Below are 56,400 nucleotides of genomic sequence, written 5' to 3' on the forward strand. Positions count from 1 at the left end.
GCCATCAACATCAGTGTCATTCGCCGGAACATCAACCGTACGGGCCACCCCAGAAGTCGCCGCAAACGGCCCATCATCAACGGCGACCGGCGGAGACTGGACCACCGGGTTCGTGGCGGTGACGGACTTGGTATACGTGCCGAGATCGGAGTTGTAGTGGTACGAGGAGCCCGAATAGTCGTAGATGTTTGCATTGACAAGACCGGTCCCTGGAGCTTTTACCAAGGCCGTGACCGTGACCACGATCGAGTTGCCGCCTGCCTTGCCCGTCCCTAGACAGGACCTGTAGGACCCACTTGTCGTAACCGGGTCCCATGTGCACGCGTTGGCGTAGAAACCGGCGGTCGGCGGACCGCCGGCCCCTGTTTCTGGCTGCGTATAGGTGCCAGTCACGGACAGAATTTCAAAAATGGTGCCGTCAAGTGAGGGCCCAGCGGACAGCTGCTCGTAACCCTGTGTGGCAGTCTTTCCCGTCAGCGAGTAGCTGACTGTCTGACCGACAACAACATTTGTCGGTCCTGTCACGGAGGTCACTGCGTTGCGGTATTGAGAGACGAGCTTCTCAACGTAAATCTCGCGTGTCGTCGGGGTGCTCACGGTGGTGACTCCCGGGGCCGCAGCCGAAATCGTGAAGCCACGTTTGGCGTTGTAGGCCGCCGCATTGCGTGTGATCTCGACCGTCCACCATAGCTTCGTGCACGAATTGGCAGCGATAGCGGGAACACTTTTTGTCGCAGTGCTGTCGAGATTGATGTAGGTATTGGCAGTCGTCCAATTCCATGCCACGTCAACACCGCTAACCGCCGTGCCGGTTACGTTGCATACCTTGGCACCAACCGAAAACTGGTTGGGCCCTGACGTAACACTGTTGCTGTCCAACCCGACGACGTTCCACTCGGTGGGGGTGATCGTTAGCGAATTAGTAGCAGCAGAAGCGGGTGAAACGCACACAGCGAGAATAATGGCGCTCAGGGCCGTGATCGCACCAACGCGAAATTTGACAGGAATCAAGACAGGTGCCTTTAGCTAGTCGGGTTTCTCGAAGGTGCAAGTTTCTCCGAGCAAGACCATGCCGCCGCTAGGTGTCGGTGGCGAGATCTTGAAGATCCTGTCAATGAGGGTCCGGACTGTACATACCCCAGTTAGGGACTGTGCGGAGGCCGGATTGAGCCAAACACATCGCATCCGACGAGACCGGTGGAACACCGCTACGGGCCCGACGGTCTCGGTATGGGCCACATACTGCCCGAGGGGGGCGATTCGCTTAGCATTTAAGACAATCCGACGCGCGTGAACAGGGGCAAACTTGAACCAACCTCCGAGCGATCTCAAGACTTTTTTCGACCGGGTCGATTGGATGCGCAACTTCAGCAAGCCGTCCGAGCCCGAGTACCGGAATCCGTTCGACCCTGCAGAATTGGACCATGACCCTGCTCCCCCGAAGCACCCCCGAAGCCGAGGGAATCTCCTCCACCGCCATTCTCGATTTCGTCGCCGCGGCGGAGCAACTGCTCGAGAGCCTGCACAGCCTGATGGTCGTTCGACACGGTCGCGTCATTGCGGAGGGCTGGTGGTATCCCTTTGCGGCGCAGCATCCGCACCTCATGTTCTCGGTGAGCAAGAGCTTCACCTCGACCGCCGTCGGGCTCGCCATCGGCGAGGGCCGGCTCACGCTCGACGACCTCGTCGTCGACCTGCTACCAGACGACCTGCCCAAGCAGATCGACCCGCACCTGGCCGCGCTGACCGTGCGCCATCTGCTCACCATGACCACGGGGCATCCGACCGACACCGTGTCGCTCGCCGACGACTCGCACGGCGACAACTGGGCGCGCACCATCCTGGCCCAGCCTCTAGAGTTCGCGCCGGGCACCCACTACGTCTACAACAGCGGCGCGAGCTACCTGCTCTCGGCGATCCTGCAGCGGCTCACCGGAGAGCGCCTGTTCGACTACCTCACCCCGCGACTGTTCGACCCGCTCGGCATCGTCGGCGCCACGTGGGAGTCCTGCCCGCGCGGCATCGACGCCGGCGGCTGGGGGCTCTCCCTCACGACCGAGCAGCTCGCGACCTTCGGCCAGTTGCTGCTGCAACGCGGCGAGTGGAACGGCACGCGACTCGTTCCGGCGGAGTGGATCGACGAGGCCACCTCGCTGCAGGTGGACACATCAGGCACCGATCACGACGTCGACGGGCGTCAGGGCTACGGCTACCAGTTCTGGCGGAACCGGCCGACCGGTTACCGCGCGGACGGAGCGTTCGGTCAGTTCTGCCTCGTGCTTCCAGAAACGGATGCCGTGGTCGTGCTGACCGCGGCGCTCCCGACCGCGCAGCGCGCCCTCGACCTCGTCTGGGAGCACCTGCTGCCCGCATTCAGCGACCAGCCGCTCCCCGAAGTGTCGTCCGGTCTCGCCGGAACGCTGGCGGGCCTCACCCTGCCGATCGTCATCGGCGAGCCCACGTCACCGACTGCGCCGCGGGTGGCGGGCATCCGCTTCAACTTCGACGATCCGGAGGTGACCGCGGTAACTTTCGAGTCGGGACTGCTCACGATCACCCGGGGCGGCGTGGGCCGGCGGCTAGCCTTCGGCCACGGCGAATGGGTGGCATCCGCCGATGCCCGGGTACTGGCGAGCGGCGCGTGGGTCTCCCCCAGCACTCTGGTCGTGCGGGCGCACAACGTGGGCACGCCATTCTCGCGCGCGTACACGCTCGAGTTTCGGGATGACGCGTTGACCCTGGATGTCGATCAGAGCGTCGCGTTCGGGGAGCTTCCGCGGACTCACCTAGTCAGCCGGTAGCTGCTCAGATCCCCGTGGTTCCGTGCCAGAACGTGCCTCGCATGATGGCGATCGCGAGGAGACACGGCCAACTACACGGCGTTCGGTATGAATCCGCGCAGATAGGCGCGAAGGGCTGGATCACAGACATAAACGATTTTGTCGCGGACTAAAATTTCGTCCATGCCGCAAACCTAGCGGTGTCGAGTTCCATCGGACTTTGGCGGCGGATGCGAGGCCTTCCAGTGAAGCCTTGCTGCTGGCGAACTTCAGCCTGCCCACAATCGCCACTAATGGGTTCCGGGGCCCGGAAGCCCCGGCGCGCTGGCCCGGAACGACCCGGCCGCTACCCCTCGATCCCGAGCTTCGCGGATCCGCCAACCACATCCCGGTCCCCCAGCGGCTGCGTCGGCCGCGCATTCTGACTGTGCGCTCCTTCGAGCGTGCCGAGCTGCTCCGCCGACATCGAGATCGGCGTGCTCATCACGACCCACTGCACATCCTCGGTGCACGGCGGAGTGGTCAGGCTGCCCGAGTACTCGTAGTTGTCCAGCGTCCGCGGCAGCACGGCCGCGATATCCATTGTCACGTCCTCGTCGTCAGCCAAATGCGTGGCCGCGTCGATGAACGGCGCCAGGACGCCGGATGTTTGCCCCTCGGTCACGAGGATGCCCAGAACCAGTGGCTTGCCTGCCGCATCCGCGTGCATCAGGTGCAGCTCGGCCGCCGCCGGCTGGCCGTTCACGGTGTGCTCCGACGGCACGTGGGCGTGCATCTGCTGCAGACTGTACTCGTCGCCGGCGATAGTCAGGGTCTCGCCCTCGCCATCGGCCTCGAACTCCACCGCGTGTCCGGTGTCGAACACATCGGCCTCCGCGTCCTCCGCGCTCAGCTGGATGACCGAGCTCGGTGCGGGCACGGTCGCCGGCAGATCGATCGGGGATTGGGCGGTGCCCACGCCGCAGGCCGCGAAGCCGAGGTCCAGCTCCGCCCACGATGCCGGGCCGCTCGCGCCGTCGTACGACCAGTGCACCGGCTCCGCCACCGGTGGCTTGCTCGACTCCGTCGAGGGCTGGGCGCAGCCGACAAGGGTGATGGCGGCCACCGTGAGAGCGGATGTGATGAGCCAGGGTCGTGCGGACGTGGGACCTCCTGGAAAACGGCATAGAAAAACGCCACACCGAACATGTGGCGTGACCACTCTTGTGACAGAGCCGCCTTCCCGAATTATCCTCTCGCTGCACCCGGTCTACGGTCATCGCCGATCCCCTGCAGTGCGAAAGCACCTCGCCTGAAATCCCCGCGCCCCTGCCGGACATCCCTCAGTATGAGAGTTGTGACCGACACCGAGCGCGAGAAGCGGATGCGTAACCTCGTCGTGCTCGTCGTCGACCCTGTGCGCCGCTATTTGCACCGCCGCACCGACGCCGCGACGGCCGACGACGTGATCGGCGACACCCTGCTGGTGTGCTGGCGCCGCCTCGACGAGGTGCCCGACGACGCACTCCCCTGGGCGATCGTCGTGGCTCGACAGTGCCTCAGCAACGCTCAACGCGCCGAGCGTCGGCGCATCCGTCTCATCGGCCGCATCATTGCCATCGACCCGCCGCCGGCCGCTGCGGACGAGAACCCCGCAGCATCCACCGTCGATGGCGCCGCCGAGACGGCCCGCGTGACCACCGCCCTCGCCGGCCTGCGTCGAAACGACGCGGAGATCCTGCGGCTGTGGGCATGGGACGAGCTGAAGAGCCCGCAGATTGCCGTCGTGCTCGGCATCAGCGCGAACGCAGCGGCGATCCGCCTGCACCGTGCGAAGGCGCGCCTCAGGCAGGAGCTACTGAAATCCGGCGACCCGACCGGACATGTACCGTACGACGAAGGGAGCGAAGATGCACGACGATGACCGTGCGCTGCGCGATCAGCTGCGTGCCGCCGATCCGGCCCGCACGCTGCCCCCTGCCTCGCCGACATGGCTCGACCACAGAATGGAGCAGCTCATGACCGACCAATCCCCTATCACCACGACCGTCACCCCCACGGCGCCGCGACGCGCCTTGCGGCGGTGGATGCCGGTGGTCGGCATCGCCTCCGGCCTCGCCATCGCCGCCGCAATCGTCGTGCCCCTCGTCGTCGGCGGCCCGGAGCCCACCGTCGAGGCGTTGCAGCCTCCCCTGGGCGGAGGCCTCGCGAGCGGCAGCTGCCTCGGGCTCGAGCCAGCGACCGTCGCGGCGCAGGAGCAGGCGTTCGCCGCGACGGTGCTGCAGATCCAGGGCGACACCGTTCTGCTGGAGGTCAGGGAGCGCTTCGCTGGCGACGTCGCCGACCACGTGGAGGTAACGCAGGTCGACGCGCTGACCTCCGACTTCTCGGGCGTGCCCTTCGTGGTCGGCCAGAGCTACCTCGTCGGCGCAGTCGATGGAACGATCACCGGCTGCGGCGTCACCGGGGCCGACAGCGCCGAGCTCCGCGCGGTCTACGACGCGGCGTTCCCTGGCTGATCCACGCCCGCGAGAGCGGATGACGGGACCGGTGCCGGAATCGTCACATCTGGTTTCGGACCCCGCGGCGGTCAGTGCGACCGATGTGGCGCGCCCCGGAAGAGAACGAGTTTGCCGGATGCGATCGTGACTCACTGCTGCGCCGGGATAATCTCCTGGCCGATCAATAACCGCGTCAGACCGACCGGTCGGTTTCCGTGTAGGCTGGACCCATGGATCGTCGGTCACTTATTCTCAGCGCAGCCCGAAACCTCACTCTCGAGCGCGGTGTTGTGCCGTCCTTGAACAGCACCGCGAGTGCTGCGGGGGTGTCGAAGGGCGGACTGATCCATCATTTTCCTTCGCGCGCGGCTCTTGTTCAGGGCTTGGCCATCGGGGCGTTGGAGGAGCTCGACGTAGCGATGCTTGCGGCGTCGATGGAGGGCCGGGCGGCGGAAGCCTGGCTCAGGCTTTCCGTGCCGACGGGTGATGATGTGGCTCTGTTCCGAGCTTTAGCGGTCGCGCACAGGGCGGTCGAGTCGCCGGGTGATGACGTCGCTACCGCCGCGCAGGAAGCCGGCTCTCGGTGGGAGGCCATGATTCAGAAGGAAACGGGCGACGTCACACACGCACGGGTGATCCGCCTCGTCGGTGACGGACTCGCAGCCAACGTGATCGCCGGCATCGAGCCTGCCCCCACCCCCGCACAACTCGACGCACTCCTCGACGCCCTGATCCCTCGACCCGGTGGTGCGTCAAGACAATGAGTGGAGCGCTACTGGGCGCGATTGCCGGCCTAGCGGCCCTCGACGCCTTCAATCCGGCGACCATCGTCGCCGTCACACTCATCCTGCTTGTTGCACCCAGTCGGCCCGGACTAACGGCACTGGTGACCATTCTCGGCGCGGCCACAACCGTGTTCGTGGCGGGTGCAGCACTGTTTCTCGGCGCTAGCGCAGCCGCAGGCGCCGTCGGCGGCATTGTGCTCGCGCTGCGCTATGTCGCCTTCGGGGCAGCGGGAGCCGCGGTGGTTATCGCTGGCGTTCGACGCTTCCGAACCCGACCCTGCAAAGCCATCGAACTGCCCGCCTGGTTCACCCCGTGGACTGCTTTCCCTTTCGGTGCACTACTCACCGCCGCCGATCTGCCCAACGCGTTCCCCTACTTCATCGCTATCGAAAGGCTCCTCGACGCGCAAGCCAGCACAGGTGAAGCGCTCCTAGTGCTCGCCGGGTATACGGTCATCTACTGCTTACCCTGCCTAGTGCTCCTAGTCATCGGCCTGCTCTCTCGCCAACGAACCCATGCGCTCCTGGCCCGCATCACCAACAGACTCGGAACCGGAGACGTCCCAGCGTCACATCCGTCGGCGATCGCGCTCATGACCCTTGGTCTCTTCGTCGGGACCCTGCCTCTCTGGGCTCTCAGCTAACATCGACCGCCCTTCTCTCTGGGTCTTCATCCTGTCTGGCCATTCGCGACTCATGGGTCTACTACCTCCTCGGTAGCTTCATCGAAGTGGTACTTCTCATCGCCATTGCCGTAACCGCATGGAAGTGGCCGCCGACTCAAGTCGCATACTCACCGACGTAGGCAACCAACGCGACGAGCCCGCGTCACGATCCCACGGACATCCACTCGCGGGAGCAACGATGCCGGGTGCACTGTGCTTGCTGCGCCAATTCCATGAGCGCGGTTGATGTTGCCGGAGATGGGCACTAAGTTGTGGATTCCCTGAATTTAACCATCGTCTTCACGCTTTTCTCCAGTCCAGCCAGTCCATATTCGACCTCACTCCCAACAAAGGGGATGTCCCTTGGATTCATTGAGAAGGCTCACAACCGTCGCACTCGCGGGGTTATCCGTGTTCGCTCTGGCCTCCTGCGGAACCGGAACAGTAGTAACCCCCAACGCGTCCGACGCCAGGGCGACGTTAGCTCCAGCGGTCGCAATCGTGCCGACAACGGTCACGTCTGGCGCATTCAGTGAGACGGCGCAGGTCTCCCTTGGGAAGGACGGGGCGCTCTCTACGGCCGGCGCGGCCGGAAGCGGTGACGCGTACTTCCCCAACGCCGGCAACGGAGGGTACGACGTCCAGCACTACGACCTTGCCCTTCGCTACATGCCGCCGACGGAACCCACGGTCCTCACAGGCCGCCTCAGCGGCGTCGCGACCATCACACTCCGCGCGAAGCAGGATCTGCAGTCGCTTAACTTCGACTTACGCGGCCTCGACGTCTCGTCGGTCCGAGTGGACGGCAAGGTGGCGGCGCACGGGAAAGCGCAAGGCAAAGACAGCGCCGAGTGGTCACAGAAGCAGGACGATGCAAACCGATACTGGGAACTCACCGTTGGGCTGCGGCCGAAGCTCAAAGCAGGACAAACGACGACCATCGTCATTGAGTATGGCGGGATCACCGGGCGGCCACTAGACACCACCGGGGCCTTCTACGGGTGGGTCACCACTGCTGATGGCGCGATGGTGGTCAACGAGCCCGATGGAGCGGCGACCTGGTACCCCGTGAACGACGACCCGGAAGACAAGGCAACTTACAGGTTCCGCATCACGGTGCCGGCCGGTAAGACAGCTGTGGCGAACGGGCTGCCCGCCGGGGCGCCCAAGACGAAGGCCGGCTGGACAACATGGACGTGGCGGGCATCCGACCCGATGTCCAGCTACCTGTCGACGGCAAGCGTAGGCGACTACGCCTTGTCCCGCGACGTAAGTCCGGACGGTCTGCCGATCATCAATGCGATCGACGATGGAGTGACGGGCGCGCCCCTTGCAGAAACGGCGGCGGCACTCGCGCTGCAGCCCCAGATGATCACCTTTCTGGAGGCCCAATTCGGGCGATACCCGTTCGAGTCGTTCGGCGCCATTGTCGACGACGACTCGGTCGACTACGCCCTGGAGACTCAGACCCGCCCGGTGTACTCCGAGGTCGCGGACGAAAACACAGTGGTGCACGAACTGGGGCACCAGTGGTTCGGCAACTCTGTGACCCCGTCTGATTGGAAGGACATCTGGCTGAACGAAGGCTGGGCGACCTATATCGAGTGGCTGTGGGCAGAACATCAGGGCACCGCATCAATTTCCAATCAGTTCGCCGACACGGTGGCATACCTGGACGCAAACGACGGCTGGGCACTCAACATCGCAGACCCGGGTCGCGACAGCCTCTTCGCGAATCCGGTCTATCTGCGGGGCGCGGCTACCCTGTACGTATTGCGCGCGAAGATCGGTGACGACGCGTTCTTCGCCGGCGCCCGCTTGTGGCTGACTGAGTACAACGACTCGAATGCGACCACTGCGGACTTCGAAGCCGTAATGGAAGAGAGCTCAGGCCAGCAACTCCAGACTTTCTTCGACGACTGGTTGCGCGAAGGCGACCGCCCGGCAATGCCCTAGCCACCAGCGCAGTCCCCGGCAAGGAGAACCCGAAGGTTCACGGCACGGTGTGCCCCGAGCAATCGAGCCCGACTGACTTCATGCGCCCGGACAAGGTGAAACACACAGCGTTCGAGACCATCCGACGCAGGTGAAAACAGAAAAACAGCCGGAGCTACGGCGCTGAAGAAGAACTCGCAGCCACAAAAAACCGCAAGATCCACTCAAACCAGAAATCGTTCCTGAGAAGCCTCAGGTGCGATTTCTTTATATTTTGACCGGATCGTTTCGTAAAGAGTTTCGCGAACGGCCCTTTGGTGGGCTGTCTACGAAAGCCAGCAGGGCGCGGATAGTGCGTGTGACCGCGGGACTCGTATTCCTCCGCAGGCCTTGCTCTTTTCCTCCACCCCGTCAACGCCTACCCAAAACAGGGCCAATAGTGCCGACAGTTTCAAGCGGTCAATGCAAGGGTGTGTTTTCGGTCGGCGTTGACACGATTGGTGATTCGAGGCCGGGACCGTCGGTTCAAGCTAGTGTCAGGCACGATTCATCTGCTGCCGACAAGATCGCACTTTTCCGATCGCTCTTCGTTGGAAGAGAAGATGTCTACGCGACCCGGTGGACGAGCAGCAAGACCGGAAAAAGCGGATGGAGCCCCGCGGTGCGCGGCGGCTACTACACCGACGGCGTCACGACCGCCGATCTTCTCCCACTGTCCGATGAGGTCATCGAACGACATCTGGTGGGAAGCCGCACCGGCGCGGAGGGCCTGCACGCCGGTCTCTACCCGATGCTGAACGACGACACCTGCCGGTTGTTGGTGTGCGACTTCGACGACGGAACCTGGAAGGCGGATGCCGCCGCATACGCACAGGCGTGTTCTCGCCATGGCGTGAGCGCGGCCACCGAGATCTCCCGTTCGGGCGAGGGCGCCCACGTCTGGATCTTCTTTGCCCAAGCCATATCAGCCCACAATGCTCGGAATCTGGGGCTGGCTCTGCTCCGGGAGGCCATGTCGTTCCGAAGCGGCATGAGCCTCACGAGCTACGACCGCCTATTCCCATCTCAAGACCTCTTGCCTCACCGTTCTCCCGGGAGAATGCGGCTCGGAAACCTGATTGCCTTGCCCCTGCAGGGTTCATGCCGGCGCCGTGGGACAACGGTCTTCGTCGATTCCGTCACGTGGATGCCATTCGAGGACCAATTCGCTTTCCTCTCAGGCGTTGTGCCGCTCGATGCCGAGTCGATGGCCGAGGCTGTCAGCACGCTCCAGCCCCTGCGCACCGGTCCAGTCGACGCCAAGACAGGTCCGCATAAGCCCTCGAGGAACGCGGGGTCCGCTCCCGGCCCTGAGGCAACAGCCATCGCCTCGGTGCCAGCCACCGTCCTGGTAACCGTCAGCTCAGTGGTTTCGATTCCCACTCTCGGCTTGCCAGCAGTACTCGTCACGGATCTCAAGCACGCGGCGTCGCTGACAAACCCCGAGTTCTATCGCAGACAGGCGCAGCGATTCAGTACATTCGGCACACCGCGGTTCGTGTATTGCTTTGAACACGACGAATCAACACTTCGCCTCCCCCGTGGTCTTCTAGATTCGGTCACACAGCTGATGGCGACAGCCGGGATCACGATCGACGTCGTTTGGGATATCCCGACCTCGGAGTCCATCGACCTTACTTTTCGAGGCCAGTTGACGGCCGCCCAACGCGAAGCCGTGGATGTTCTGAACCGGTACGACACGGGTGTACTGGTTGCACCACCAGGCTCGGGAAAGACGGTCATCGCCTGCGCTCTCATCGCCGAACGCGGCCTGCCAACGGCGGTCATCGTCAATCGCGCAGAACTCGTCGAACAGTGGCGCGAGCGTCTCGGCCAGTTCCTTGACGTTGATCCCCGCCAGATCGGGCAGCTGGGCAACGGTAGGCGCAAACGTACCCACGTCATCGACATTGTCATGCTGCAGAGCATTGCCCACCGCGCGGCGGATCCGACAATCCTGAATCGCTACGGGTTGATTATTGTCGATGAATGCCATTCCCTGGGCGCGGCGGCAACTGAGGCCGCCGTGCGACAGGTCGCCGTGAGGCAATGGGTCGGCCTGACCGCGACGCCGTTCCGTGCCGACCAAATGGACGACATCATCACGATGCAGTGCGGGCCCATTCGTCACACGATCGAAGACACGGCGCTCTTCGAACAAGAAGTGGTCGTGCATAAGACAACGTTCAGGTCCAGCGCAGCAGACGCGACCAGCACCGAAATTCAGGCCGTCTACACCGAACTCGCAGACGATGTCGAGCGCAACCAGCGCATAGCGGCAGACGTGCTCGCCGCGTATCGAGCGGGACGGAACTGCCTCGTTCTCTCGACCCGAGTTGAACATGTCGCTCGGCTCGCGGAGCTCTTGGAAATGGAAGCCGCTACGGTCTTCGTCCTGCACGGGAAGCTGGCCCCCAAGGAGCGGCGCCGGATCCGGACCGAAATGTCCGACCGGGACCCCTCCGATCCGTTCATTCTCGTGGCGATCGACAAGATCGCCGGCGAAGGCTTTGACCTGCCCAGCCTCGACACTCTCTTTCTCGCCGTTCCGATGGCGTTCAAAGGCCGGATCGTGCAACAAATCGGTCGCATCTCCCGCGCCTCCCGCCCCGCGACAACAAAGCCCGGACCTGCCACGTCACAGGTGCACGACTACTGGGACGCCGAGGTACCGGTGTTTGATCGAATGTTCCGCAAACGCCAGCGTGTCATCGCGAAGCTCGGCTTCACCGCGTCGGGCGAGGCCGACGCTAGGCCCCTGGCATCGGCCTCGCGACGAGTGCCCTGATGAGCGCAGCCAGTATTGCCGATCTGTGCGGAGTCGCCTTCACGGATACGCTTGATCGGCAATTCTTTCCAGTAGCGCTTGCCGAGGTTGGTCTTCCGGCAGCGTCAGGCCTTCACATCTCCGCGCCATCCGCCGTCGGAGGTTCCCTTCGCCTCGATGAACTCCTTAAAGTTCGTGAGGTCTTTCTTAATGGCGTGATCGTCGATACCGAGAGCGGCCCCAGCCTTCTCAAGCAGCCCTGTCGCCTCCCAATCAAGCTGTACCGTCACCCGTGTCTCGTTCGCGGCCAACTTATGGAACGTGACAACTCCCGCGTGGTCAACCTGGCCGCCGGTGCTGTTCCAGGCAACACGCTCGTCAGGGTGCTGCTCAGTTATCCGAGCCTCAAACTCGCGCTCCACGCCACCGACTTTAACCTTCCACTCGGTGAGAGTGTCGGTCACCTGCGTGACGGATTCAACAAAACTGAGAAACTTTGGAAACTCCTCGAATTTTGTCCACTGGTTGTACGCGACGGTAACGGGAACGTTGACGTCGACAGTCTCGATGGCGTTGGGCATGATGACCTCCTAATGCGAATTCGACGGATGAAATAGTTTCTGCAATCCCATTCACAGTACCGAAGGCTAATCCAAGGTCAACCCGGGTAAGGAAAAACTCGCGGGAACGAGAAGGTTCCTGTGCGCGGAACCTCAGCAGCGTGCACAAGCGATGGGACGGGCTGAACGACGGGTGAGGGAGACTCTTCAGAATCTCTCTCGGTCCCAGGGCGAAGAGCGACCAAAATACACTTCAGATCGATGACGATCGCGGCCGTGGGGCTGAGCGACGTCGCCCCGGCACCCAACTCTTGCATGCCGTGCAGAATCGCCTCGGCTGCCGCTACGGCGGCATCAAGGGGTGCACTATCACGCGGGCCGTCGTTCGTGGCACGCAAGGTTTCTGCGACCGCGTGCAGGGCATCGCTGAGAACCGGAGGCAGTCCGGGCGGCAGCTCAAGGGGAATCGGTTTACCCCAGATCATGCCCGCAAAAACCTCGGTCAGGTTGCGCACGTGAAAGGTGACGTTCTCCAGGGCCGCGAGGTCCTCATAGTCAACAACAAGATTTCTGCGCCGCGTCGGTGAGTGCGCTGCCCCTGGTCGCCCAGAGTTCACGCTCGGGAGGCCAACTCTCGACCAAGGCCACGCCGATATCGCTGAGGTGCGTGGCGAGGGTGCTTCAAAAACTGGTCAACCGCTCGACCTCCGCCCACACCAAGCCATCGCATGCCTCCGATAAGGGAGCCGAGGCCGATGACCAGCGAGATCGTCCAAACGCTGGGCTCGCTCAGGATGAGCACGGCCCCGGCGAGGGCGATTCCGAAGGCCAGCCCAGCGAGGGTTTGTAAAGCGCTGCGGAGCGAACGCATGAGGGTTGGGTGCATGCTCAGAAGTGCGCCCAGCGGCGCGTAGTAGCGCAATTCCTGAGCCTCTCCAGGGAGGAAAGGGGACAGTGTCCAGGCAATCGCCACAGCGTCAGAGATCTTGATGACCTGGAGAAATCGCGGAGGTTGGAGACGACGACGAACCGACGCCACCGTCTCATGCCGCTGCATCTCTTGCGCTGCTCATTCAAAAAATTATTTCGCGTGACGTTGAGAGCAGACCAACTTCTGAGATGCTCTGAACGCTCGTTCGCGCGTTGTTCGCCAGGAATGCATACGATAACTAAGTGACTTTGCCGAATGGATTTCATCTAGCGAACCGAGAGTTCTTTGCCCGCGAGGTGCTCAATGTCGCACCCGAAATTCTCGGCTGCATCCTTCAACGCACCGATGACGACGGAATTGTGACCATTCGAATTACCGAGGTCGAGGCGTACGCGGGTGAACGCGACCCCGGCGCACACGCCTATCGGGGCAAGACGAATCGGAACAAGACAATGTTTGGTCCCGCCGGGCACCTCTACTGCTACTTCACCTATGGAATGCACCACTCGCTGAACCTCGTCGCCGGACAACCAGGACATCCATACGGTTGTCTCATCAGGGCGGGAGACGTGATGGGAGGTGCCGCCATTGCCCGCAGCCGTCGAGAAAGCAAACCACGAAAAGTTCCTCTTCCCAGTAGCAGTTTGGCGCGGGGCCCTGGCTGCGTTGCCCAAACCTTCGGGGCAACCCTGGCAAACGACGGTGACGATCTTTTTGGCGGACAGTGGAAGTTTTTCGTTCCGGATGATGGCCTGGTGTTACCCCACCGAACCGGACCACGCGTTGGCGTCAGCGGCCCCGGCGGCAATGCGACGAATTTCCCCTGGCGATACTGGTTAGCTGATGCGGCATCCGTCTCAACCTACAAACCAGGCCGCCCGTAACCGTGGCGCTGAGACGCATTGCTGGGTGCCCACCGTTTCCGCGAACGTCGCCATCTGATCCGTGGTCGTTTTCCAAGACTGCCGACAGTCACAGAGGTGCTCACGCTCGCCGTTTGTATCCATTGGTGGCCGCGGGTGGTTATATTTTTGTCAGGGCCTCGCCCTTATGCATCGCCACGTGGTCGGTCGTGTCACTCGTGATCTCGTACTGCGGATCATCGGGACTGCAGCGGTGAGTGTGCCCTTTGTATTCCACGTCTATCGTATGAATTTTCGCGATGGTGCCGTGCACATGGCCGGCCTCGGAGTTCCAGCGCACGTGATCGCCGACTGAGTATTTTTTTGTCATTGGTATGCCTTCCACTGCCATAATGCTGCTGTATCTTTCGAGCGTATTCGCTGTACCATCTTGCTTCGGATTGGCACCCTCGGGTTTCACTCTTCCGGTGGATACCAGAGGCGGTTACCATCGACTTTCGCGAAGCTGGTGAGGGTGTGGGGCTTGGTCGAGGTCAGGCTCATGATGTCGGCAACCTGCAGGCCGCGAGCCAGCAACGCGTCTCCGATCAGTGATCGGTGACAACGCCAGGGCACGGCCTCGGCACACATGATCGCCACCGTCTGCTTCTTCGTCAGCGCCATCAACTCGTCGACGCCGGCACTGAACTCGGGCGTTTGCATGTAGTCGGCGTAGTTGCGAAAGCTTCTGTTACGCCACGCTCCGTTGATAGATGCTTCTGCCGCCGGAGTATGCCGTAACCCGCCTAGCTCGGGAAGTCGCTGATAGTCAATACCTGCCTCCGGCATGCTTATGTCGAGTTCGTGTTCCCCAAATTGTGGGTTGTGACGAGACCCGGGAACGGTGCGAACGTCGATGAGTCGTTCGACACCATTTGCTTTCAACATTCCAACGAACTCATCAATGGGATGAGTGGAATGCCCGATCGTGTACACACAGATTCCAGCCATGTTCCCATTGAACCGCAATGCTGAAGCCCGCATCAGAAATGTCAGATTTATGCGCCCGACACTCGGCTCCGCGATAAAGGGCGCAGCCTCGTAAGGTGGCATCGCCCTGTTGCCGTCCTGAAGCCGTCGGTAACCTGATCAGGGACGAAGCTTCTTCGTTTCAGCCCGCCGGTTCACGCGGGCTAGGTGAGGATATCTCCGGTGACGCCGCTGTCACTGGAAGTCCTGAACGAACGGAAGAAAGCATGCAACCCATCCCGGCCCGTTCCGACCATTCGCACGCGAATGAAACTGCAGGGGCTGGTGGTGTCCCACTGACAGTGTCGATGCCGACGGGTGTAGCCCGGGCTGGGGTCATTGTGCTCCACGAGGTCTGGGGCCTCTCCGCGCCGGTCACCGCTCTCGTCGTCCGCCTAGCCGGCTGCGGCTATATCACCGCCGCGCCGCACCTCTACCACCGCATCGCAGACCCCGTCGTCACCGATGGGAAATTCACACAAGCCCGCCGTCACCACGACACCCTCACGAGGGAAGGGCTCACATTTGACATCGAGAGCGCCTTGTCCTGGGTCCGTGCGCAAGGAGCACAGAAAGTAGCGGTAATAGGATTCTCCATGGGAGGCACTCTCGCATTGTGGGCGGCAGCAACACTGCACATCGATGCCGCAGTCACCTTCTACGGTGCCGGCTTGGCTTCGCCACGCTGGCCTTGCATCCTCAGCGGAATCGATGCCGTACGCGTGCTCAAGGCACCCTGGTTGGGAATATATGCCGGCAAAGACGCCAGCACCCCGGCCCGCGACCTCCAACAGGTGCGCGAAATCCTCACCCACAACACCACGCAATCCGCGGTGGTTGTTTACCCCAAAGTCCGTCACGGCTTCGCCCTGGACCCGGACCTTCCACGCCACGCCGCAGACGAGACAACAGACGCATTCGAGCGAACATCCCTCTTCCTAAAAACCCATCTACGCTAAACCAGCCAGCCATTTCCGTAAACTGGCCCCGGCCCCATGCAAGCGAACATGCCCCTGCAATATCTGAAGGCGCGGCACGGGGAAGTCGCACCCGACCACATGCACCCACGGTTCACACCGATCCTCGCCGAAACCAACGGTGTTGTTGTCTTCCACGAGCAGGTGATGCGGCTCTTTGACGAGTTGACCGGCTGCGGGATGGGTAAGGCCGATGTGTTCCGCCGGCACCTTGGCAAGTCCGGGGACCTCGCCGAGATCGAAGCGTACGTGCGGCAGCAGGCGGCCACTCGCGGGTTTCCGGCGCCGGTTGTCGATCGGGCGTGGAAGGTTCTGTCCGGGTTCGGCAGTTTCGGATTCGCAAAAGCGCACGGGGCGGCGTTCGCCCGGACACGTACGAGAGCGCTTGGCTGAAAACGCATCACCCGGCGACATTCTTCGCGGGGCTGCTCACCCACGACCCCGGCATGTGGCCCAAGGACCTGATCGTCGCCGAAGCCCGCAACCTAGGCGTCCCCGTCCTCGGCCTCGACGTCCAGAAATCCGCATTGGACTACCGGGTCGAGCAGCTGGACGACGGGCAGCTCGCTATCCGCCTGGCCCTGCCCGAACTCGCCGGCTCCAGCGCGGTGGAGCGGCAGCGGATCGCCGAGCACCAACCGTTCTCCTCGTTGCAGGACTTCCGCGACCGGGTGCGGCCTCGCCGACGCACGTTCGAAGCGTTGGCCCGGGTTGGTGCCCTGGACTCGTTCATCGGCTACGACCGGGCCCGCCGCGGCGACCTCCTCGCCCACATCCAAGGCCTCGGCGGCCGCGCTCTCCCCGTCGGCCCCGACCAGCTCGCCTTCGACATTGAGCTGCCGCTGCCCGACTTCTACCGGGCAGTCGCCGCCCTCGACCTCCGCGGCCGCACCCAAACAGACGTGGAACTCCGAGACCTCGGCCTCGCCGTCAGCCAGCACCAAATGACCCGGTTCTACCCCCTCTTCAAAGAACTCGGGGTCACGCCCGCGTCGGAGCTCGCGAACCTGCCGGGCGGCACGGAAGTGCTTGTCGCCGGGGTCCGCCGCGCCAGCCACACACCCCCAATGCGCAGCGGCAAACGCGTCGTCTTCCTCTTTCTCGACGACGGCAGCGGGCCGGTATCCAACGTGGTGTTCTTCCACGACGCGCAGGCAAGAATCGGGGCACCCGTGTTCCGCACCCACTACGCCCTCATCCGCGGCCGGACCCGGCGCACCGGCGCCCGCGGGGTATCCGTAACCGGCGAGCAAATGTGGGACTTGCTTGAAGTGGCAGGGAAAGTCCGGGCACGCCACGCCGCGGAACGAGAACAAGCGCGGGTGGTGGTCGAGGCGGAGGCCGCAGACAACGTCATTCAGATGTGGAGGCGGAGGGCGTGAGGTTCTGGACAGAACGTCTACCGGCAGGTTCGCTCCTTCCGTAGGGCGAAGACCTCGTGCCCCGCGGAAGTGGTGTCTCCAAGCGGCTTCTCGACCAGCGCTCCCCCTCACACGTCCAGCCTCGATCGCTGCCCGAGTCATGGGCCATGAGCCATGGAAGAGAGCATTTGTGAACACGCACACCACGTCGAACGGTATGTTCTTGAACATCTCCTCAAGCGCCACGAAGGTGACCGCTGCGGCCCGCCATTTTGCGTTCACTCGCGCGCGACGTGCCCCTGATGTCGACCATGGCGAGGAGATCGACGAGGTCTGAAGCGATAGAGGCGTCGCTGCTTAGGGTGGTGCCGACTCCCTCGCTGCCGACAGTCTCGTCAGCCGAGGTGTCATCATTCGAGATTCTCTCTCGTGGTGCGGCGAAGGCGCAGTGTGACGAGCTGGAACGGGCGGAGCGAGAGCGAGATAGTACGGTCTGAACGCCCGATCACGGCTCTTGGATCAGTCTTCCGCTCGAGTAGGTCGGTCTCCGTGACTTCCGACCAGTCGAATCCCGGAGCCAGGCCGCCGCGCGCACGCGCGCCCAATGACTCGTAGAGCCGCACGATCACGTCGCCGGAACGGTCCTCCGCGAGCTTGACAGCCTCGACGACGATCGCCGGATTGGCCACGACGACCAGGGGTGCCATCGGGCCGGCTCCCCTTACCTCGCGCAAGGGCAGATTCACTCGATACCCCTCGTCGACGGCATCCGCGATCTCGGCACCGACGCGCAGCGAGACGCCGAACTCCTGCTGGCCCTGATCCGAGGCCGGGTCGGGAAAGAGGGGCGCACGCAGGAGGGAGACGCGTACGACGGTGCTCGTGCCGCCACCGGGCAGTGCGGCGCGTCGGATGTCGTGCCCATAGCTGGCGTCGTTGGCGACGGCGACACCGTAGCCCGGCTCGCCAACGTGAACCCAGCGATGGGCAACGGTCTCGAACCGGGCGGAGTCCCAAGAGGTGTTCGCGTGGGTCGGCCGGTAGACATGTCCGAACTGCATTTCGGATGCCGCGCGATCGGCGTGGACCGCCAGGGGGAAGGCAAGCTTCAAGAGTTTCTGAGACTCGTGCCAGTCGATCGCCGTGTGGATGTCGAGGGCACCGGTCGCGCCGTTGAGTCGGAGGGTCTGGATCACGGATGAGGAACCAAAGGATCGGTTGACCCGCACCCCGAATCCGTCGTCCGTGACAGCGACGCTGGAAGCCACGGTCAGGTCCTGCCCGACGTTCTTGTAAGTCTCGTCGATGTCCCAGGCGTCCCACTGGATCGGGGTGTCCCGGAACAGCTGCAGCAGGTTGGCGGTCTCGCCGACGGGGATGACTTCTCGATCGGCAACGAGGTCGCGCATCGACACGATGAGTCCCCGATCGTCGACGACGACACGCACCCGGTCATTGGCGAGGACCAAACCAGCCCCGCTTTCGGTGACCTTGGCGGCTACCGTCCTCGCCGCGGTCGCGGCGGCGAGGCCCAACACACCGTCGCGTGTGTTCGGCCCGGCGTTGAAGGTGAGCTCCTGGCTGCCACTGCCGGCCAGGAGCTCGAGGGATCGGGTGATCTGCTCACCCAGGGTCACGGCCACCGCCGCGTAGTTGCGCTCGGCCTCCTGGTGCACCCAGGCGATAGATGTGCCGGGGAGGATGTCGTGGAACTGCTGCAGGAGCACAGTTTTCCAGACGTCGTCGAGGACGTCGTACGGATACTCCGCACCTCGAAGGACTGTCGCAGCAGTGGCCCAGAGCTCTGCTTCTCGGAGCAGGTGTTCGCTGCGGCGATTGCCGCGCTTCGTCTTGGCCTGGGAGGTGTAAGTGCCGCGATGGAATTCGAGGTACATTTCCCCCGACCAGACCGGAGCCTCGATGTATTCGCGGTGCGCGCTCTGAAAGAACTGCTCCGGCGTCGTCATGGTGACGCGTGGAGACCCCTCAAGGTCACGTGTGCGGGCCGCAGCGGCCAGCATCTCGCGGGTGGGGCCTCCACCGCCGTCGCCCCACCCGAACGGCAGGAGCGAGGTCGTGCCGACCCCCTTTTCGGCGTACTGCCGCTCCGCCTTGGCGAGCTCCTTGCCAGAGATTTCCGCGCTGTAGGTGTCGACCGGGGGGAAATGAGTGAAGATCCGCGTGCCGTCGATGCCCTCCCACCAAAAGGTGTGGTGGGGCATCCGATTGGTCTCGTTCCACGACATCTTCTGCGTGAGGAGCCAGCGAGATCCCGCCGCGGCCACGATCTGCGGCAGCGATGCGGTGTAACCGAACGAATCCGGGAGCCACACCTCGAGCGGCTCGACTCCCAGCTCCTCCATGAAAAACTTCTTACCGGCGACGAATTGCCGCGCGAGCGCTTCACCGCCGGGCATATTCGTGTCGGACTCAACCCACATCCCACCGACCGGAATAAATCGGCCCGCCGCCACCTGCTTCTTCACCCGCTCGAACAGTTCCGGATAGTAAACCTGCAGCCACGCGTACTGCTGCGCCGAGGAGGCAGCGAAGGTGAAGTCCGGGTCCTCCTCCATCAGCGCCAGAACGTTCGAGAAGGTTCGCGCAACCTTACGCACGGTCTCGCGTACCGGCCACAGCCAGGCGGAGTCGATGTGGGCGTGACCGACGGCGGCAAGGTGGTGGGCACTCGCGTAGGCGGCACTGGCGAGCACGCCGACGAGCGTCGCACGGGCGGCCTCCGCCGTGCCCGCAACGTTGTCGGGATCGAGAGCGTCGGCCATCCGGCCGAGCGCGTGCAGGATGTCGGCCCGCCGCGGGAGACTGTGCGGAAGCTCATTCATCAGGCCGATAAGGGTCCAGGTGTCCTGCAAGAGCTCCCATACGGCGACGTCGAGTTGCCCGAGTTCGAGCCGACGCAGAACGTAACTGGTCGAGTCCCCCGCTGTGGCCTTGTCGCCGAGCTCGGTAACGCCGAAGGTGAAAATACCGGCGATATTCGGATTAGCGGCCGCCTCAAGGTAAATATCCACGGGATCCCCCGCGTCTCCCGCCGGAATGTAGCTGTTGAGCGGTTCGATCGCCTTGATGATCACCCCATCACCCGTATAGGCGGTGCCCTCGGCCTGAAACCCTGGGAGCGTGGCGGAGAACCCGAGGTCGACGACGACCTCGGCACGGGTGCCATCCTCGGCCCATTCGGCCGGCACCCCTCCCGTGAGATGGAACCAAACAGTACCCCAGGGTTTGCCCCACGCGCCACCGACAGCGAAAGGCGCGTAGCTCTGCCCGATGGCCGCGTCGAAAGGCACCGGCTCGTCGTCGACGGTCCAGGAAGCGATTGTCAGCGGGGCGGTGCGGCGATAGACGGCGGGCTTGATCCGCTCCCGGATGACGCGCTCGATTCGCGCTTCGAGGAGGACTCGATTGTCATGCATGATGGCTCCTTAGCCCGCGATGGTGCTCGCCGCGCGGCGAGGCGTGATGGTGAGTTAACCCTTGACTGCGCCCGCGAGGGCGAACGAGCCGCCGATGCCGCGGGACACGAGAACGTACAGAACGATGGCGGGCACCGCGTAGACGAGTGAGAACGCTGCGAGCTGTCCGTAGGCGATCGCGCCGTACTGGCCGAAGAAGCTGTAGATGCTGATCGCGGCGGGTTGCTTACTTGGCGAGAGGAGCAGGATGAACGGCACAAAGAAGTTGCCCCAGGCCTGAAAGAAGACGAAAATCCCGACCACGGCGATGCCCGGTCTCATCAAGGGAACCACGATCAGGCGCAGGGCTCCCATCGCTGATGCGCCGTCGATCCAAGCTGCTTCCTCGAGGGTAATCGGCACCGAATCCATAAAGTTCTTGGTCATGAAAATCGCGATCGGCAGAGACGAAGCGGCCATAAAGAGGATCGTGCCCGGGATCGAGTCGAGCAGATTGAACTGGACGAAGAGGCTGTAGACCGGCACCATGATTGCCGTAATTGGCAGCCCGGTCGCGAACAGCACCCCGTACATAAATGGCTTGTTGAATCTCGCCTGATATCGAGACAGCGGATATGCCGCGAGCAGCGCGGCGACGATCGTGATGCCTGCCGTACCGACGGAAATGATCAGGCTATTCCACAGCGGAAGGAACGTGAGTTCGGGAGTGAGAACCGCCGCGAAGTTGTCCAGCGAGAACTCTTCAGGGAACTTGGTCTGGTAGGTGGCCTTATTGTCGACCGACGCGAATATGAGCCAGCACAGGGGAAGAAGAAAACAGGCGCCGATCAGGACGAGAATGGCATTGGCGAGGAACCCGATCACGCTCTTCTTGGGGGAGGCTACCGAGACGGGCCGATCGGACTTCCGGGCCTGCGGTGGTGCGGCGATGACTGCCATCGGCTAATCCTTCTGTGGACGAAGTGCCCGAATGTAGACGACGGAGAAGATCGCGCCGATGATGAGCATGACGGTGGCGATGGCTGTGCCATAGCCGATGTTGCTGAATCGGAAGGCCTCTTTGTAAGCGAGGATCGGCAACGTTGTGCTGTCGTTGCCGGGCCCTCCCGCTGTCATCACGTAGATGAGGGTGAAGACCGACAAGGTGAGCAAGCTGATAAGCATGGTGTTCGTCACGATCGTGTTCTTGATCATGGGAATGGTCACGAGCAAGAGGCGCTTTGAGCCGTCAGCTCCGTCGATCATTGCCGCCTCGGTAATCTCCGGCGGTACGTCGTTGAGGGCGGCCTGGTAGACCATCATCGAGAACGCGGTTCCACGCCACAAATTCGCCAGGATGATCGCGAACATGGGAAAGCTATACAGCCAGTTGGGGCCGGTCATGCCGAAGTTCGCTAAAATCTGGTTGAGGGTGCCGTCGACGCTGAAGTAGGCGTAGCAGACGAAGGCGGCGACGATCTCGGGCAGGATCCACGCGGCGACGATGATCGTGCCGACGGAAGCGGTGACCTTCTTATTGGCCTTCTGCATGAGAAGCGCGAGACCAAGGCCAAGGATGTTCTGTGAGATCACAGCGGAGCCGAAAGTGAAGATCGCGGTCAGCCAGAGCGAGAGGGGAAAAACGGGATCGTTGACGAGCTTGACGTAGTTGTCGAAGCCGGTCCACTGGGGGTTGCTCGCGTTGACCCCGGTGAGCGACGCATTCGTGAACGACCCATATATCGACCAGATGATCGGTCCGGCGAGAAACGTGATCATGATGAGAATCGCCGGCAGGAGCGGGATCATCCGCACGGCCTTGACGATTCCGCGCACCCGGCGGCGGCGGGAACCCGAGTTCGGTTCCGGCCGCCGCACGTGCGTGTCCTGCGGTGCGAGCACTTCTGCAGTCACTGTGTTCCTGTTCCCGTTTTATCTGTGGGCGCGCACCTGGGTGTCTCGGTACTGCTACTTCTGGATGACGCCCTCGGCACCGACGATCGCTTCGATTGCCTTGTCGTAGGCTGCGGCCGCTTCCTCGGGAGTTGCCTTGTCGGTGATGACTGCCTCGTTGGCCTTCTGGACCTCGGCTGAGATCTGGTTGTAGTCGGCCGTCGCCGGACGGAAGTTCGTCACCTCGACGATGTCGGTGACGGTCTGGACGAAGGGGTTGGCGGCAATGTAGCTCTCGTCGGCGGCGACATCCTTGCGAACGGCAATCTGCGAGTTCTCGTTGTCGTAAGCGAGTGCGTTGTCCTTGCTCAGCGCCATCGCCATGAAGTCGAAGGCAAGCTGCGGGTCGGCAGTTTTGGCTCCGACTGCGAGTGTCCAGCCACCTGACATGCTAACGCCGCCCGGCTTCTGGCCGCTCTGGGTCGGGAACACCGTTGCGCCCATGTCGTCGACGTACTCGGGCCACTCGTATGAGCCACCGGTCTGCCAGAACGACGGTGTGTAGGAGCCCTCGATCGTTGCACCGAGAGTCGCGTTCGGGAACATCTCCCCGAAGATGCTCTTCCAGATGTTGGGATCGAGCGCCTGCGCCGGGGTCAGAGCGAGTTCCTCGGAGTAGAGCTCGTCGACGAAGGCCAGGGAGTCGATGAACCCCTGCGAGCCAGTGACCCACTTCGAGGTTTCCGAGTCGTAGAGCGAATCTCCCCCGAGTTCGGTGCCGTAGAGCAGTTGGTAGAAGCCCTGCATGTTCGAGCCCTCGCCGGTGCCTGTTCCAGCGTAGAAGTTGAACGGCACGACGTCAGGACTGCTCGCCTTGATCTGGCGCGCGGCCTCCATGACGTCGTCCCAGCTCTTCGGCTCCCAAGGGAGAGCGATTCCGGCCGCCTCGAAGACGGGCTTGCTGTACCAGACCGCGCGAGTATCGGTGCCGAGGGAGACGGCGTAGATGCTTCCGTCATCGCCCTTGCCTGCTTCCTTGGCGGCATCGGTGAACTGGTCCCAGTCCTTCCACTCGGAAACGTACTCATCGAGGTTGAGGAGGTACCCGGCATCCGCGTCCGCGCGCAGCGCATTGGTGTCCTCGTAGAAGATGTCCGGTGCGGTCTCTGCCGAGCGCTGTGAGAGGGCGAGCTTGGTCTTGTAGTCGTCATCCGTTGCCGCGATGGGCTGCAACTCGACGGTCACGCCCTCGTTCGCGGCCTCGAAGTCCGCCTTGGCGGTTGTGAAAAGCGTGTCGAGGGCGGTGAAGGCGTCGGTCTTGATGTACGCGACCTTGAGAACCTTGTCTTCACCCTCGGATGGCGTCGATCCGGCCGTGCATCCGGTGAGTGCTACCAGTCCGCCTATCGCGAATGCCGATAGGGCGATTGCTGCTCTTTTCTTCACGGTGCTCCCTTGCTCCGAGTACGAATGGACATGCGGTGTGTGGTGCCGACGCACTTGAGAGAAGGAGATGCCCCGCTGCCGTGCCCCGATGTAATAGTACATCGAATAGATAAACCAGCGTCGCGGTTTGATCGGGCGTGTCTTGCCGGGATTCGCCTCGCTCAGGACAGAAGCAGCGCTCGGGGATTCGGAGCGAGTGCGCGATCGAGCACAAGGCAGGCTGCCCCGATCGCCCCGACGTCCTCCCCCACCGTTGAACCCGCCACTGAGATTCGGTGGATGCTTCGCGTAGCGCGGAGCTCTTCGAGCAACTCGGGGATTCTGCGGAGGTAATGTCCCGAGAGGCGTGCCCAGAATGGGCCGCCGAATACCACGCGATCGACGTCGAGTAGGTTCGCGATGACAGCCACCGCTTTCGACATACGAACGGCTGAGCGCTCCACGATCTCGATCGCGGTCGCGTTGCCCGCCTCAGCGGCCGCACACAGCTCCGTGAACCTCGAATCGACAGTTCGCGTGTCGTTGGCGCCCCGAACATCATCGAGGACGCCCAAGTGCTCTGCTTCCTGGACGAGCGCCTGGGGCGTACAGGTCACAGCGATGCACCCGCGCAACCCGCAAAAGCACTGCGGTCCTGATGGATCGGTGACGATGTGCCCAACCTCTCCCGCGTTTCCGGAGCTTCCCCGGACCACCTCGTCGTGCATCACGAGACCGACCCCGATGCCGGTGCCAAGGTAGAAGAAGGCGAAGCTGCCCAATCCGGATTCCCCACCGGCCCACATCTCGGCGATCGCCGACGCGGTGACGTCCTTGTCGAGGATCGAGGGAAGCCCGACGCCCGACTGGAGCGCGTCCCGCAGCGGAACCCGATGCCAACCGACCAGGTGCGGCGGGTCGACCACCGTACCCAGCACATTGTCGATCGGCCCGGGGGCCGCAATGCCCACTCCGCCGATCCGTTCCCGCGGCACTCCTGAATCGTCGATTAGCTGCTCGAGCGCCGCGACGATCTGTTCGATGATAAGGGTCGGGTCCATCACCGCTGGGGTCGGAAAACTCGACCGTCTCACGACGCTGCCGGTGAGATCAAGCATGACGAAGGTCACGACCGTCGGATCGACGTGAACTCCGAGCGCGTAGCGCCCGCCGGGATTGAGCCGCAACATCGTGCGGGGTTTGCCGGGCCCGGTGCCCGTCTTGCCGGCTTCCTCGATGAACCCGTTATCAAGCAGGCGCCTGGTGATGTTCGAAATGGTCTGGGGAGAAAGCCCGGTAGCAGTCACGAGCTCGACGCGACTCAGGCCGGTGGCGGATCGACGGATGGCGTCGAGAATAACCGACTGATTGAAGTCGGCCATCGCTGGGAGGTTAGTGCCGCGCCGCGCCGTTGCGTCCTTATGGTCGCTCATGTCATGACGCTAGCGCCTCGGGGCAGATTTTCGACGATGAAAAGCTTCACAGCCTTGTTGAACATCGCGCAGTCTCGGATGGTCGGCATGAATTCGATGTTAGTGGCCAGCCGTAGGGGGCCATCTCGACGCCGCGCTCAGCGGCGTCGACGAATAAATAGTGCAGCTTGTCTGCGGTGGAATAAGGCAGTCCCTTCGTTCGGGGATCGAAGTCAGGAGCCATCGCGTTGATTACATTCGGGCGGCACCCAGGACCAAGCGCCCCTATGTTCACTGATAAGCGCGGTTATTTCAGCAGGTCCGAAACCCGCCAGTGGCTCGCGCTCACCCGGCCGGGACACAGAAGTTAGGGTGCCGTGCCGGCGGATGCAGCCGTGGCCGCGGCTGATCCTCCTTTGAGCCAGCGGAGCAGCGACCGTCCCGCTTCCCCCAGCGAACTCCGGAACCGACGTCGTCCCTCCTTCGACAGCGGGTCGACTTCGCCCATCTTCCCTCGGATGATCAAGGTTCGTTCGCGCCGCAGGACCAGGTGAGCGCCGGACCACGTTAGTAAGATTGTCGCCAGCCCGGGAAGGCTCGCCACGATGAGAACCGCAACTGGCCCTGCCTCCAGAAGCTGAGATGCGACCGACCCCGTGATCAGGGCGGTGACCATCGCGTAGGCCAAGGACGAGAAACCGCCGAGGAAGGATCCCGGCGCGTGAAGCCGCGACACCGCCGACACGTACAGTGCCGCATGGGCTCTCGCCTCGCGGCCATATTCGGCGAGTAGCTGCTCATGGGAAAGGGCAGCGGATTCTGATGCCATTGCCCCGGAGATCGGGCCCAGCTCCCTGAAGCGCGCTTGGAGGTCCAGCAGTTGCACTGACCGTTCATAGAATCTTTTTCCGCGATTTTGCACGAGACCGAATCCGAAAGTCAGGACCGCCACAACCAGGCCGCCGACGGTGACGATGGGCGCCGGAGGGCGGCGGCACGGGCATCACGACCATGCCGGTGCTGCAGTCGCTCGCGCAGGCACGCACGAAGTGGAGTGACAACGCAGCCGGCACCATTTGGGACTCGTCGATCGTGAAGATCGTGCTCGGCGGGGCGTCCAATTCCCGAGACTTGCAGGACCTCTCAACGCTAATCGGCGATCGCAACGAGTCGACCGACTCGACGACGATCGGCGATCGTGGATCCCGGTCCGCGCAACGCTCGATCCGCTGCGTCGCGATCATGCCTCCGGACACGATCCGCACTCTCCCGTTCGGCACGGGCCTGATCTTGCTCCGCGCGGCACCGCCCGTCGTCGCCAGCCTGAGAATGTGGACCTCACGCCCCGACGTCAGGACCCTGCGGGAGGACCGGGCGGACATCGAAGCGTTGATGCCCGCACCGACCCATGACGAGGCCGGGGAGCACCCAGTCAGCCCCGCGGAGTGAAGGCCTCCCTGGACCCCGGTCACCAGGGCGCGATTGTGGTGCTCGCGGCGCACCTCCTAGTGAACGCGGATCACGACGGTCCACCTAGATCACAGGAGGTTGAGTCCGATGACTCTTCACACCCAGCAATCGCTGTCCGGTTTCATTGCCTCAGATCCGCAGCAATCGGTGACCGAGAACGGACAAAACCCGCTTCTACGTGCGAGTCGGCCAACCGCACTTCCGTCGCGAAGATAGCGTCAGCTTCACCGTACTCGAGCTAAGCTTCCACGACCTCGTGGCCTACCGAGCCACCGCGACCGGGCACTCACACGGTTTGCCAAAGGTGACAGCTTCGTCGCCGCGGGGTACGTCCGCAACTTTCAGTTTGAACGTGACGGAGAGGTTATCAATCGCGAGGAGTTCGTCGCAAAGAAGATCGGCCACGACCTCGCACGCACGAACTACGACGTAGACCGGACCCACCGCTCAGCTGCAGGCACCGAACGGGATGCGCTAGCCGCCCAGAAGGCAGTCTTGCTCGAGGCGGAGCACGCTCGCGCCGGCTCTGCTGTGCTCGGAATGTGAGGCCAACGATGGCAGCGTCCCTGGTCGACTGGGCGTCCGGCGACCAGGGTGCCTCATTCGGCGAAGACGAACTCGATGGGCCACTCTCGGCGGAGCCACCGCATCCCATCAACTGGAATCTCCTCAGCGCAGACGACGCCGAAACAGAGTGGATCGAACTTAACCGGTGGGTGAACTGGCTACGACGGACCTACGGGCTCCCGGCATCCGTCGTGCCGCCCTTCTGGCATCGCCACCCTGAACTCGTCTGGAAACTCTCCGCACTGCACCTGCACTGGCTCTGCGCATACGACCCCGACCAGCACGGCTCGGCCCCCTTCGGATGGCACCGAGACTTCGCCGACGCTCGCCAGCGCCTCCACGATTGGGTGGCGACATCGGGGACGCGCCTCGAGCGGGACCGGCCGACGCGTCAGACTGCGTGGCCCGGGGAACCGCTGGCGGATGATGTCGATGATATCGACATCAGCGATCGCGACGCAGACTTCGTGCAGTTCGTCTTGGATGACGTCGCCAGGCGGCGCGCGGCCGAGGCGGCTTTCTATGCGCGCGCCGAATCTCCTTGATTCAAGAACTCGTTTATGTCGGTCGAGGAGATCGACTCCTGACCAGTCCGTGCGCGAATCGACAAGTTGCTGTGAGTCTCGCCGCTGAGCATCATGGTCGCTCGTGTGAAGTGCTCCGGTTAGCCCACGGCGACTGTTCATTATCTTGGGCGGGCATAACGAGAATCGGGCCCCCACCCTTCATGTGGAACGCGCTCTGCTCCCCCCGGGACGGTGGGGCCTACCCTTGGCCGTCCCGTATGAGGGCAGTGAATCCAGCCGCGGGGTGACGACGAGTGTTGTAAGCGTCGAGGTCAGCGAAGGTGCCTGAAATATCGTTCCGGATCATCCAGGAACGCTCGCCAATTCCGGACCAGTTCGAGGTCGTCCCAGACGCAGCGCCGGTATCCCCATGGCCCGAACTCGTAGATCTTTGCACGGGGATTGAGGCCAGAATCGGTGAATGAGTGGACAGAATCACCTGAGATCCACCTGCGGCAACGATGTCGCGGAGATCGCTGAGCAGAGCGAGCGATCCGGTGAACGAGAGCGCTGATTCCGGCTCATCGAGGATCCACAAGCCCGGGTAACGAGACCGGGCAGCCACAAGGTCGAGGAACGACTCGCCGTGCGAGCGCTCGTGGAACACGGGGTCGTTGCCGCCAGGGTTATCCTCCAGATAGGTGAAGAACCCGTGCATCGTTTCCGCCCGGAGGAAGAAGCCGCCCCGCCCGGCGCCGAGACCCCGGTTCAACCGCAGGTGGTCGGCGAGGGTGGACTCGGACCTGCGGGTGGTGTGTCTGGAGCCGGTCGATCCTCCTTCCGGTCCCATGCCGTAGGCACCTGCGATGGCCTCGACGAGTGTCGATTTGCCGACCCCGTTGTCGCCGACGAATACGGTTATCGGACCCAGTTCGAGACCATCATCGAGGAGCTGCGCGATCGGGGCCAGCGTCGCGGGCCACAGATCCCGAGGCAGAAATAGCGCGTCGGGATCCTGGCTCACCGAGCGCAACGGAGGCTCGTTTCTCGACATGCGATCATTCTGCCCGAATCGGCACGGGAAACCGTTAGACCAACCGTTCAGGGTTGCCCTATGCGATTGTGCGGTCTAATGTGAGTGAGTGCTCACATCTGCTATCGAATCGGACACGTCCGCGGCGTCCATCACCACCGACGGCCTACTGCGCCAGTTCGGCAGGCTCACGGCGCTTGACCGCGTCAGTGTGGCTCTACCCCGGGGCGGCGTGGTTGGCCTCCTTGGCCCCAACGGGTCCGGCAAGTCGACTCTGATCCGCATTCTGCTCGGGCTCATTCCACCGACGTCGGGCCGGGCCACCGTGCTGGGCCACCCGACCACGAACCCTGCCCGATACGCAGCCGACGTCGGAGCGCTCATCGAGGCACCGTCATTTATTCCGGGGCTCTCGGCTCGAAAGAATCTCCTGTCGCTGGCTCGCCTGCGAGGATTGCCCTCGACTCGGGTCGCCGAGGTCATTCGCATCGTGGGTCTCGAGGGTCGGGAGAACGAATCCGTTCGCCGTTTCTCGCTCGGGATGAAGCAGCGGCTCGGCATCGCGGCGGCGCTGCTGCCGGACCCGGCTCTTCTGATCCTCGACGAGCCGACCAACGGCCTGGACCCGGCCGGAATCGTGGAGATTCGTCAGCTGCTCAAAACCCTGGCCGCCGAGGGGCGCACCGTGGTCGTCTCCTCACATTTGCTCGCCGAGATCCAGGCGGCATGCGACTATCTCGTCATCATTCGCTTCGGTGAGGTGATGTTCTCGGGGCCGATAGGCGAGCTGCGCGACAAGGCCGGCGCGCGTATCGAGGTCGCCCCGGAACATCCCGCTGATGTCGGCCGCCTGCGCGTGGCCCTCGCCGCGGCGGGGTGGTCGCTCGAGGAAGGCTCCCTTGTCGTGCACGGCTCCGCCGCCGACGCTGCGGCGCTCAATCGCGCTGCGTACGAGGCCGGCATCACGCTCAGCCGATTGACCCCGATCGACGAATCCCTCGAGAACGTTTTTCTCGAGATGACGGCGGCACCGACCCCCAACCCAGTAGGTGCCTCTCAGGGCGCCCGAAAGAAAGTTGCCGCCAATGCGTGAGCTACGAAGCGAACTCACCCGCCTCAACCGGCGGGGAATCTGGCTCGGGTGGCTGGGGCTCATAGCGGTCTTCGCCGTGCTGATCAACACGGTGATCTACACGATCGCAACGAACGGGTCTGCCCCTCCCGGCGGAGGTCCGGGAGTCGCTTTTCCGAGCGTGGCGACCCTGGAGAGTTCATCGGGAATCGTCACGGGAGTCTCGTCCGCGGCAAGCATGTTCGGAGTGATCACGCTGTCGTTCTGGGCCATCGCAACGGCCTCGGACTACAGCACGGGCCTGATCCGCCTGCTTGCCGCCGCCCAGCCACACCGCTGGAGGCTGCTGCTCGGAAAAATCGGCGCCCTGCTGATCTGGACGGCCCTGGCGACGACGGTGGCGGTAGTCGTCAACTTGGCGGCAGCGCTCCCCTCGGCGGAAGCCGCGGGAATCTCGACTGAACTCTGGATGGATGACCTGGTCAGCGAGGTCGCGCGCGCCTGGCTGACTTCGTTCAGTGCGAGTGTGGTCTGGGGAATCATCGGACTCGTGCTCGCCCTGTTGAGCCGTTCCTCGGCGATCGCCATCTCGGTGGGGGTCGGGTGGGTTCTCCTCATCGAAACGATCATCAAGACAGCGTCGAGCGACGCGGGCAAATGGCTGCCCGGAACGACCCTCACTGCGCTGGCACAGGGTGGAACCGATGACCTGAGTTTTTCGGGCGCCGTTCTGATTGGCCTCATCTACGCGGCAGTCGGCCTCATGATCGGGCTCATGACCTTCATTCGCAGACCGATAACCGAATAGTCCGATTGGATAGACCTATGAACGCCCGCGGAGACACCACCCGAAAACGCCTCATCGACGCGACCACGGCCCTCGTTCGAGAGATCGGCTACGCCAACGTCCGGACTCGCTCGATAGCCGTGGCGGCGGGTGTCGCCGAGGGCACCCTCTATCGGCACTTCGCCGACAAACGGTCACTCTTCTACGCCGCGGTGCTGGACCGAAACGCACCCATCGTCGCAGCAACGGCGACGCTGCCCTCCCTTGCCGGACAGGGTACAGTGCTCGATAACCTACTCGAGGTCATCCGAAAACTGGCCCAGCTCCAGGAGGACCTGCTGCCGCTGGAACAGGCGATGATCGCAGACCCGACCCTCGCGCCGCCCCTCGGAGAACGGGCACAGATGCCACTGGAGGGGCCGCCGCACGACATCGCCCTGTATCTGACCGCGGAGCAAAACCTTGGCCGGGTTCGCGCCGAGTGTGACCCTACACTCGCCGCGATCTCGCTGGTGGCGATGTTGTTCGGCCTGGCCGTTCACCCAGTGTTGGGCAATGATCTCGCGGAATCAGAGCTCCTGAGCGCTTCCGTCAGTTACTTCGTAGACGGAGTTGGCGCCTCGGCCACGTAACCCAAGCTCACCGCGTTAGCGTCGCCATGTACTGAACTCTGGAACGTCCGGTTTGGGGCCCGCAACAACCGCGGCCCCCGTTCAACATTGCCCTTACCGTTCGCGGCCAACGTCCGGCTTGCGGGACAGCGGATGAGTCCACGCGTGACGGCAGAATGTCACGCTCTTTTAGCGGCTGGTGGCACCGGGGAGACGTACAGACGATCTTGTACTTGTGCCTACTGGTCACACGTTGGTCACCCTCGTAGAGTGGCAAGTACGCGCCGAAAAGTAGCTGCGCGATCGTGCAGGCTTTCGACGCCGAGACGCACACGACCTAGAGATCGGGGTACCGCATGACTCAGTCACGTGGCCATGCTGGGCTATGGCAAGTACTTGGGGCATTCCTGTCGTTCCTCGCCAAGGGCATCGGTGCCGGGCTGTCCTCGATCGCCACCATGACCTTCGGAGGCCGAGCTGCCCCAGGCGATCTGCCAACATCGCCGCCGCCGAAAGAGTATCGACCGTAAACGACCAGCACCGCCTCAGCGGATCCAGCTCAAGACGATTTCACGTCCGCGGACGGTTCTGCTGAACACGAGTGCAACCGGATCGCGGCGGCGTCGCGAGCGGATGGGTTCCGAGACAACGCGATCGAACCCAGCCATCGCGATAGGCGACAAATGAGACGTCTCGAATACACGGGGCGACCAACCGACGAAAACGGCGCAGCGAAGTGCGCTGGGAACGGCTAGCTCCTGGCAGCGGGGTTCACAGTGAGAAAATCGCTTACTCAGACGAACCAACCCGACCGGTGCGTCATCGCCCCTTCTAACAATTTCTGCACTGGTAACCTCCATGCATGATGCGCTTGACCCTAACCGACTTGCCGCGCGCAGCAGTGCTACTCGTCGTCGCGGCGCTGCTGACAGGAAGTAGCGCATGGAGTTCCTCACCGACGTCGTCCTACACCGACAGCTCAGGTCAGACGGTCACCGTTGACTGGGCGGACTACCCGGCGCACACGGGTCAAGATGGTGAAGCGCTGCTCGAGTACCCCGACCAAGCGGAGCTCGAACCCGGGGCGCGCCAGCTCATGGATGTCCTTCGCGTGACCATCTCCGATGCGTCAGGGGTCGATCTCAAAGCCGCCGAACCAGAGAGTGCGTGGTTCGGCGATGAGAATTGATACCCGCAGGAGGGTAACGGGTACGGGGGCGACTCGCTTCTCACGACCATAAATTGTTGTGAGTTGAGGTCCGACTCGATCGCCGACGCAAGCCGGTGGCAGATGGTGCTCGACGCAGCCAGCGAGACCGCCAAAGATGCCGGTCTCGGACCATTCGTGCGAGACGATCTACCAGAGTATTGCGTCGGCCGGCAAGACCAATGCTGGTTTCAAAGTGCGACGGCGACAGACGGAGTTCAGTGGGTGTACTTAACTTTGGCGGATCGCACCCTGGATGCTTCAGGAGACGCCAGCCGGGAGGCAGACAGACTCGACCTGCCCATGGCCGGCATCGCGATCGGATACGGTGCGACCGTCGTTCAGGCGGGCAGAGCCGTAGATTACCGGGTTTCGATGCAGCCGTTCGCAGGCTTAGATCGATCGGTAGCTTCCACTTCGGACTGAACCATGTCGAGCAAGGAGCGCCGCGCCGTGATTGCCTGCGGTTCCTGCCGACGAAGACACGTCTTGCCGGCAGGTCGCGGGAGCTACCCGAACGCCACTCCCGAAGACTTCGGAACTCCGACGAATTGGTGCCGAATCTGCGTCCGAAGACGTCCGTCTTGCGGGTCGGTCTCTGCTGCGGCAACCGTGAACACCACGGCCAGACGCATCAGGACCCGCGGAGACTCCATCCCAGCACCGTGCGGCGGTGCCGGCATCGCTCAGGTTTCGGCTATCAGGCGTTCAAAGCGATCCCGGCGTCAGGTCGTATGTGACCCATTTCGTCGAAGTGGCGGTTGAATCATAAAGGCGCCGGGCGCGAGTGTTGTCCTCCGCCGTGATCCAGCGGACGACTGAGCTGCCTTCACCGTCGGCCAATGAGGAGAGTTCGCTGAGTAGCGCCCGACCGACGCCGGAACCGCGAGTGTTCGGGGACGTGAACAGATCGTCGAGGAAGATTCCCACGCTGCCAGTGGAGGGGCGGGCAAATCGTCGATAGTGCGCGAGTCCCACGAGGCGATCCCCGGAACTGGCAACGAAGGCATTTACTTCATGCGTGCCGTCATTGATCCAAGTCCAGACACGTTCGACAATGTTTTCATCAGGAGAAAGTGAGTAAAAGGCTCGATATTCCCGGTACAGCCCCGCCCACTCGGCGAAATCTGATGCCTGCACCGCGCGAACCAAGACCGTGTCGTCTGTACTCATCGCCTCAGACTAACGGCCCTCATTCTGTTCCCGATGGAGGTTCCCTTTCGGTCCCTGGTCTTGATCAGCAGCCGCTCCCCCGTTTCGCGCAAGACGCGTGCCGGGAGACGTCCGTCAACTGACACTCGTTGATGGTTTCGGAAAACTCGATGCACAAGAGCACGATTGTCATGGGTTATTGCCCGAAGTCGGTACGGCCTGTAGCTTTCGGAAATGACGACTGACCGCGTAAGACCGACAGGAAAGCGCCTGCCCTCTTGGGCCATTGTGATGACGGGCGCTTATCTGGCGGCAGTCGCCGGGCTCGTTGCGTCGGTCTGCATGATGCGCGCCTATGACGTGGGAGGGAGGACGGGCGCAACCGAAGCGATGGTTCTGCTCATCGTTGTGCTGACGTTGCCGCTTTCGACTGCGTACTACGTCGTCGGTTCACTGGGTTCATCGCAAGGATCGGGGCCAGAAGAATTGGCCCTCGGAGCACTGTCCATGAGCGCGGCGGTGTACTACCTAGGATTCTTCCTCTTGGCTGTGATTAATGCTGCCATCTTCAGATGCATAGTAGCTAGCACTCGCCGTCGGCGGGCGGAAGCTCAGTCTGATTCCTGACGGTCAACCGACGCGCTAGGGCCCGCGGATCCAGCGCGAAGCAGTGGCCTGGCGAGGACAAGCCCACAAACCAGGCCAGCAAGGGCAACAGGGAAAGCCACCAAAGCGCTGAGGTGTGGGAACAGAGAACCTCCAAAAAACAAGGTGAGGCCGCCGACAAGGACAGCCGGGGCTGCGACGAGGGCGCAGGACCAGATGGGGGCGTGCATCAACCGAGCCCAGACCGCGGCCCCGACGAGGGCGACCGAACCCACGAGAATGAGAGTCTTCCCAACACGAGCGCTTTCAAGAGCCCCACCGGTTAAGAACGTTCTATCGAGACCTGTCCCCAACAGGACCAGCCCAACGAGGATGAACGCGGACCATGCGACCAGGGCGGCAACCCAGAGTAAGAGGCGGACCCAACTGGCTGTCATCGCTCCACTCATCTCTGTTGCAGTCATGTGCGGAACCTGAAATCCGCCTTTTCGAAAGCCGCCGGTTATCGAGTGTCACCTCGTCAGGTTCCCCCCAACTGGACGCGTCAACCGGGGCCCCAAGGCCCGACCCTACTTTTCAGAATCGCTATCCGCACCGCCCCATTCGGGGAAGAAGCCTCGGCGTTGCCCGACGCGTTAATTTGACGATCGCGCGCAGACGTGGTGTCCGCGCATCCGCCGACAATCCAGACCGTACGGGGTTAATCAGCGAGAAGGATGCTCGAATCCATCCGCGCGCAAGATGCGAGTACTGACCCCAAGCCGTCCCGCGATCTTGCCCAGCTGCGTCGTCCTGCGGGGCTTGGCGCGGGCGATCTCATCCGCATTGATGGCGAGGAACAACATAGAAGCAGCGATCCCCAACGACGCAAACTTTGCCTCGTATGGAAGGTCTGCCACAAACGCCACCCCGACCGGGCTCTGGTCGTCATTGACGACGTACAAATCGGCAATGCGCATCCCAGCGTGGGACTCAGAGGTTAACACTCGGTAGAGAGCGTAAAGCTGCTTGCCCTCGTGAAGGGACTCGCAGTGTTGCTGAAAAATCCACCCCGTCGACACGCCCGCCCTATCCAGCTCGGCGATCTTGGCCGCTGCCTCTCGGAGGCTATCTTCGACTTCCATACCAAGGCTAGCAATGTCTCGAAGCGCCAATCTGCGCTGGTCCGATCCCTTCCGGATCATCGAGTCCCCCGACCCGTCTCTCACTAGTAGATAAGCGGCGGTCACCCCGCATTCGAGGATCAGGCGAACGATGGGAACAGTTTCGGCACCTGTGGTGGCGTCATCGAGTACGAGGAGCGCCCGAGCCATTTTCACCGCGTGATGGGCATGGGTGTGAATGGCAACAGCTCGAGCAGGATCTAGCTGCCCGCGGAAGTCGCCCCCGGCGCCATCGTCCTTTTCCCACAACTCGCAAAGAGAAGTGATGATGCTGCGCACAAAAGCTGGGTCGTGGTATTTCGAAGGGGGCGCGAACAGTTTGGGGGCGGCAGTCATGACTGCATCCTGTCACCCGGAATCCAAGATGCCAGAAACGATGGGATACAAGACACTGACGCCTGCTCCAGAGCGACGTGGGGATACAGCTAAATGCGCCAAATAGCGATCACAGAACGCCGCCACAGAGCGCCGAAAATCACAGACAACTCCTGCCAGCGACGGCGACCGGAAACGATGGGTTTTGAGGCACGGAGGTTACGAGACAAGAGTGAAGTGCCTACTTTCGTGATGTTCCCCGCAAGAGGAACCCATCCGTCCGCACCGCAGGATCCACCCCTTCAGGCGCTGCTGCCTGGCTTGGACCGACTTTCAGGATCATCGTTTCGGAAGGGAACGGTCAGCCGCCGAAGAATCAATCGAGCGATTCTCTTGTTGGTCGCCGTGGCGTGCGTCAGCGCTGCGCTCATCACTACGAGCATGGTGCTCTGAGGGTTCCCGAACGCCACTCCGCCGAAACTTCGGAATCTCGACCAATTGGTGCCGGATGTGCGTCCGCAAACGTCCGACTTATGGGCAACCCAGCACAACTCGTGGCTTGCAATTGCCAATGCTCACTTGCCGATAGCAAGATTGTCCGCTACCTGGGTCCAGCTATCTGACGAGGGAAGGTTGGACGCGGAGATCAGCTGCGCCGATCCAACCCCGGCCAGGCTGAGCTCAATCGGCAACTCAGTCGAGCACGCACTTGTCCACGCAGAGAGTGACGCGAACATGATCAGGCAAACTTCCTTCCCGGACGCGGAGCGCGCTGCGAAGTACTCCACTCTTGGTTGCTCTGAAAGCAGACGAGAGGAGTCGGGTGCCACTCCCAAATCTTTGTCGGCGTCGAGGCCTGCCGGCAACTCGTCCGTTGAAGTCTGAGCGCGTTCAAGGGCAGTGACGTCCGTGCCTGACTCCTGACTACACGCGGACAGCAACGCTGCTGATGAAACGACCAGCAGCGTTGTGAGAGCCCTAATGGAGCGACGTTGCTTATCCATTTCCACATCATTGCAGCCACTGTTCCCAAAAAACGTTTCATTGAGACCGCGTCGGCCGGCCGCGGTTCGACCACGGGATGCCGGCCGCGCGGACGCCCCAGGTGAAAGTCTCGATACGTCTTGGGATGACCACCCGCAATGGGGTGGTTACCGGGCGGCGGATTGGCGCTCTACAGATTGGTCAGTTGCGCCAGCAGAGTCTCAGCCACACTGAAGATGCTGCCGATGGAGGAGAGAGTGACGATGCCAGCAACGCTCCAGAACCAGTAGCGGTCACTCCGACCCGCTTTCATCCGGTCGAACGCCAGCCACCACGCCGTGACCGTCGCCAAGGTGGTGGCGATTACCGTACCGAAGGCCATCCGTACGAAATCGGCTCCGTTTGGTGCATCCCAGGAGGTGGTCGCGAGCACAATACAGAGTGGAACGACGATCATTCCGACGAACCCGATGAGCACCGGAGACACAGCACGTCGTTTCTGAGTACTCGTCTGAGTTGTCATGCGGTGAGTCTCGCAGTTCTCGCTCTTGTAGACGACGGAATCGCTCCAGAGATCCGTAAAGGCTTCCACTTACACACCACGGAGCAGCCAGTCATTGTCAGGGTTCCTGCCACCCTCAGGGTCCGGTGCATCCGAAGCCGGAACGGACGAGCTCTGGTCCTCAACTCGCACCCGAGCTGGCAAGGCTCGCCAGCGGTCCGGCGGAATTGCTACAACTGGACCAGGCTCGTCCTCCTGAACGCTCTCGTCCTCCTGAACGTCCTCGTCCTCGTCCCCGTCCCCGTCCCCGTCCCCGTCCCCGATCATGTTGCCCACCTTCCGCTTGAAGCCCTCAGCGTCCAACTCGGTGATTTATCCAGCCGACTGCCCAGCACGCCGGACTGGCCGGCAGACCGTGGAACGGCGCCGTTCAGCCTTGCCGCTTAGTGTAGGCCCGCCCCTGAAAGCCTGCATGCTCACGAAAGGTCCCTCGTAGGGCAACGAAAAATAGGACGGGTTCGGCGGCCGTGACGGCCCTCTATTCCTCGTCCTTTGCGAATGCCCGGTCGAGAAGCGCGGCGGTGGCCGGGTTCACCAGCTCGCTCCGTTGAATATAGTGCTGCACCGTGATCTTCGTGTCCGTGTGGCCGAGCAACTCTGCGGCGAGTTCGATGCTGCCGTTGGCGTTGACCGCCGCCGCAACCGTGCGGCGGAACATGTGCGGCGTCACACCGTCGATTCCCGCTCCCCCGAGCACGTGACGCAATTGACGCCGCCCGTTCGCGGTGGTCAGAGGGGTTCCATCCCGGGACTGGAAGAGCAGTGAATCCTTGCCCATACTTCCGGCATTGGCCAGACGCCTGCGGACCGCGTCAGCGGTGAACGAGGGCAGCGCAACGACGCGACGCGACTTTGCGGTCTTGGGATGGTCCTGCCGAAAGGTCAGCTCGCCATTCCGGCTGACAATCGTGCCGACCAGGCGGATAGACGGTACGGCGCTGGTGACGTCGACGTCCCGGCGACGGATGGCCAGCACCTCGCCGATCCGGGCCGAGGTGCCGAGCATCACCTCGATGACCGCGCTGAGCTGGCCGTCGGGCTTGGGGCCGGAGATGTGGTCGGCGGCGCTCTCCCACCTGGCGATCGCCGCGCGGATCACGTTCACCTCCGGGGCCGTGAGCGCATCGGGGAGATGCGGCTCGCGGTACAGGCGGGACACGTGGTCCATCGGATTACTGGGGAGAATCTCATGTCGCACCGCCAACTCAAGTGCCAGCCGCAGAACGACCCGACCTTGCTTGGCCCGGCTGTGGGAGAGCTTCGCCAGCTGCTTGATGAAATGATCGCAACGAGCGACACCGATCTCTCGCAGCGTGAGACTGCGAAACACCGGAAGCACGAGCGTGCGCATGTTGCGCTCGTACAGATTCCGGGTCGTCTTCGAGATTCGATTCTCCATGTCGATGTCCTCGAGCCAGTACGTCGCCAAGTCTGCGAACGAACTGTCCGGCGTCAGCGACGTGTTCGTCGGCTGCTGCAGGTATCTCGTCGTGAGCTTGCTCTTCAGCGATCGCTCAGCAGCCCTGGCGGTGTCTCCGCTGGCCTGAACCAGGCGTGTCTGACCGTCCCAGTCCCGGTAGCGGGTCCGAGCCTCGAATCGGCCGGACGGCATCACCCGGATGGTGATGTCGCCGAAGGTGCTGATCGTCAACCGTGGCCGCGACACCTCAACTCACCGCCGATCGGTGCGCCGCGGCGGGCTGGACGGCTCCCGCTGCTCGGCAATCCAGGCCCGCACGTCGGAGATGGCGAACTTCAGGTGCTTGCCGAACCGGTAAGCCGTGGGGCCTTTGCCGTGCACGCGCCAGTCGTAGACGGTGGAGATCGGTATGCCCAAGTAGGTCGCCAACTCGGCGATGTCCATCAGGGGTTCCAGGCCCCACGCGTCGGTCGAGGGGGTAGAGGAGGAGGTTGGGTAGTCGTCGTGGATGCTCATACCCAGGAGGTGCGCGCCACGATCCCGGACGATCGGGATGGACCGAAAACGACGTCGCCGCCCCGGATGGGAAGGCCGTCTCAGCGGCTCCGGAGAGGAGTAAAAGATGGGTTTGTGATGGGGTAGTCAAATCTCTTGACCAAAAAAGTCCCGGAAACCCTTGAGTTTCCGGGACATTTGGTGGGCTGTTTACGAAAGCTAGCAGGGCGCGGATCGGCGGTGAGGGTTGAACTCCATTTCCTCCGCAGCCCTCATTCTTTTCCTCCCGGAAGGCCAGCGCCTGACCACTGACTCCCGATCTGACCCAGCGCGAGGCGCGAATTCATTCGCTGCTCGGCCTCAGACGAAGGCGACCGCGCGCACCGGCGCCCCGTCGCCGCCGAGTCGCAGGGGGAAGAAGCCGATCCGCACCTGTGACGGCAGGTCATCCAGGCCGCAGAGGTTCTCGACGATCAGCCCGCCGCGGCCCAGCACGACCTCGTGCACGGGAAAGGCGGCCGACGACGTGCCGGTCGGGTCGGGACTCAGCGTGTCGACCGCGAGGATCCGCATCCCGCGAGCGACGAGTTCGCTCGCGGCACCGGCATCGAGGGCCGGATGCCGCACTGCGCGTGCGTCGCCGAACCACCGCGACCAGCCCGTGTCGATCACGACGATCGGGGGCAATCGATCCGGTAGCGGATGCTCCGCATTCAGCCGGTCCCACCCGTATACCTCGCCCTCGGCGAGCGCTCGCACCCGCACCACCAGCGCATCGCCGAGGAGCTCGTCGAGGGCCACATCGGCCATTGTCCGGCCACCGGGGACGGTATGGGACGGCGCATCTATGTGCGTCCCGGTATGAGACCCCATTCGCAGCCCTGTCACGGCCACCCCGTCGCGGTCGAGGACCAGCGCGGCTTCGACGTGGACCGCCGGGTCGCCGGGATACACCGGCATCCCGTCGGTGATCGGGTGACTGAGGTCCCGGAGTGCCGCGCGCGGCGGCGCTCCAGGGCCGTCAGCGAGAGGTGTCGGCATCGGCGAGGTGCTGGCTGGGCTCGAAAGGCGTCCTGCTGCGGCGCGCGAGCGAGAAGGCCAAGTACACGGCGAAGGTCAGGAGGAATGCGGGAACGGTCGCACCGAACGGAAGCGGCCACACGTACGCCCACACGTAGGCGGACACCGCACCGACCACCCACGACGCGACAGCGAGCCAATTGATGCCGCCGGTGTACCAGTAGCGACCGCCTTGAGCCTTCAGGATGTCGGCGCTGTAGCTGCCGCGTGCGACGATGTAGTAGTCGACGATCATGATCGCGAAGATCGGTGCGAACAGGGCACCGATCGTGACCAAGAAGGTCGTGAACTGGGCCAGCAGACCGAAGAAGGTCGAACCGATGATCGAGATGAGCCCGAGGACGATCGCGGTGGGCAGGAACTTCACCCGGCGGCCGGGGAGCGCGTTGACCACGCTTGTGACCATGCCGTAGACGACCATCGTGTTCGTCGCCATCACGGATAGGAAGATCGCGACCGCGAACAGGGCGCCGAAGGGTTCGATGATCGTCACAGGGTCGAACGCCATCGCGTCGCCGCCCCGCAGGACGACGTAGCCGATCGCGCTCGCGCCGAGCGTCATCGAGATCACCGTCGACAGGGTGTAACCGATTCCCGAGCCGACCACGCCCGCGCGGGTCGTCGATGCGAAGCGGTTGAAGTCGGCCGAGAGCACCGTCCACGATATGGCGGTCGCAACCACGACATCGAACGCCAGTCCCGGGGAGTAGAACGGCTCTAGCGTCGCCGGGATGGCCGCGAACTCTGCCGGCGGGAACGTAGAGAACGCTACGACGAAGATGTAGGCGGCGATCGCGAGGATGACCGCGGCGAACCACGGTTCCACCCGAGCGACTCCGGCGTGGCCGAAGATCGCAAGGATCACGACGATCGTCTGGCAGAGCACCGCGAAGATGACGGGGTTCGAGAACCCGGTCATCGACGCGACGATGTAGTTGAGGGCGATCCCGGCGAGCATCGCCTGCACCCAGCTCCAGCCCATGAGGATGACCACGTTGGCGGCCACCGGCAGCAGGCTCCCGCGCGTCCCGAACGGTCCGCGCGTGATTGCCATCGTCGGCAGGCCGGTGCGCGTTCCGATCGCACCGACCGTCACGAGCACTGCTGCTCCGACGATCGTTCCGCCCACGATCAGAGCGATGACGAGGCCGAACGGCACATCCGGCACGAAGAGCGTGCCGGTCAGAAGGGTGGTGACCACAAGGTTCGCGGCCAGCCAGATCATGAGTACGCGGCCGAGCGAGTAGGTTCCGCGAACCGGGCCCGCGTCATCTGAGTTGGTGTCCAGTCGGCGGTCGAGACGGGTGTAGAGCGACATCTTTGGGCTCCTCGATGAATAGGGACTGGTCACGGCTGGGGTGACAGGTGTTCGTGGATGGCGATGAGACCGGCAGAATCAGACCGAAAGACGATCGTTTCGCGCTCCCGGTAAGACATGGGTCCGTCCGCGGTGCTCACGCTCGTGCTGACGGAGTGGGTGAAGACGGCTCCGCCGGGAAACACCTGCACCGCGGCCGCGCTCGATGCGCAAGATTGCACGCTCCAGCCGCCGCCCACCCATTCCTCCCACATGGCTTCGTAGGCAGCCCGGTCCTCGATTCGCGCAGGTTCGGTGTGGAAGACGAAGGTTGCGTCAGGTGCGAAGAGTGAGAAGTAGCGCGGGCCGTCGGTGGCGGCGAACGCCTCGACGATGGCGGATGCCGCGGCACGGACTTCTTCGTCCGTTGGGGTGGGCAGTGTCATGGGTGTCTCCTGCGTCGGGCTTGTCGGTCGGGTTCGGGACTTCTACGTCAGGTCGGGGCTTTGTCGGTCGGGGTGGGTCACCCCAGGCGCCATCGCGCTCAGCAGCTCGTAGACGATGTGGCTGGCCGCGACAGCGGTCAGCTGGGCATGGTCGTACGCGGGGGCGACTTCGACCACGTCGGCGCCGATGATGCGCAGGTCGGCCAGGGCACGCAGCATCCGTAGTAGTTCTCGACTCGTGAGCCCGCCCGCCTCCGGAGTTCCTGTTCCCGGCGCGTGGGCGGGGTCGAGTACGTCGATGTCGATCGAGATGTAGAGCGGCGCGTCTCCGACTCTGGCGCGGATGCGTTCGACGGCGGCCGCGACCCCGTGCTCTTCGACGAATTCGCTCGTGACGATCGCAAAGCCGAGCCGGGCGTCGTCTTCGAGGTCGTCCTTCGAGTACAGGGGGCCGCGAATTCCAACGTGCATGCTCGCGGTCAGGTCGATGAGGCCTTCTTCGGACGCCCGCCGGAAGGGGGTCCCGTGAGTCATCGGCGCCCCGAAGTACGTGTCCCACGTGTCGAGGTGGGCATCGAAGTGCAATACCGCGACGGGCCCGTGCTGCGCGTGCGCGACGCGAAGCAGCGGCAGAGCGATCGTGTGGTCTCCGCCGATGGCGACTAGTCGGTCGGCGTGCTCGCTGAGCTGGCGCGCGCCCGCCTCGATCTCGGCCACGGCAGCAGCGATGTCGAACGGGTTCGCGGCGATGTCGCCGGCGTCGGCGACCTGCTGGGCGTCGAACGGGAAGACGTCCTGCGCAGGGTTGTACGGTCGCAGTAGGCGCGAGGCCTCGCGCACATGAGCGGGGCCGAACCGAGCACCGGGTCGGTAGCTCACTCCGCTGTCGAAGGGAATCCCGACGATCGCGATGTCTGCCCGCTCGACCTCGTCGAGCCGCGGGAGTCGCGCAAAGGTCGCGATTCCGGCAAACCGGGGCACGACACTCGCGTCCACCGGCCCGCGGGGCTCATCCGTCGCATCTTTGCTGAGCGGTTGCATATTTGACAACTTTCGGTACGCTATAGACAACTACAGCGCTACCGTACGCTGTCCCGTGCAGATCGTCAAGGACGAATGTGTGAGCAGCTTCGAGGAGGAACTGTGCGCGCCATCCACCCCACCGCCGAAGGCACCGCGACACCCATCGGCGCCAAGCTGCGCTCCGCGCGCACCGCTCAGGGCATGTCACTCGCCCAGGTCGCTCAGACGACGGGCCTCAGCAAGGGCTTCCTCAGCCGGGTCGAGCGCGACGAGACGTCACCGAGCGTGGCAACGCTTGTCCAGTTGTGTCAGGTGCTCTCGTTGCCCGTCGGAGCGCTCTTCGCCGAGCCCGACGTTCACCATGTCGCGTACGCCGACGCTCCGCGGATCAACTTGGGCGGAGTGCACGCCGACGAGCGACTGATGTCGCCGCGCGGCGAGGAGCGGGTTCAGCTGCTGCGATCAGAACTCGAGCCGGACGCGCACGGCGGGACCGATCTGTACACGATCAACTGCGACGTCGAAGCGCTCCACGTCGTCTCGGGATCACTCACCGTGCGATTCGCCGGTCGCACCGTGGCCGTCCACGCCGGCGACGCACTGACTTTCCCCGGTCGAGAGCCGCACACCTGGCAGGTCGAGGGCGGCGAGCCAGCCGTCGTGCTGTGGGTCATCGTGCCCGCGCCGTGGAGCGGCTCGGCCTGACCGAGACCGCGTCGTATTCGAACCCCAGCGTCCAGATCAGCGCAGGCAGGGGCGCGGCCGCCCCGAAATCGTTGAGGAATCCGCTGATGGCATCCAGGAGCCCGGCAGATAAAACCCTGTCCAGGTCGGGACCGAGGCCGGTCATCCACTTCGTCCCTTCCGCAGCGCGGTGGTCCGCCACAGCTTCGTCGACGCGTTCGAAGGCGACGCTCGGGCCGGCGAAGTCGAACTCGGCCGCCCGCAGCACATCCGGGTCCACGTCGACCGCTTCACACTAAAGCCTGTCCGCGTCTCACTCTGAACGTTAGGCTTGCTAACAGAACCCTTGAGATCGGAGGAGCAGCATGAATGGTGACGGCACACAGAGTGAACCGATCCAAGACCAGCATTCTCAATCGGACGAGGACAAGGTGGCGGGGATTCTCGCACAGGAGGAAGCTGACCTCGCCGGCCACAGTGAGCCCCAAGTCCTCGACGCGCTGCGTGAACGATTCGCAGATGCTGGACACACCGTGAGCGAAGAAGCACTCCACGAGCATGCGCGTCGAATCGCCGGCCTCGACCCGAACGATTTCTCCAGCAAAACACGGTGACTTCCTAACGACGATGCAGCGCCACCATCGCGGATGCCGACAGGGTTCTGCGTGGGCATTCAGGAACGGCGTAGGAACCGGATCAGAACCGCGGACCCAGGCTAGCGACAAACAGTAGCGTCGCCGCTACCGGCCGAGCACCCCTCGACATGTGCGAGTCCTCATCGCGACGGCGGAATCTGGACGGGGCGGCCTGGGTGCGAGCCTCTTCGGTCACCCCACTCTCGGCGAGCGGATCGGGGTTACTGCCCATCGAGGCGGCCACCCGTTCTCCACCGCGTCGACGCGGTCGGATGCCAGAAGCGGCAGCGAGTGACCTCTAACTCTCTCCCGGCTTCATCAGCAAGGGGGTCGTCCCGTCCCCTTCCGAGTATCGCCAGGAACAGGGATCTCAATAAGAATCGCTCAACGATGGTTCGGCGACCGCAAGGAGGTGCGCGAGGGAGAATGCTCCGCACGGTCCCGGATGCCCCGGAGCATCCGCTCGGTCATGAGGAAGCTCACCATCTCGATCGGCTCCACGAGTACCTTGGCCCAGTCGGTGAGGTACGCGTACCGCTCGCGAACGACAAGCCGCGTCGCCCCGTCGGTTCGAGGTTGAAGGACAAACGCCCACGTGAAGTCGTAGGGCGCTCCGGCGCCCGTGCCGTCGAGGGCGATCGCCATCGCGCCGGCTAGCCCTCGCATCCACACCATGAAGTTACTATCCCACCCGTGCAAATCGAGGGCAACGGATGCCGCCGCACTGGAGTCTGGCGCGCGCCCGAGCTCATGGACTAACGACGCTCGAGCAATAGTCCGGCGGACACTGACTCGGATCGGACCCAGCGCGAGGGGCAAATTCATTCGCTGCTCAGCGGTGTCGACGCCCAAAGGGCAGGTCGATAAAACCACACCCATCAAGAAGGCCCGGAACGCAAACTTCCGCTGGGGCTGGGAAATCAATATCGCCGTCCGCGTCGACTCCGAAACCCCTGGGAAGCACCGGTTTCCCGGACTGGCCGTCGCCGCAGATCTCGCACACAACTCAAGAATCGCGACCGGAAACGGACGCGAGAACCCCATAATCCAGAAATGGCTCCTGAGAAGCCTCAGGAGCGATTTCTTTTTGTTTCGACCGGACCGTTTCGTAATGAGTTTCGCAAATGGCCCTTTGGTGGGACTGACAGGATTTGAACCCGCGACCCCATGAAGGCTCAGACCTTAACTTTGTCTTCGCCGAATGACTCGGAAAACTCGCGGATGCCCCTGTGTTGACAGGGAACCGGGCGGTTCACTACCTGCAATTGTACTTTGTCAATTTGGGTCGAATCGAGATGAATGTGATGAGTAAATGATGACCATTTGAACCGTCGCGGTCGGCACCGCGATCCCAAGTCCTTCAGCACTTTGGGTCGCGACTTAGGACTCTGAGGGCACCAAAGGCAGTTCGGCTCCGTAGTTCCACGACAAGATGGCCGGCTGCTCTCGGTAATAGCTCAGCACGGAGACTGATCCAGCATCCAGGCTGATTTGAGCACCGAATCGAGGGGCCATCCTCAGGTACACGGCGGTGAGAATGCGCAGGAAATGTCCGTGCGCGATCAGGGCGACATCTCCCTCCTCCATGGCAGGCAGCACCCGCGTGAGCACCCGCGACGCGCGGGCGGCGACCTCCTCCACCGTCTCACCAGGCGTTTCACCACGAATCACGCCGTGGGTGAATGCGCTCCAGTTGTAGCCGAGTTCACTGCGGATGTCCCGCGTCGTACGCCCCTCGTACCCGCCGTAGTCCCATTCGACGAGGAGCGGATCAACCTCCGCTTGAAGGCCAGCGAGCTCAGCAGTGCGTCGCGCACGCTGCAGCGGCGACGTCAGAACGAGCGAGAAATCGTAGTCGGCTACCAACCTGCCCGCGCCGTGGGCAAGTCCCTCTCCCCGGGCAGTGAGCGGAATATCCGTGAGCCCAGTGTGTTTGCCATCCTTCGACCACTCCGTCTCCCCATGGCGCAAGAGAATCAGCTTCCCCGACGGGTTATCCGGAGCGGGGTGGCTGGGCAGCGGCTCGATCGTAAACATACGGCAACAGTAGTATCGCACCCCCGTTTCGATGGAGGTTCTTGATTGCTGGAAAGGCCAACGTTCACCCCTGCGGGTGTTCGAAGCGGGTGGGGGAACGGGCATCCCTGCGGGTGTTCGAAGCGGGTGGGGGAACGGGCATCCCAGCCATCACGCGGCTACGGCCGTTCATGGTGAGCGCAGACGGCTCGGAAAGCGAAGAGCTGCTCGCCCACCCCGGAACAACGGATGTTTCGGGCAGCACTTACACGAGGACGATTCGGGATGAGAACGTGCCGGCAGGGTTCTCCCGTCGCAACATAGTACTAGACAAGTCCGTCCTGGCGAGTGTCTAAAAATGCCGCAGAGTGCTAACCGTCTTGGCCGAGCCGACCTGATCGACGGCCTCCGGGACCTTGTCCAACGTCTGCAGGGCGACGGTTTGAGCACCGGTGTCTACTTCATTGGAGGCGCCGCATTGTCCCTTCGATACATCCCTGATCGTGGTCTCACCGACGATATCGACGCTGAGATTCGTCCCTCTTCCCGAGCGCTTGAGTAGGCCCTCGAGATCGCCGACGACCGAGGGCGGGGTGGCGACTGGCTCAACGCCCACGCCGAGACATACATACCCATAGCGAAGAACCCCGGCTGGGAATCCCTCTACGTCGATGACTTTGTGTCCGGGTGGGTGGCCTCACCGCCCGCAGCCCCGCCGGCTCCAGAACGGGGACCGTCCCGGAGCAACTAGCGACCCACCAACGCCCCAGCCACCGGACACCACGCCAAGGCCAGAACCGGAGGGACATTCTCGCCCGTTGCTCATCATCTGCGGTTAACTGACCGGCGTCGGGGCGCTCGTCACTGCGAACCGAGCGACAAGCGCACCTCGACCTCGCGTTCGACGAAGATCCATTCCTCGGTGCTCCGCAACTCATCGAGCAGCTCGTCGAAATCCGCGACACTTTCGGGCGCGTACTCAAACCAGGTCAAAAAATCGAACGGCCCACCCCCATCACGGCTGTGATGGAGCCGCCGGGCCACAGCTGGCAGCGAGTTCATGGAACGTCGGATGTGGTGACTGGTTTCCTCGAAAATCTGCCGGCGTTCGTCTTGGGCCAGTTCCCACCACTCCTTTNCGTCCGTGGCCGATGACCCCGACAACCATGATTCATCCTCTGCCGCTCCTTCACGAATCAGCAGACGCGCGGCGGCGGGGAGCCCGTCACCGGTCACCGCGATGATGCGATCAATACGCCACTGGCCAGCATCGCCTGCAGTGAAAGTGACGGGTAGGGCGTCGGTCATTGGAACTCCTGACGGTATCAGCGACTTCGACGCTAACATCATCTTGAGAACCGCCCCAGCAGGCTCTGATGGCGTGCGATCAGGCATCCTCAGGTCGACGCCCCAGCGTCAGCCCAAAAAGGTTCGGCCGCCAGATCTGGGCCTGGCGTTCATCATGGTTGACGGTGACCAGCTCAGCCCGGTCGATTGCTTGGTTGGATCCTCGGGCTTCCAGGGTGGTGCCGCCTGTGACTCCTCGTCGTGCTGCGGCCTTCTCACCGACGTGCTCTGCGATGAGGAGGTCGATGGTGGCATCGCCGCGGGTCCACCGGTGCTGATGGCCTTCTGGGCTTTCACCGGCGGACTCGAATCCGATGTCAACGAGGGCCTTGGTGACCTGATGGAGGATGGTCGGCTGCGCGCGCACATCCAAAACAGCATCCGCGTCGTCGGTCGGCCGATTCGGCGTGGTGTCGCGTTCGACGCACCAGAGGTGCACCATCTGGCCGCCAACCAGGCACCAGTTATTCGGCACCTTCTCGGATAGGTCGAAAAGGGCGTGCCAAGCCAGCGAGGACCTCTGACCGAGTACCGGCATGTCGATGACGGTCATCGGTTGCTCAGCAGTTCCTTGATCCGCTGACTTTCGCGTGGCCCGGCGTGGTCGGCGAGGTCAGCGAGGACAAGGCCCAGCGGCGCTCGCCCGTCGGCGTCAGCTTGGACACGAGCCAGGTGGAGCCAGACATTCGCATTCTTCGCCTTCACCAACAGGTACTCGTTGATGAGCTGCTGGGCGATCTCGGGGTCAACATACGCTTCAACCTCATGTTCGCTGCTAAGCCCCGCGCGGTCGTCACTGATTCCGGAGAGGACTATTCGCTTGTCGCTGCGGAGGTCACCGAGATCATCGGCGTTCGCGTGCAAGGCACGGACCGGTGCGCGATTCCGGAGCCAGCTGGCAAGGAGGAGGGCCGGCGCATTGCTTTCTGCCAGGGCAGCGCACTTGCGGTTCAGGAGCCAGCGAGCCTTCGCCTCCATGTTCTCGGGTTCGACGCCCGACAGCAGAGCGATGAGCGACCATGAGTTGGCCGGGCTCAGCGGGCGGGAGAGCGGAGGCTGTCGACGGAGCTCCGACTCGTCGATTCCCCAGCTTGAGCCGATCTTCTCGGCATCGACCTTGCCCTCGCGGATCAGCTGGTGCACGCGCGCGACAGAGATGTCCTGGCGGGCGGCGTACTCTTTTACACTCAACATGTCACAAGGGTACAACCGCTGAAACCCTTGTGACAAGCGACAGCACCAAATGAATGTGTCAGGCTCGTCCAGATGAGGGACGGCCCAACTGACGGCCCCGCAGCGCGACCACCTCCGTCGCGCCCTTGTCCGCCAAGCCCCTGTGCAGTCCTGTCACACGAGGTTTCTGGGTCATGACGGGGGGAACCGGCGCACAGTCGTGGAATGACCGCGGACCCGACGCGGTCCATGACGCTGACCGGCGCACCGCGCGTCACCTCGGCAGCAGCGTCGCCAAGCTCGGGCAAGTCGCCATCTAAACTGAGGTTGGTACCCACGGAAGGAACCTCAATGAGCATGGAAGGCGCGGCCTGGAGCTCGCTGCACAAGATCTCGACCGCCAGGGACGGCAAGCGCGGCTTCTCCCGTGAGTCCGTGCGGCGGATCATGACGTTCGCGGTGCCCTACCGGTCCAAGCTGCTGATCTTCATCGCCCTCTCTATCGTGGGAGCTTTCCTCGCGGTCGCGACGCCGGTACTCGCCGGCCAGGTGGTCGACGTCATCGTCGCCCAGGGCGAGGTCACCACGATCGTTTGGCTCGCCGTCGTCATCGCCCTCGTGGCCGTGGCCGACGCCGCCGTGTCACTCGTGACGCGCTGGTACTCGGCGCGGATCGGCGAAGGCGTGATTTTGGACCTCCGCACCTCCGTCTTCAACCACGTGCAGAAGATGCCGATCGCGTTCTTCACCCGCACGCGGACGGGCGCCCTCGTGAGCCGCCTCAACAACGATGTGATCGGCGCCCAGCAGGCCTTCAGCGGCACGCTGTCCGGCGTGGTTACGAACCTCGTGGCGCTGATCCTCACCCTGATCGTCATGCTCAGCACGTCCTGGCTCGTGACGGTTCTCGCCGTGATCATGCTCCCCATCTTCCTGGTACCCGCCCGCCGCATGGGCAGCCGCCTCGCCGCGCTGCGCCGCGAGGCCGCCGATCACAATTCCGCCATGAGCACGCAGATGACCGAGCGCTTCTCGGCGCCCGGCGCCACCCTCGTCAAGCTGTTCGGTCGGCCCGACGAGGAGGCCGAGGAGTTCCGCGTCCGCGCCGCCCGCGTCCGCGACATCGGGGTCCGGACCGCGATGCTGCAGTTCGTCTTCTTCACCGCCCTGATGCTCGTCTCCGCTCTCGCCCTCGCGCTCGTCTATGGGCTCGGCGGCTTCCTCGCACTCGCCGGCCAGCTGAATACCGGTGACGTGGTCACCCTGGCGCTCCTCCTCACCCGCCTCTACGCGCCGCTCACCAGCCTCGCAAACGCACGGGTGGAGATCATGAGCGCGGTGGTCAGCTTCGAGCGCGTCTTCGAGGTGCTGGACCTCGACCCGCTCATCAAGGAGAAGCCCGACGCCGTCGCCGTCCCCGAAGGCCCAGTGGCCGTCGAGTTCGACAACGTCCGCTTCGCCTACCCCTCCGCGGACAAAGTCTCCCTCGCCTCTCTCGAGGAGGTTGCCACGCTGGACACCCGAGGCGGCGAGGAGGTGCTGCACGGCGTGTCCTTCAGGATCGAGCCGGGGCAGACCGTTGCCCTCGTTGGTACGTCCGGTGCCGGCAAGTCCACAATTGCGCAGCTCCTCTCGCGCCTGTATGACGTCGACAGCGGCGCCGTGCGCCTCGCGGGGACGGATGTCCGCGATGTCACTTTCGTCTCCATGCGGCACACCCTGGGCATGGTGACGCAGGACGGCCACCTGTTCCACGAGACCATCCTCTCCAATCTGCGCCTCGCGAGACCGGAGGCGTCCGACGACGAGGTGTGGGACGCCGTCCGCCGTGCGCGGCTCGAGCCGCTCATCCGGTCCCTGCCGGACCAGCTGGACACCATGGTCGGTGAGCGCGGCTACCGACTGTCCGGGGGCGAGCGCCAGCGGATGACCATCGCGAGGCTCCTGCTCGCCCAGCCGCGCGTCGTCATCCTCGACGAGGCGACGGCGGCGCTGGACTCGACGTCTGAGGCCGCCGTGCAGGCGGCGCTCAGCGAGGCGCTCGAGGGAAGGACGGCGATGGTGATCGCACACCGCCTCTCCACCATCCGCAGCGCAGACCTGATCCTCGTGGTTGAGGACGGCTCGATCGTGGAGCGCGGTACGCACGAGGAACTGCTGGCTGTGGGTGGGCGTTACGAGGAATTGCACCGGACCCAATTCGCCGTGCAGAAGAATGATGCGGCCGATGAGGAAGCACTGAGCCGGACCTAGTCGCTGGGCTCGGTACCCCTGCCCCGAGCGCCTCGGAAAGTCGTCTCATCACGTTTCGTTTAATGGGGACTGATGACGACTTGATTGACTCTGACGAGCTCCAACGAGTCAACTGGACCCGGGGCAGTACCGCACGCCCCATTCGAACTGCTCCACGCCACGCCGGCACGAGCCCGTGGCCTGACAGTACGCTTGGGTCACCAGGCCCCAGAGGCGCTGAGGCGCTGAGGAGGCACCATGTTCAAGCCATCTCGATCAATCACCACGGCCATGCCGTCGGATCTCGCTATCTCGCGCGCTGCGGCCCGTCGCCCGCTTGAAGAGGTTGCAGCCGACATGGGCATCGGTCCACACCTGCTGGAACCGCACGGAAGTGCAGCGTCGAAGATCTCCCTCGATGCGATCGATGAGCTCCGTGACCGTCCACGGGCCAAGTATGTCGTCGTCACCGCAATCACGCCGACTCCACTCGGGTCGGGCAAGACGACCACCGCGGTCGGGCTCGGTCAGGGCTTCCGGCACATCGACAAGCTCGGGATCGTCGCGATACGGCAGCCGTCGATGGGGCCGACGTTCGGCATCAAGGGCGGAGCCGCTGGTGGCGGCTACGCTCAGGTGGTCCCGATGGAGGCACTGAACCTGCACCTGACCGGCGACACGCACGCCGTTACCGCGGCCCACAATCTATTGTCGGCGATGATCGGCAACCACATCCACAAGGGAAACCGTCTCGGGTTCGACCCCCATGAGATTACCTGGCGACGTGTCCTCGACGTCAACGATCGCGAGCTGCGCACCATCATCACCGGGCTCGGCGGTCCTGACGACGGCAATCCGTTCCAATCCGGTTTCGACATCTCCGCAGCCAGCGAGGTGATGGCGTTGTTGTCGCTGTGCACGTCGTTGCGGGATCTCCGTGAACGGATGGGAAGAATCGTCGTCGGCTACAACCGCGGCGGCGAACCGGTGACCGCCGAGATGCTCAAGGCGGCCGGCGCCATGACCGCGATACTCAAGGACGCCATCAAGCCGAACCTGATGCAGACCGTGGAGCAGACGCCAGTGCTCGTCCACAGCGGTCCGTTCGGGAACATCGCCACCGGTAACTCCTCGGTCGTCGCCGATCTGATCGGCATCCATGCCGGCGACTACCTCATCACCGAGGCGGGGTTCGGTGCAGACATCGGCGCGGAAAAGTTCTTCAATATCAAGTGCCGTGCCTCCGGGCTGGCACCGGATGCCGCCGTCATCGTCGCGACCGTGCGTGACCTGAAAACTCACTCAAACAAGTACCGGGTCGTCGCCGGCCGACCGCTGCCACCGGAGATGCTCGCCGAGAATCCCGACGATGTCATCGCCGGGGCAGCGAACCTGCGCCGGCAGATCGCCAACATCCGACGGCACGGAGTGACGCCGGTCATTGCGGTGAACGCATTTCCCACCGACTACGACAGTGAGCATCAAGCGATCATGGACGTCGCGGCAGAGGAAGGTGTGCGCGCGGCGATCAGCTACCACTTCACCGAAGGCGGCAGGGGTGCGGTCGAGCTGGCCGAGGCGGTTGCGGAGGCCTGCGCTGAACCGTCGGGCTTCCACCGGCTCTATCCCGACGAACTTCCCTTGGTCGATAAGATCGATGTGATCGCGCGCGAGATGTACGGCGCCGACGGCTTGGACCTCTCGCCTCTGGCAGCTCGGCAACTCGACAAGTACGAGCGGGCAGGCTTCGGCAGCCTGCCGGTGTGCATCGCCAAGACACACCTGTCCCTGTCGGCCGACCCCAAAATCAAGGGAGCACCCACCGGGTGGCGACTGCCGGTGCGTGAGGTGCGTGCGTCGATCGGGGCCGGGTTCATCTATCCCATCTGCGGCGACATGCGCACCATGCCTGGTCTCTCGTCCGCACCGGCAGCCGAACGCATCGACATCGACGACAACGGCGAGATCGTCGGGTTGTCCTGATCGGCGGACCCGGCCGGGCACCCGGAGGACGGAGGTTCCAAGGCCGTCGCTCGGTCGCAGCCAGAACTATCCAAGTCACGGCGTGAGCCCCACAGCCGCGATCATGAGAATCCCTGCGCCGAGTTCCACGTTTGCCGCGGCCCAGGCTCTCGACGACGCGAACCCACCAGGGTCACCGAGGCACCCGTCGAAGCCGACCAAGCGGGCCGCCACACACCCGGAACCAAAGGCGAGCGGCATCGTCCAGAAGAGATGCAGACTGTATCGGCCAAATTAATTCCGCATGGACCGAAGGCAATTCTTTGCTTCTCGCGGCTGTGTCGACATGCCGCAAGACTAGGAGCAGCACGCCACGATCTCCGGCAATCTGGACCAACGAGACCGCATCGTACGTTGAAGGTTCTTCTTACGGGAAGACAATGGAGCCGTCGATTGACGACTCACTTTCTTCCATGCGCGCCTGCCACATTAGTCAGCGCAGGTCAATGACCACTGCTCGATCGAATCTGTTCCGCACAAAAGGACCGAGTCCGGCCATGATTACCTGCCTGCGCCACACGGCTATGCACGGGACGCTCGCTGCTCGCGACATCTGTCTATTCCTGGTCTTTTGCGAATGCCCGGTCGAGGAGAGCCGCGGTCGCCGGGTTCATTAGCTCGCTCCGCTGAATGTAGTGCTCCACCGTGATCTTCGTGTCCATGTGGCCGAGCAGCTCTGCGGCGAGTTCAATGCTGGCGTTGGCGTTGACCGCAGTCGCAACCGTGCGGCGGAACATGTGCGGGGTAACGCCCTCGATTCCTGCTCCCCCGAGCACGTGACACAACTGACGACGCACGTTCGCTGTGGTCAGCGGGGTGCCCGTCCCCGGGACTGGAACAGCAGTTCATCCAGACCCATGCTGCCGACTTTGGCGAGCGGCATCGGCGGTGAACGTGGGCAATGCCACGACGCGACGGGATTTGGCCGTTTGGGGTGGTCCTGCAGGAAGGTCAGCTCACCGTTGCGACTGACAATCGTCCCGGCGAGGCGGATGGACGGTACGGCGCTCGTGATATCGACGTCCCTGCGCCCGACGCGGCGTCGCCTTCTGCCGCAGTGCTCGTGGCCGGCTTCTGGACTCAGCTCTTCCCGAATATCCCCGCTGTCCATGGCGAGATAGTGTTCTTTTCATCGCCAGAAGGTGCTATCACCTTCTCGCGCAGCAGCCCAATGCGAGGGCTGCTGGTTGGCCTTCGGGCGAGACAAAAGGGCGCAAGAGTTAAGGCCGCCACGCGTTCCCCGCCAGCGGATCGCAGCTGTCGACTTTGCCCGGCGGCAGCTCCGATCCTTCAGGCCATCGGGTCGTCTCGGTCCAACAAACGCCCGTTAGCTGCACGACCCCCTGGAAATCGACGGTACTGAAATCGACATCATCAAGATTCGAACCAGTCAGGTCTACATCCCTTACGAGCGCGCCGGCGAAGATCGCTCCGCGCAAGTTGACCTCTCGCATAACCGTCCCATCAAAAAAAGCGGCCGTGAAGTCCGACTGGGACAAATCAGAGCCGGTGAAGTCCGATCCCAGGAACTGTGCGCCGGAGAAGTCATTTTTCGAATAAGACTCGAGGCCTCGATTCAAGTTGCGGGCTGAGGTTAGGTTGAACTGCGCCTTGCGAAAGTTGCTGCTAGTCAGTTCGGCGTCGTCGAGATTTGCATAGTTAATGTCTGCCTCTGGCATCGTCGCACTGACGATGCGGGCGGAGGTCATCGTCGTATTGCTCAGGTCGGCGTCGGTTAGATCTGCGCTTGTGAAGTCCACGCCGGACAACATCGAACGGGATAAATCGGCTCGCGGAAGGGTTAGCCCGGCCAGGTTCTGATCCTGCAGGTCGAGCCCGCTGAGGGGCGTATACCTCCGTGCCTCGAAATCGTCTGCCGCGGCTTCTTCGTCGACAACGTCGGCCGCCGCCCTGGTTTCAGCCAACGTGGCCGAGACAGAAATATCCCTAATGAAGCGAAGGTTCTCGACCCGCGCATCCCGCAATGCTCGTTCGTCGTCAATCAATTTCTGCCCCAGTAGCGACAGGCCGCCAACCAAAATTGCTACCATGAAGGCTATAACAAGATCCCTCACCCACCACTTCGAATCATCGGCTTTCAGCATCCGCTTCACCACCGCCACCATGCCCTCTCACGTCGCCCGGCGACTCTTTGAAGTCGCCGATAAATCGAAGCCGGCATCATTGATGCAACGGATACCAAGTTGCGCTCGAATATACAAGCGCATGCACAGGTGCGCGATGGGTCGTACTCTTCAAGCGACGACATCCACCCCCAAGTCAGATCGCGCTGACGCGTCTTGATTTGGTCCATCGGTACGACCTCGATCAGCTCGGCTCCGCATCCAGTTCCGGGCGTCCCACCCGTGCGATGACGAACTCGAGCATGAGGCACGCAGAACCCCAGATGAGAGGGAGCCGCCTCGGTGGCAGCACCGCGTTTAGTCCTCGTCTTTTGCGAATGCTCTGTCGAGGAGAGCCGCGGTCGCCGGGTTCACCAGCTCGCTCCGTTGGATGTAGTGCTGCACCGTGATCTTCGTGTCCGTGTGGCCAAGCAGCTCTGCGGCGAGTTCGATGTTGGCGTTGGCGTTGACCGCGATCGCAACCGTGCGGCGGAACATGTGCGGGGTAACGCCCTCGATTCCTGCTCCCCCGAGCACGTGACGCAATTGTCGACGCACGTTCGCGGTGGCCAGCGGTGTGCCGTCCCGGGATTGGAACAGCAGTTCATCCAGGCCCATGCTCCCGGCATTGGCAAGACGCCGGCGAACCGCGTCGGCGGTGAACGTGGGCAGTGCCACAACGCGACGCGACTTGGCGGTTTTGGGGTGGTCCTGCCGGAAGGTCTGTTCGCCGTTGCGGCTGATAATGGTACCGGCCAGGCGTATGGACGGTATGGCGCTGGTGATGTCGATGTCCCGGCGGCGGATGGCCAGCACCTCGCCGATTCGGGCTGAGGTGCCGAGCATGACCTCGATGATCGCACCCAGTTGCCCGTCGGGCTTGGAGCCGGAGATGTGATCGGCGGCGCTCTCCCACTGGGCGATCGCCGCGCGGATCACGTTCACCTCGGGGCCGTGAGCGCATCGGGGAGATGCGGCTCGCGGTACAGGCGGGACACGTGATCCATCGGATTGCTAGGGAGAATCTCATGACGAACTGCCAACTCAAGCGCCAGCCGTAGAACGACACGACCTT

At 63.3% G+C, this 56,400-nt stretch carries 58 protein-coding genes and 1 pseudogene (1 of these 59 only partly in view); 24 read left to right on the top strand and 35 right to left on the bottom strand.

The genetic code is table 11. The features are described from left to right. Positions 1-1,011, bottom strand: a 1,011-nt coding sequence (locus CXY81_RS16060) for a hypothetical protein (protein WP_199183013.1), incomplete at its 3' end; no start/stop codon positions are given. Between the two features lie 413 nt (positions 1,012-1,424). Here CXY81_RS16060 and CXY81_RS07540 point away from each other — a divergent pair. Next, positions 1,425-2,801, top strand: coding sequence for a serine hydrolase (locus CXY81_RS07540; RefSeq protein WP_104194464.1), 1,377 nt, complete (start codon positions 1,425-1,427; stop codon positions 2,799-2,801). 325 nt (positions 2,802-3,126) lie between these two features. On the opposite strand, the gene CXY81_RS07545 is transcribed toward CXY81_RS07540, so the two are convergent. Beyond that, a complete protein-coding gene (locus CXY81_RS07545; protein WP_158252026.1) occupies positions 3,127-3,885 on the bottom strand; it encodes a carbonic anhydrase in 759 nt (252 codons plus the stop codon). A gap of 231 nt (positions 3,886-4,116) precedes the next feature. Here CXY81_RS07545 and CXY81_RS07550 point away from each other — a divergent pair, with 231 nt between their 5' ends. From CXY81_RS07550 to CXY81_RS07575, 6 genes are all read left to right on the top strand, one after another. Further along, positions 4,117-4,683, top strand: coding sequence for an RNA polymerase sigma factor (locus tag CXY81_RS07550; RefSeq protein ID WP_104194466.1), 567 nt, complete (start codon positions 4,117-4,119; stop codon positions 4,681-4,683). Continuing rightward, complete coding sequence (locus CXY81_RS07555) at positions 4,670-5,278, top strand: hypothetical protein (RefSeq protein WP_104194467.1); 609 nt, start codon at positions 4,670-4,672, stop codon at positions 5,276-5,278. Before CXY81_RS07550 ends, CXY81_RS07555 begins: the two co-directional genes overlap by 14 nt. A gap of 212 nt (positions 5,279-5,490) precedes the next feature. Beyond that, on the top strand, positions 5,491-6,024 hold the full coding sequence (locus tag CXY81_RS07560; protein WP_104194468.1) for a TetR/AcrR family transcriptional regulator: 534 nt from the start codon (positions 5,491-5,493) through the stop codon (positions 6,022-6,024). Continuing rightward, positions 6,021-6,689, top strand: a complete 669-nt coding sequence (locus CXY81_RS07565) for a GAP family protein (protein WP_104194469.1) — start codon at positions 6,021-6,023, stop codon at positions 6,687-6,689. Before CXY81_RS07560 ends, CXY81_RS07565 begins: the two co-directional genes overlap by 4 nt. 522 nt (positions 6,690-7,211) lie before the next feature. Next, the gene (locus tag CXY81_RS07570) at positions 7,212-8,666 is read left to right on the top strand and encodes a M1 family metallopeptidase (protein WP_233194049.1); all 1,455 of its coding nucleotides are present in this window, start codon (positions 7,212-7,214) and stop codon (positions 8,664-8,666) included. A gap of 640 nt (positions 8,667-9,306) precedes the next feature. Next, positions 9,307-11,472 (top strand): DEAD/DEAH box helicase, encoded by a 2,166-nt coding sequence (locus tag CXY81_RS07575; protein ID WP_104194470.1) that lies wholly within the window; start codon positions 9,307-9,309, stop codon positions 11,470-11,472. 104 nt (positions 11,473-11,576) lie between these two features. On the opposite strand, the gene CXY81_RS07580 is transcribed toward CXY81_RS07575, so the two are convergent. The 3 genes from CXY81_RS07580 to CXY81_RS17470 all read right to left on the bottom strand — a co-directional run bounded on the left by CXY81_RS07580 (position 11,577) and on the right by CXY81_RS17470 (position 13,068). Further along, a complete protein-coding gene (locus tag CXY81_RS07580; RefSeq protein ID WP_104194471.1) occupies positions 11,577-12,032 on the bottom strand; it encodes an SRPBCC family protein in 456 nt (151 codons plus the stop codon). Between the two features lie 77 nt (positions 12,033-12,109). After that, positions 12,110-12,526 carry a hypothetical protein gene (locus CXY81_RS16065; protein ID WP_146067647.1) on the bottom strand — a complete coding sequence of 139 codons (417 nt, stop codon included), beginning with the start codon at positions 12,524-12,526 and terminating at the stop codon, positions 12,110-12,112. A 98-nt stretch (positions 12,527-12,624) separates the two neighbouring features. Further along, entirely contained in the window at positions 12,625-13,068 is a 444-nt protein-coding gene (locus CXY81_RS17470; protein WP_104194472.1) for an FUSC family protein, read from the bottom strand. Between the two features lie 116 nt (positions 13,069-13,184). Between CXY81_RS17470 and CXY81_RS07595 the strand changes: the two genes are divergently transcribed. Continuing rightward, the gene (locus tag CXY81_RS07595) at positions 13,185-13,826 is read left to right on the top strand and encodes a DNA-3-methyladenine glycosylase (RefSeq protein WP_104194473.1); all 642 of its coding nucleotides are present in this window, start codon (positions 13,185-13,187) and stop codon (positions 13,824-13,826) included. A 139-nt stretch (positions 13,827-13,965) separates the two neighbouring features. Here the strand turns inward: CXY81_RS07595 and CXY81_RS07600 are convergent, their stop codons facing one another. Then, complete coding sequence (locus CXY81_RS07600; RefSeq protein ID WP_104171222.1) at positions 13,966-14,175, bottom strand: DUF2945 domain-containing protein; 210 nt, start codon at positions 14,173-14,175, stop codon at positions 13,966-13,968. 86 nt (positions 14,176-14,261) lie between these two features. Then, positions 14,262-14,795 carry a DUF488 family protein gene (locus CXY81_RS07605; protein ID WP_104171223.1) on the bottom strand — a complete coding sequence of 178 codons (534 nt, stop codon included), beginning with the start codon at positions 14,793-14,795 and terminating at the stop codon, positions 14,262-14,264. Positions 14,796-15,040: 245 nt separating this feature from the next. Here CXY81_RS07605 and CXY81_RS07610 point away from each other — a divergent pair, with 245 nt between their 5' ends. The 4 genes from CXY81_RS07610 (at position 15,041) to CXY81_RS16370 (ending at position 17,488) form a co-directional block, all read left to right on the top strand. Then, a complete protein-coding gene (locus CXY81_RS07610) occupies positions 15,041-15,772 on the top strand; it encodes a dienelactone hydrolase family protein (RefSeq protein ID WP_104194474.1) in 732 nt (243 codons plus the stop codon). 36 nt (positions 15,773-15,808) lie between these two features. After that, the gene (locus tag CXY81_RS07615; protein ID WP_104194475.1) at positions 15,809-16,183 is read left to right on the top strand and encodes a hypothetical protein; all 375 of its coding nucleotides are present in this window, start codon (positions 15,809-15,811) and stop codon (positions 16,181-16,183) included. A 53-nt stretch (positions 16,184-16,236) separates the two neighbouring features. Further along, positions 16,237-17,172, top strand: a complete 936-nt coding sequence (locus tag CXY81_RS07620) for a hypothetical protein (RefSeq protein ID WP_104194476.1) — start codon at positions 16,237-16,239, stop codon at positions 17,170-17,172. A 169-nt stretch (positions 17,173-17,341) separates the two neighbouring features. Continuing rightward, entirely contained in the window at positions 17,342-17,488 is a 147-nt protein-coding gene (locus CXY81_RS16370; protein ID WP_158252027.1) for a hypothetical protein, read from the top strand. 73 nt (positions 17,489-17,561) lie between these two features. Here the strand turns inward: CXY81_RS16370 and CXY81_RS07625 are convergent, their stop codons facing one another. From CXY81_RS07625 to CXY81_RS07650, 6 genes are all read right to left on the bottom strand, one after another. Further along, complete coding sequence (locus CXY81_RS07625) at positions 17,562-20,588, bottom strand: glycoside hydrolase family 38 C-terminal domain-containing protein (protein WP_104194477.1); 3,027 nt, start codon at positions 20,586-20,588, stop codon at positions 17,562-17,564. A gap of 54 nt (positions 20,589-20,642) precedes the next feature. Beyond that, positions 20,643-21,527 (bottom strand): carbohydrate ABC transporter permease, encoded by an 885-nt coding sequence (locus CXY81_RS07630; protein ID WP_104194478.1) that lies wholly within the window; start codon positions 21,525-21,527, stop codon positions 20,643-20,645. Between the two features lie 3 nt (positions 21,528-21,530). Then, entirely contained in the window at positions 21,531-22,481 is a 951-nt protein-coding gene (locus CXY81_RS07635) for a carbohydrate ABC transporter permease (RefSeq protein ID WP_369828356.1), read from the bottom strand. 54 nt (positions 22,482-22,535) lie between these two features. Further along, positions 22,536-23,906, bottom strand: a complete 1,371-nt coding sequence (locus tag CXY81_RS07640; protein WP_233194050.1) for an extracellular solute-binding protein — start codon at positions 23,904-23,906, stop codon at positions 22,536-22,538. A gap of 161 nt (positions 23,907-24,067) precedes the next feature. Beyond that, positions 24,068-25,318 carry an ROK family transcriptional regulator gene (locus CXY81_RS07645; protein ID WP_233194051.1) on the bottom strand — a complete coding sequence of 417 codons (1,251 nt, stop codon included), beginning with the start codon at positions 25,316-25,318 and terminating at the stop codon, positions 24,068-24,070. A 346-nt stretch (positions 25,319-25,664) separates the two neighbouring features. Then, complete coding sequence (locus CXY81_RS07650; RefSeq protein WP_104194481.1) at positions 25,665-26,183, bottom strand: hypothetical protein; 519 nt, start codon at positions 26,181-26,183, stop codon at positions 25,665-25,667. Positions 26,184-26,281: 98 nt separating this feature from the next. Between CXY81_RS07650 and CXY81_RS07655 the strand changes: the two are divergent. Together CXY81_RS07655 and CXY81_RS07665 are read left to right on the top strand one after the other, a co-directional pair. After that, positions 26,282-26,746, top strand: a pseudogene (locus CXY81_RS07655) (TraM recognition domain-containing protein); the annotation flags it as partial. Between the two features lie 575 nt (positions 26,747-27,321). Continuing rightward, positions 27,322-27,879: a hypothetical protein gene (locus CXY81_RS07665; RefSeq protein WP_104194483.1), complete on the top strand. Its 558-nt coding sequence runs from the start codon at positions 27,322-27,324 to the stop codon at positions 27,877-27,879. A gap of 220 nt (positions 27,880-28,099) precedes the next feature. Here CXY81_RS07665 and CXY81_RS07670 read toward each other — a convergent pair whose 3' ends face one another. Further along, positions 28,100-28,894: an AAA family ATPase gene (locus CXY81_RS07670; protein WP_369828357.1), complete on the bottom strand. Its 795-nt coding sequence runs from the start codon at positions 28,892-28,894 to the stop codon at positions 28,100-28,102. An 88-nt stretch (positions 28,895-28,982) separates the two neighbouring features. Here CXY81_RS07670 and CXY81_RS07675 point away from each other — a divergent pair, with 88 nt between their 5' ends. The 4 genes from CXY81_RS07675 to CXY81_RS07690 all read left to right on the top strand — a co-directional run bounded on the left by CXY81_RS07675 (position 28,983) and on the right by CXY81_RS07690 (position 32,532). After that, entirely contained in the window at positions 28,983-29,966 is a 984-nt protein-coding gene (locus CXY81_RS07675; protein ID WP_104194484.1) for an ABC transporter ATP-binding protein, read from the top strand. Next, the gene (locus tag CXY81_RS07680) at positions 29,959-30,753 is read left to right on the top strand and encodes a hypothetical protein (RefSeq protein ID WP_104194485.1); all 795 of its coding nucleotides are present in this window, start codon (positions 29,959-29,961) and stop codon (positions 30,751-30,753) included. The genes CXY81_RS07675 and CXY81_RS07680 overlap by 8 nt, the downstream gene beginning before the upstream one ends. Before the next feature lie 17 nt (positions 30,754-30,770). Next, a complete protein-coding gene (locus tag CXY81_RS07685) occupies positions 30,771-31,364 on the top strand; it encodes a TetR/AcrR family transcriptional regulator (RefSeq protein WP_104194486.1) in 594 nt (197 codons plus the stop codon). An 841-nt stretch (positions 31,365-32,205) separates the two neighbouring features. After that, entirely contained in the window at positions 32,206-32,532 is a 327-nt protein-coding gene (locus CXY81_RS07690) for a hypothetical protein (RefSeq protein ID WP_104194487.1), read from the top strand. 726 nt (positions 32,533-33,258) lie between these two features. On the opposite strand, the gene CXY81_RS07695 is transcribed toward CXY81_RS07690, so the two are convergent. Then, positions 33,259-33,723, bottom strand: a complete 465-nt coding sequence (locus tag CXY81_RS07695) for a GNAT family N-acetyltransferase (RefSeq protein WP_104171227.1) — start codon at positions 33,721-33,723, stop codon at positions 33,259-33,261. A gap of 213 nt (positions 33,724-33,936) precedes the next feature. On the opposite strand from CXY81_RS07695, the gene CXY81_RS07700 reads away from it, so the two are divergent. Further along, positions 33,937-34,329, top strand: coding sequence for a hypothetical protein (locus CXY81_RS07700; RefSeq protein ID WP_146067648.1), 393 nt, complete (start codon positions 33,937-33,939; stop codon positions 34,327-34,329). A 683-nt stretch (positions 34,330-35,012) separates the two neighbouring features. Here the strand turns inward: CXY81_RS07700 and CXY81_RS07710 are convergent. The 9 genes from CXY81_RS07710 to speB all read right to left on the bottom strand — a co-directional run bounded on the left by CXY81_RS07710 (position 35,013) and on the right by speB (position 43,111). Next, positions 35,013-35,807 (bottom strand): hypothetical protein, encoded by a 795-nt coding sequence (locus CXY81_RS07710; RefSeq protein WP_104194490.1) that lies wholly within the window; start codon positions 35,805-35,807, stop codon positions 35,013-35,015. Between the two features lie 554 nt (positions 35,808-36,361). Then, entirely contained in the window at positions 36,362-36,790 is a 429-nt protein-coding gene (locus CXY81_RS07715) for a hypothetical protein (RefSeq protein ID WP_104194491.1), read from the bottom strand. Positions 36,791-36,960: 170 nt separating this feature from the next. Next, a complete protein-coding gene (locus tag CXY81_RS07720; RefSeq protein ID WP_104194492.1) occupies positions 36,961-37,362 on the bottom strand; it encodes a hypothetical protein in 402 nt (133 codons plus the stop codon). 448 nt (positions 37,363-37,810) lie between these two features. After that, a complete protein-coding gene (locus tag CXY81_RS07730; protein ID WP_233194052.1) occupies positions 37,811-38,983 on the bottom strand; it encodes a tyrosine-type recombinase/integrase in 1,173 nt (390 codons plus the stop codon). 21 nt (positions 38,984-39,004) lie between these two features. Beyond that, complete coding sequence (locus CXY81_RS07735; protein WP_233194053.1) at positions 39,005-39,268, bottom strand: helix-turn-helix domain-containing protein; 264 nt, start codon at positions 39,266-39,268, stop codon at positions 39,005-39,007. A gap of 339 nt (positions 39,269-39,607) precedes the next feature. Then, entirely contained in the window at positions 39,608-40,288 is a 681-nt protein-coding gene (locus CXY81_RS07740; RefSeq protein WP_104100437.1) for a cyclase family protein, read from the bottom strand. After that, on the bottom strand, positions 40,269-41,645 hold the full coding sequence (locus CXY81_RS07745) for a cytosine permease (RefSeq protein ID WP_104100436.1): 1,377 nt from the start codon (positions 41,643-41,645) through the stop codon (positions 40,269-40,271). Before CXY81_RS07745 ends, CXY81_RS07740 begins: the two co-directional genes overlap by 20 nt. 29 nt (positions 41,646-41,674) lie before the next feature. Continuing rightward, positions 41,675-42,070: a nuclear transport factor 2 family protein gene (locus tag CXY81_RS07750; RefSeq protein ID WP_104194493.1), complete on the bottom strand. Its 396-nt coding sequence runs from the start codon at positions 42,068-42,070 to the stop codon at positions 41,675-41,677. Positions 42,071-42,112: 42 nt separating this feature from the next. Then, complete coding sequence (gene speB / locus CXY81_RS07755) at positions 42,113-43,111, bottom strand: agmatinase (protein WP_104194494.1); 999 nt, start codon at positions 43,109-43,111, stop codon at positions 42,113-42,115. A 102-nt stretch (positions 43,112-43,213) separates the two neighbouring features. Between speB and CXY81_RS07760 the strand changes: the two genes are divergently transcribed. Further along, positions 43,214-43,798, top strand: coding sequence for an XRE family transcriptional regulator (locus CXY81_RS07760; RefSeq protein ID WP_104100433.1), 585 nt, complete (start codon positions 43,214-43,216; stop codon positions 43,796-43,798). Here the strand turns inward: CXY81_RS07760 and CXY81_RS07765 are convergent. Then, positions 43,764-44,057: a hypothetical protein gene (locus tag CXY81_RS07765; protein ID WP_104194495.1), complete on the bottom strand. Its 294-nt coding sequence runs from the start codon at positions 44,055-44,057 to the stop codon at positions 43,764-43,766. The genes CXY81_RS07760 and CXY81_RS07765 overlap by 35 nt on opposite strands. 85 nt (positions 44,058-44,142) lie before the next feature. Here CXY81_RS07765 and CXY81_RS16070 point away from each other — a divergent pair, with 85 nt between their 5' ends. Beyond that, positions 44,143-44,391 (top strand): hypothetical protein, encoded by a 249-nt coding sequence (locus CXY81_RS16070; RefSeq protein ID WP_134373144.1) that lies wholly within the window; start codon positions 44,143-44,145, stop codon positions 44,389-44,391. A gap of 405 nt (positions 44,392-44,796) precedes the next feature. Here CXY81_RS16070 and CXY81_RS07775 read toward each other — a convergent pair whose 3' ends face one another. The 6 genes from CXY81_RS07775 to CXY81_RS07805 form a co-directional block, all read right to left on the bottom strand. Further along, complete coding sequence (locus CXY81_RS07775) at positions 44,797-45,087, bottom strand: hypothetical protein (protein WP_174721920.1); 291 nt, start codon at positions 45,085-45,087, stop codon at positions 44,797-44,799. 705 nt (positions 45,088-45,792) lie between these two features. Further along, positions 45,793-46,449 carry a histidine phosphatase family protein gene (locus CXY81_RS07780; RefSeq protein WP_104100429.1) on the bottom strand — a complete coding sequence of 219 codons (657 nt, stop codon included), beginning with the start codon at positions 46,447-46,449 and terminating at the stop codon, positions 45,793-45,795. A 331-nt stretch (positions 46,450-46,780) separates the two neighbouring features. Beyond that, positions 46,781-47,044 carry a hypothetical protein gene (locus CXY81_RS07790; protein WP_104100428.1) on the bottom strand — a complete coding sequence of 88 codons (264 nt, stop codon included), beginning with the start codon at positions 47,042-47,044 and terminating at the stop codon, positions 46,781-46,783. Positions 47,045-47,289: 245 nt separating this feature from the next. Further along, positions 47,290-47,736, bottom strand: coding sequence for a chlorite dismutase (locus CXY81_RS07795; RefSeq protein ID WP_104194497.1), 447 nt, complete (start codon positions 47,734-47,736; stop codon positions 47,290-47,292). A gap of 79 nt (positions 47,737-47,815) precedes the next feature. After that, on the bottom strand, positions 47,816-48,328 hold the full coding sequence (locus CXY81_RS07800; protein ID WP_104194498.1) for a hypothetical protein: 513 nt from the start codon (positions 48,326-48,328) through the stop codon (positions 47,816-47,818). After that, positions 48,325-48,984 carry a helix-turn-helix domain-containing protein gene (locus CXY81_RS07805; protein WP_146067649.1) on the bottom strand — a complete coding sequence of 220 codons (660 nt, stop codon included), beginning with the start codon at positions 48,982-48,984 and terminating at the stop codon, positions 48,325-48,327. Before CXY81_RS07805 ends, CXY81_RS07800 begins: the two co-directional genes overlap by 4 nt. Before the next feature lie 158 nt (positions 48,985-49,142). Between CXY81_RS07805 and CXY81_RS17230 the strand changes: the two genes are divergently transcribed. The 3 genes from CXY81_RS17230 to CXY81_RS07815 all read left to right on the top strand — a co-directional run bounded on the left by CXY81_RS17230 (position 49,143) and on the right by CXY81_RS07815 (position 53,163). Beyond that, on the top strand, positions 49,143-49,268 hold the full coding sequence (locus CXY81_RS17230; RefSeq protein ID WP_255408687.1) for a hypothetical protein: 126 nt from the start codon (positions 49,143-49,145) through the stop codon (positions 49,266-49,268). A 31-nt stretch (positions 49,269-49,299) separates the two neighbouring features. Next, a complete protein-coding gene (locus CXY81_RS07810; protein ID WP_104100417.1) occupies positions 49,300-51,201 on the top strand; it encodes an ABC transporter ATP-binding protein in 1,902 nt (633 codons plus the stop codon). 237 nt (positions 51,202-51,438) lie between these two features. Next, positions 51,439-53,163, top strand: a complete 1,725-nt coding sequence (locus tag CXY81_RS07815) for a formate--tetrahydrofolate ligase (RefSeq protein WP_198411456.1) — start codon at positions 51,439-51,441, stop codon at positions 53,161-53,163. A 596-nt stretch (positions 53,164-53,759) separates the two neighbouring features. On the opposite strand, the gene CXY81_RS16955 is transcribed toward CXY81_RS07815, so the two are convergent. The 4 genes from CXY81_RS16955 to CXY81_RS16965 all read right to left on the bottom strand — a co-directional run. Beyond that, the gene (locus CXY81_RS16955) at positions 53,760-53,978 is read right to left on the bottom strand and encodes a tyrosine-type recombinase/integrase (RefSeq protein WP_233194054.1); all 219 of its coding nucleotides are present in this window, start codon (positions 53,976-53,978) and stop codon (positions 53,760-53,762) included. 444 nt (positions 53,979-54,422) lie between these two features. Continuing rightward, positions 54,423-55,307, bottom strand: coding sequence for a pentapeptide repeat-containing protein (locus tag CXY81_RS07825; RefSeq protein ID WP_233194064.1), 885 nt, complete (start codon positions 55,305-55,307; stop codon positions 54,423-54,425). Positions 55,308-55,643: 336 nt separating this feature from the next. Further along, positions 55,644-56,270, bottom strand: coding sequence for a site-specific integrase (locus CXY81_RS16960; protein ID WP_233194055.1), 627 nt, complete (start codon positions 56,268-56,270; stop codon positions 55,644-55,646). Then, positions 56,267-56,400: the end of an N-terminal phage integrase SAM-like domain-containing protein gene (locus CXY81_RS16965; protein WP_233194056.1), read on the bottom strand. The gene runs 415 nt beyond the window's last position; 134 of the gene's 549 nt are visible here — the last part of the coding sequence; its start codon lies off the right edge, out of view — the gene reads right to left on this strand; it ends in the stop codon at positions 56,267-56,269. The genes CXY81_RS16960 and CXY81_RS16965 overlap by 4 nt, the downstream gene beginning before the upstream one ends.

It is taken from the genome of Cryobacterium sp. M25 (genome assembly GCF_002929635.1).
In the GTDB taxonomy this organism is placed as follows: Bacteria; Actinomycetota; Actinomycetes; order Actinomycetales; family Microbacteriaceae; genus Cryobacterium; species Cryobacterium sandaracinum.

What these genes read in the sequence shown, in the direction of transcription:
- CXY81_RS07680 (WP_104194485.1), top strand. Translation starts at nt 29,959, where the DNA reads ATGCGTGAGCTACGAAGCGAACTCACCCGCCTCAACCGGCGGGGAATC.
- CXY81_RS17230 (WP_255408687.1), top strand. Translation starts at nt 49,143, where the DNA reads ATGACGGGGGGAACCGGCGCACAGTCGTGGAATGACCGCGGACCCGAC.
- CXY81_RS07630 (WP_104194478.1), bottom strand. Translation starts at nt 21,527, where the DNA reads ATGGCAGTCATCGCCGCACCACCGCAGGCCCGGAAGTCCGATCGGCCC.
- CXY81_RS07815 (WP_198411456.1), top strand. Translation starts at nt 51,439, where the DNA reads ATGTTCAAGCCATCTCGATCAATCACCACGGCCATGCCGTCGGATCTC.
- CXY81_RS07715 (WP_104194491.1), bottom strand. Translation starts at nt 36,790, where the DNA reads ATGGATAAGCAACGTCGCTCCATTAGGGCTCTCACAACGCTGCTGGTC.
- CXY81_RS07605 (WP_104171223.1), bottom strand. Translation starts at nt 14,795, where the DNA reads ATGGCTGGAATCTGTGTGTACACGATCGGGCATTCCACTCATCCCATT.
- CXY81_RS07735 (WP_233194053.1), bottom strand. Translation starts at nt 39,268, where the DNA reads ATGAGCATCCACGACGACTACCCAACCTCCTCCTCTACCCCCTCGACC.
- CXY81_RS07825 (WP_233194064.1), bottom strand. Translation starts at nt 55,307, where the DNA reads ATGCTGAAAGCCGATGATTCGAAGTGGTGGGTGAGGGATCTTGTTATA.
- CXY81_RS07600 (WP_104171222.1), bottom strand. Translation starts at nt 14,175, where the DNA reads ATGACAAAAAAATACTCAGTCGGCGATCACGTGCGCTGGAACTCCGAG.
- CXY81_RS07645 (WP_233194051.1), bottom strand. Translation starts at nt 25,318, where the DNA reads ATGAGCGACCATAAGGACGCAACGGCGCGGCGCGGCACTAACCTCCCA.
- CXY81_RS07780 (WP_104100429.1), bottom strand. Translation starts at nt 46,449, where the DNA reads ATGTTTACGATCGAGCCGCTGCCCAGCCACCCCGCTCCGGATAACCCG.
- CXY81_RS17470 (WP_104194472.1), bottom strand. Translation starts at nt 13,068, where the DNA reads ATGCAGCGGCATGAGACGGTGGCGTCGGTTCGTCGTCGTCTCCAACCT.
- CXY81_RS07625 (WP_104194477.1), bottom strand. Translation starts at nt 20,588, where the DNA reads ATGCATGACAATCGAGTCCTCCTCGAAGCGCGAATCGAGCGCGTCATC.
- CXY81_RS07740 (WP_104100437.1), bottom strand. Translation starts at nt 40,288, where the DNA reads ATGCCGACACCTCTCGCTGACGGCCCTGGAGCGCCGCCGCGCGCGGCA.
- CXY81_RS07710 (WP_104194490.1), bottom strand. Translation starts at nt 35,807, where the DNA reads ATGACTGCCGCCCCCAAACTGTTCGCGCCCCCTTCGAAATACCACGAC.
- CXY81_RS07620 (WP_104194476.1), top strand. Translation starts at nt 16,237, where the DNA reads ATGTGGCCCAAGGACCTGATCGTCGCCGAAGCCCGCAACCTAGGCGTC.
- CXY81_RS07700 (WP_146067648.1), top strand. Translation starts at nt 33,937, where the DNA reads ATGACGACTGACCGCGTAAGACCGACAGGAAAGCGCCTGCCCTCTTGG.
- CXY81_RS07565 (WP_104194469.1), top strand. Translation starts at nt 6,021, where the DNA reads ATGAGTGGAGCGCTACTGGGCGCGATTGCCGGCCTAGCGGCCCTCGAC.
- CXY81_RS07750 (WP_104194493.1), bottom strand. Translation starts at nt 42,070, where the DNA reads ATGACACTGCCCACCCCAACGGACGAAGAAGTCCGTGCCGCGGCATCC.
- CXY81_RS07555 (WP_104194467.1), top strand. Translation starts at nt 4,670, where the DNA reads ATGCACGACGATGACCGTGCGCTGCGCGATCAGCTGCGTGCCGCCGAT.
- CXY81_RS07670 (WP_369828357.1), bottom strand. Translation starts at nt 28,894, where the DNA reads ATGTCGAGAAACGAGCCTCCGTTGCGCTCGGTGAGCCAGGATCCCGAC.
- CXY81_RS16070 (WP_134373144.1), top strand. Translation starts at nt 44,143, where the DNA reads ATGAATGGTGACGGCACACAGAGTGAACCGATCCAAGACCAGCATTCT.
- CXY81_RS07775 (WP_174721920.1), bottom strand. Translation starts at nt 45,087, where the DNA reads ATGGTGTGGATGCGAGGGCTAGCCGGCGCGATGGCGATCGCCCTCGAC.
- CXY81_RS07610 (WP_104194474.1), top strand. Translation starts at nt 15,041, where the DNA reads ATGCAACCCATCCCGGCCCGTTCCGACCATTCGCACGCGAATGAAACT.
- CXY81_RS07580 (WP_104194471.1), bottom strand. Translation starts at nt 12,032, where the DNA reads ATGCCCAACGCCATCGAGACTGTCGACGTCAACGTTCCCGTTACCGTC.
- CXY81_RS07695 (WP_104171227.1), bottom strand. Translation starts at nt 33,723, where the DNA reads ATGAGTACAGACGACACGGTCTTGGTTCGCGCGGTGCAGGCATCAGAT.
- speB (WP_104194494.1), bottom strand. Translation starts at nt 43,111, where the DNA reads ATGCAACCGCTCAGCAAAGATGCGACGGATGAGCCCCGCGGGCCGGTG.
- CXY81_RS07810 (WP_104100417.1), top strand. Translation starts at nt 49,300, where the DNA reads ATGAGCATGGAAGGCGCGGCCTGGAGCTCGCTGCACAAGATCTCGACC.
- CXY81_RS07665 (WP_104194483.1), top strand. Translation starts at nt 27,322, where the DNA reads ATGGCAGCGTCCCTGGTCGACTGGGCGTCCGGCGACCAGGGTGCCTCA.
- CXY81_RS07685 (WP_104194486.1), top strand. Translation starts at nt 30,771, where the DNA reads ATGAACGCCCGCGGAGACACCACCCGAAAACGCCTCATCGACGCGACC.
- CXY81_RS07690 (WP_104194487.1), top strand. Translation starts at nt 32,206, where the DNA reads ATGATGCGCTTGACCCTAACCGACTTGCCGCGCGCAGCAGTGCTACTC.
- CXY81_RS07745 (WP_104100436.1), bottom strand. Translation starts at nt 41,645, where the DNA reads ATGTCGCTCTACACCCGTCTCGACCGCCGACTGGACACCAACTCAGAT.
- CXY81_RS07800 (WP_104194498.1), bottom strand. Translation starts at nt 48,328, where the DNA reads ATGACCGTCATCGACATGCCGGTACTCGGTCAGAGGTCCTCGCTGGCT.
- CXY81_RS07540 (WP_104194464.1), top strand. Translation starts at nt 1,425, where the DNA reads ATGACCCTGCTCCCCCGAAGCACCCCCGAAGCCGAGGGAATCTCCTCC.
- CXY81_RS07560 (WP_104194468.1), top strand. Translation starts at nt 5,491, where the DNA reads ATGGATCGTCGGTCACTTATTCTCAGCGCAGCCCGAAACCTCACTCTC.
- CXY81_RS07615 (WP_104194475.1), top strand. Translation starts at nt 15,809, where the DNA reads ATGCAAGCGAACATGCCCCTGCAATATCTGAAGGCGCGGCACGGGGAA.